The sequence below is a fragment of the Streptomyces albireticuli genome (assembly GCF_021228125.1).
GTDB classification, from domain to species: domain Bacteria; phylum Actinomycetota; class Actinomycetes; order Streptomycetales; family Streptomycetaceae; genus Streptomyces; species Streptomyces albireticuli.
In genome coordinates, this window is record NZ_JAJQQS010000024.1 from 1 (window position 1) to 57,671 (window position 57,671).

Annotated in this window: 39 protein-coding genes and 1 pseudogene (1 of these 40 running past the window's edge); 21 read left to right on the forward strand and 19 right to left on the reverse strand. The window is 72.6% G+C overall.

Going from position 1 to position 57,671, the window contains the following annotated elements; translation table 11 throughout:
• Positions 1 to 371: 371 nt before the first annotated feature.
• The 4 genes from LUZ64_RS32355 to LUZ64_RS32370 all read right to left on the reverse strand — a co-directional run bounded on the left by LUZ64_RS32355 (position 372) and on the right by LUZ64_RS32370 (position 9,347).
• Positions 372 to 1,001, reverse strand: a complete 630-nt coding sequence (locus LUZ64_RS32355) for a hypothetical protein (protein WP_372478758.1) — start codon at positions 999 to 1,001, stop codon at positions 372 to 374.
• A 210-nt stretch (positions 1,002 to 1,211) separates the two neighbouring features.
• Positions 1,212 to 2,741, reverse strand: coding sequence for a cytochrome P450 (locus LUZ64_RS32360; protein ID WP_170116776.1), 1,530 nt, complete (start codon positions 2,739 to 2,741; stop codon positions 1,212 to 1,214).
• A 79-nt stretch (positions 2,742 to 2,820) separates the two neighbouring features.
• Positions 2,821 to 8,049 (reverse strand): beta-ketoacyl synthase N-terminal-like domain-containing protein, encoded by a 5,229-nt coding sequence (locus LUZ64_RS32365; protein WP_095581949.1) that lies wholly within the window; start codon positions 8,047 to 8,049, stop codon positions 2,821 to 2,823.
• Positions 8,046 to 9,347: an acyltransferase domain-containing protein gene (locus LUZ64_RS32370; RefSeq protein ID WP_232399001.1), complete on the reverse strand. Its 1,302-nt coding sequence runs from the start codon at positions 9,345 to 9,347 to the stop codon at positions 8,046 to 8,048. The genes LUZ64_RS32365 and LUZ64_RS32370 overlap by 4 nt, the downstream gene beginning before the upstream one ends.
• Positions 9,348 to 9,926: 579 nt before the next feature.
• On the opposite strand from LUZ64_RS32370, the pseudogene LUZ64_RS32375 reads away from it, so the two are divergent.
• The 5 genes and pseudogenes from LUZ64_RS32375 to LUZ64_RS32390 form a co-directional block, all read left to right on the forward strand.
• A pseudogene (locus LUZ64_RS32375) lies at positions 9,927 to 10,046 on the forward strand (GntR family transcriptional regulator); the annotation flags it as partial.
• Between the two features lie 23 nt (positions 10,047 to 10,069).
• On the forward strand, positions 10,070 to 11,368 hold the full coding sequence (locus LUZ64_RS32380) for an acyltransferase family protein (RefSeq protein ID WP_267897227.1): 1,299 nt from the start codon (positions 10,070 to 10,072) through the stop codon (positions 11,366 to 11,368).
• Positions 11,369 to 11,517: 149 nt separating this feature from the next.
• Positions 11,518 to 12,423, forward strand: a complete 906-nt coding sequence (locus tag LUZ64_RS32385; RefSeq protein ID WP_095584574.1) for an NADP-dependent oxidoreductase — start codon at positions 11,518 to 11,520, stop codon at positions 12,421 to 12,423.
• 353 nt (positions 12,424 to 12,776) lie between these two features.
• Positions 12,777 to 13,043 carry a helix-turn-helix domain-containing protein gene (locus LUZ64_RS37890; RefSeq protein WP_372478759.1) on the forward strand — a complete coding sequence of 89 codons (267 nt, stop codon included), beginning with the start codon at positions 12,777 to 12,779 and terminating at the stop codon, positions 13,041 to 13,043.
• Complete coding sequence (locus tag LUZ64_RS32390; RefSeq protein WP_504954162.1) at positions 12,958 to 13,857, forward strand: NsdA family TPR-like regulatory protein; 900 nt, start codon at positions 12,958 to 12,960, stop codon at positions 13,855 to 13,857. The genes LUZ64_RS37890 and LUZ64_RS32390 overlap by 86 nt, the downstream gene beginning before the upstream one ends.
• Before the next feature lie 225 nt (positions 13,858 to 14,082).
• Here the strand turns inward: LUZ64_RS32390 and LUZ64_RS32395 are convergent, their stop codons facing one another.
• Complete coding sequence (locus LUZ64_RS32395; protein ID WP_107426704.1) at positions 14,083 to 15,477, reverse strand: TolB family protein; 1,395 nt, start codon at positions 15,475 to 15,477, stop codon at positions 14,083 to 14,085.
• Positions 15,478 to 15,734: 257 nt separating this feature from the next.
• Here LUZ64_RS32395 and LUZ64_RS37345 point away from each other — a divergent pair, with 257 nt between their 5' ends.
• Entirely contained in the window at positions 15,735 to 15,863 is a 129-nt protein-coding gene (locus tag LUZ64_RS37345; RefSeq protein WP_267897226.1) for a hypothetical protein, read from the forward strand.
• Here the strand turns inward: LUZ64_RS37345 and LUZ64_RS38200 are convergent.
• Entirely contained in the window at positions 15,811 to 16,182 is a 372-nt protein-coding gene (locus LUZ64_RS38200; protein WP_504954142.1) for a DUF8825 domain-containing protein, read from the reverse strand. The genes LUZ64_RS37345 and LUZ64_RS38200 overlap by 53 nt on opposite strands.
• A 176-nt stretch (positions 16,183 to 16,358) precedes the next feature.
• Entirely contained in the window at positions 16,359 to 16,859 is a 501-nt protein-coding gene (locus LUZ64_RS32400; protein ID WP_095584578.1) for a DUF1203 domain-containing protein, read from the reverse strand.
• Between the two features lie 389 nt (positions 16,860 to 17,248).
• Here LUZ64_RS32400 and LUZ64_RS32405 point away from each other — a divergent pair, with 389 nt between their 5' ends.
• A complete protein-coding gene (locus LUZ64_RS32405; RefSeq protein ID WP_211305165.1) occupies positions 17,249 to 17,662 on the forward strand; it encodes a hypothetical protein in 414 nt (137 codons plus the stop codon).
• A 363-nt stretch (positions 17,663 to 18,025) separates the two neighbouring features.
• On the opposite strand, the gene LUZ64_RS32410 is transcribed toward LUZ64_RS32405, so the two are convergent.
• Genes LUZ64_RS32410 through LUZ64_RS32425 form a run of 4 tightly spaced genes read right to left on the reverse strand, consistent with a single transcriptional unit; the run spans position 18,026 to position 32,845 of the window.
• The gene (locus LUZ64_RS32410) at positions 18,026 to 19,312 is read right to left on the reverse strand and encodes an aminotransferase class V-fold PLP-dependent enzyme (RefSeq protein ID WP_095584579.1); all 1,287 of its coding nucleotides are present in this window, start codon (positions 19,310 to 19,312) and stop codon (positions 18,026 to 18,028) included.
• Between the two features lie 2 nt (positions 19,313 to 19,314).
• Positions 19,315 to 20,424 carry an alpha/beta fold hydrolase gene (locus LUZ64_RS32415; RefSeq protein ID WP_095584580.1) on the reverse strand — a complete coding sequence of 370 codons (1,110 nt, stop codon included), beginning with the start codon at positions 20,422 to 20,424 and terminating at the stop codon, positions 19,315 to 19,317.
• Positions 20,421 to 22,766, reverse strand: a complete 2,346-nt coding sequence (locus LUZ64_RS32420) for a thioester reductase domain-containing protein (RefSeq protein WP_232399005.1) — start codon at positions 22,764 to 22,766, stop codon at positions 20,421 to 20,423. Before LUZ64_RS32420 ends, LUZ64_RS32415 begins: the two co-directional genes overlap by 4 nt.
• The gene (locus LUZ64_RS32425; RefSeq protein ID WP_095584581.1) at positions 22,763 to 32,845 is read right to left on the reverse strand and encodes a type I polyketide synthase; all 10,083 of its coding nucleotides are present in this window, start codon (positions 32,843 to 32,845) and stop codon (positions 22,763 to 22,765) included. Before LUZ64_RS32425 ends, LUZ64_RS32420 begins: the two co-directional genes overlap by 4 nt.
• 751 nt (positions 32,846 to 33,596) lie before the next feature.
• On the opposite strand from LUZ64_RS32425, the gene LUZ64_RS32430 reads away from it, so the two are divergent.
• The 3 genes from LUZ64_RS32430 (at position 33,597) to LUZ64_RS32440 (ending at position 39,106) form a co-directional block, all read left to right on the forward strand.
• Positions 33,597 to 36,014 (forward strand): SpoIIE family protein phosphatase, encoded by a 2,418-nt coding sequence (locus LUZ64_RS32430; protein ID WP_232390517.1) that lies wholly within the window; start codon positions 33,597 to 33,599, stop codon positions 36,012 to 36,014.
• Between the two features lie 368 nt (positions 36,015 to 36,382).
• Entirely contained in the window at positions 36,383 to 38,800 is a 2,418-nt protein-coding gene (locus tag LUZ64_RS32435) for a sensor histidine kinase (RefSeq protein ID WP_232390516.1), read from the forward strand.
• A 90-nt stretch (positions 38,801 to 38,890) separates the two neighbouring features.
• Positions 38,891 to 39,106: a hypothetical protein gene (locus LUZ64_RS32440; protein WP_232390515.1), complete on the forward strand. Its 216-nt coding sequence runs from the start codon at positions 38,891 to 38,893 to the stop codon at positions 39,104 to 39,106.
• Between the two features lie 44 nt (positions 39,107 to 39,150).
• Here the strand turns inward: LUZ64_RS32440 and LUZ64_RS32445 are convergent, their stop codons facing one another.
• A complete protein-coding gene (locus tag LUZ64_RS32445) occupies positions 39,151 to 40,269 on the reverse strand; it encodes a DUF5937 family protein (protein WP_095582061.1) in 1,119 nt (372 codons plus the stop codon).
• 221 nt (positions 40,270 to 40,490) lie between these two features.
• Here LUZ64_RS32445 and LUZ64_RS32450 point away from each other — a divergent pair, with 221 nt between their 5' ends.
• The 3 genes from LUZ64_RS32450 (at position 40,491) to LUZ64_RS32460 (ending at position 42,331) form a co-directional block, all read left to right on the forward strand.
• Positions 40,491 to 40,796 (forward strand): hypothetical protein, encoded by a 306-nt coding sequence (locus LUZ64_RS32450; RefSeq protein ID WP_095582054.1) that lies wholly within the window; start codon positions 40,491 to 40,493, stop codon positions 40,794 to 40,796.
• Positions 40,793 to 41,116, forward strand: a complete 324-nt coding sequence (locus LUZ64_RS32455) for a hypothetical protein (RefSeq protein WP_095582055.1) — start codon at positions 40,793 to 40,795, stop codon at positions 41,114 to 41,116. The genes LUZ64_RS32450 and LUZ64_RS32455 overlap by 4 nt, the downstream gene beginning before the upstream one ends.
• Positions 41,117 to 41,539: 423 nt before the next feature.
• The gene (locus tag LUZ64_RS32460) at positions 41,540 to 42,331 is read left to right on the forward strand and encodes a hypothetical protein (RefSeq protein WP_143593217.1); all 792 of its coding nucleotides are present in this window, start codon (positions 41,540 to 41,542) and stop codon (positions 42,329 to 42,331) included.
• 554 nt (positions 42,332 to 42,885) lie between these two features.
• On the opposite strand, the gene LUZ64_RS32465 is transcribed toward LUZ64_RS32460, so the two are convergent.
• On the reverse strand, positions 42,886 to 43,521 hold the full coding sequence (locus LUZ64_RS32465) for a TetR/AcrR family transcriptional regulator (RefSeq protein WP_095582057.1): 636 nt from the start codon (positions 43,519 to 43,521) through the stop codon (positions 42,886 to 42,888).
• A gap of 197 nt (positions 43,522 to 43,718) precedes the next feature.
• Positions 43,719 to 44,033: a hypothetical protein gene (locus tag LUZ64_RS32470; RefSeq protein ID WP_095582058.1), complete on the reverse strand. Its 315-nt coding sequence runs from the start codon at positions 44,031 to 44,033 to the stop codon at positions 43,719 to 43,721.
• Between the two features lie 275 nt (positions 44,034 to 44,308).
• On the opposite strand from LUZ64_RS32470, the gene LUZ64_RS32475 reads away from it, so the two are divergent.
• Together LUZ64_RS32475 and LUZ64_RS32480 are read left to right on the forward strand one after the other, a co-directional pair.
• Positions 44,309 to 44,587, forward strand: coding sequence for a hypothetical protein (locus LUZ64_RS32475; RefSeq protein ID WP_095582059.1), 279 nt, complete (start codon positions 44,309 to 44,311; stop codon positions 44,585 to 44,587).
• A 1,309-nt stretch (positions 44,588 to 45,896) separates the two neighbouring features.
• Positions 45,897 to 47,270, forward strand: coding sequence for a cytochrome P450 (locus tag LUZ64_RS32480; protein ID WP_232390514.1), 1,374 nt, complete (start codon positions 45,897 to 45,899; stop codon positions 47,268 to 47,270).
• Between the two features lie 382 nt (positions 47,271 to 47,652).
• Here LUZ64_RS32480 and LUZ64_RS32485 read toward each other — a convergent pair whose 3' ends face one another.
• Positions 47,653 to 48,084: a nuclear transport factor 2 family protein gene (locus tag LUZ64_RS32485; RefSeq protein WP_095582880.1), complete on the reverse strand. Its 432-nt coding sequence runs from the start codon at positions 48,082 to 48,084 to the stop codon at positions 47,653 to 47,655.
• A gap of 557 nt (positions 48,085 to 48,641) precedes the next feature.
• On the opposite strand from LUZ64_RS32485, the gene LUZ64_RS32490 reads away from it, so the two are divergent.
• Positions 48,642 to 49,226 (forward strand): TerD family protein, encoded by a 585-nt coding sequence (locus LUZ64_RS32490; RefSeq protein ID WP_095582879.1) that lies wholly within the window; start codon positions 48,642 to 48,644, stop codon positions 49,224 to 49,226.
• 120 nt (positions 49,227 to 49,346) lie between these two features.
• Here the strand turns inward: LUZ64_RS32490 and secD are convergent, their stop codons facing one another.
• Together secD and LUZ64_RS32500 are read right to left on the reverse strand one after the other, a co-directional pair.
• Positions 49,347 to 51,713 carry a protein translocase subunit SecD gene (gene secD / locus LUZ64_RS32495; protein ID WP_232390513.1) on the reverse strand — a complete coding sequence of 789 codons (2,367 nt, stop codon included), beginning with the start codon at positions 51,711 to 51,713 and terminating at the stop codon, positions 49,347 to 49,349.
• Positions 51,714 to 51,840: 127 nt separating this feature from the next.
• On the reverse strand, positions 51,841 to 52,305 hold the full coding sequence (locus LUZ64_RS32500) for a hypothetical protein (protein ID WP_095582877.1): 465 nt from the start codon (positions 52,303 to 52,305) through the stop codon (positions 51,841 to 51,843).
• 573 nt (positions 52,306 to 52,878) lie between these two features.
• Between LUZ64_RS32500 and LUZ64_RS32505 the strand changes: the two genes are divergently transcribed.
• Entirely contained in the window at positions 52,879 to 53,124 is a 246-nt protein-coding gene (locus LUZ64_RS32505) for a hypothetical protein (protein WP_095582876.1), read from the forward strand.
• Positions 53,125 to 53,163: 39 nt separating this feature from the next.
• On the opposite strand, the gene LUZ64_RS32510 is transcribed toward LUZ64_RS32505, so the two are convergent.
• Complete coding sequence (locus LUZ64_RS32510) at positions 53,164 to 53,574, reverse strand: hypothetical protein (RefSeq protein WP_095582875.1); 411 nt, start codon at positions 53,572 to 53,574, stop codon at positions 53,164 to 53,166.
• Positions 53,575 to 53,704: 130 nt separating this feature from the next.
• On the opposite strand from LUZ64_RS32510, the gene LUZ64_RS32515 reads away from it, so the two are divergent.
• The 3 genes from LUZ64_RS32515 (at position 53,705) to LUZ64_RS32525 (ending at position 56,750) form a co-directional block, all read left to right on the forward strand.
• Positions 53,705 to 54,502, forward strand: a complete 798-nt coding sequence (locus LUZ64_RS32515) for a hypothetical protein (RefSeq protein ID WP_095582874.1) — start codon at positions 53,705 to 53,707, stop codon at positions 54,500 to 54,502.
• A gap of 1,113 nt (positions 54,503 to 55,615) precedes the next feature.
• Positions 55,616 to 55,873 (forward strand): hypothetical protein, encoded by a 258-nt coding sequence (locus tag LUZ64_RS32520; protein WP_095582894.1) that lies wholly within the window; start codon positions 55,616 to 55,618, stop codon positions 55,871 to 55,873.
• 13 nt (positions 55,874 to 55,886) lie between these two features.
• Complete coding sequence (locus LUZ64_RS32525; protein ID WP_095582895.1) at positions 55,887 to 56,750, forward strand: helix-turn-helix domain-containing protein; 864 nt, start codon at positions 55,887 to 55,889, stop codon at positions 56,748 to 56,750.
• A gap of 142 nt (positions 56,751 to 56,892) precedes the next feature.
• Here the strand turns inward: LUZ64_RS32525 and LUZ64_RS32530 are convergent, their stop codons facing one another.
• A complete protein-coding gene (locus LUZ64_RS32530) occupies positions 56,893 to 57,234 on the reverse strand; it encodes a hypothetical protein (protein ID WP_095582896.1) in 342 nt (113 codons plus the stop codon).
• Positions 57,235 to 57,624: 390 nt separating this feature from the next.
• Between LUZ64_RS32530 and LUZ64_RS32535 the strand changes: the two genes are divergently transcribed.
• A protein-coding gene (locus LUZ64_RS32535) for a hypothetical protein (protein WP_095582897.1) crosses the window boundary here: on the forward strand, positions 57,625 to 57,671 show its 5' end (the start). Its footprint extends 361 nt past the window's final position; 47 of the gene's 408 nt are visible here — the first part of the coding sequence; its start codon is at positions 57,625 to 57,627; its stop codon lies off the right edge, out of view.

Sequence of the window (57,671 nt, forward strand, 5' to 3'; positions counted from 1 at the left end):
CATCGCCGCGTCCTGCAACTACGCGGCCGACAAGTACGGCTCGATGGACAACGTCAACTCGGCCTACTGAACCGGCCCAGCCCAACCCGCTCCTGCTGTACGAAAGGGGGCGGCGGCACCCCGCACAAGGGGTGCCGCCGCCCCCTTTCCCTATGCCCGACCGGGCGAACCAGAACTCCTGGCTGATGACCACCGCGAGCACCAGGCGCCCTTCGGCGGCCTGCGGCATGGGCAGGCCTGCCAGCACCTGCCCCAGCTGCGGTACATCTGACCAGACGAAGGCCTCCTCAACGTCCGGCAAATGCCTGGAAAAGTGGCCTAGTCCGCGGCGTATTGCGATGACGAGGTTCGCCAGGGGATAAGGTACGAGCTCAGGTGTAGTAGGTCTCGAAAGATCCGATCCACCAGGCTGCCAGCGGCAGGACGCTCACCTGTATGCCGGCCGTGATCCAGCACCGGCATAGGACAGCGATCCCGAAAGTCCACCATGCCGTCGTACGCAGCACGCTCACCACTGCGGCCTGATATCCCTGCCCGGTGGGATCCGTCATGCCGGGGTATCCCATCCAGTCCTCGGTGAAAATGCCGTCCGCCCCGAACACGATCGCCCCCGACACGAGCCACAGGTCGACCAGGACGGCCAGCACGGCGAGTGCCACGTCGAAGCGCAGGTACGCGGGCGTCGGCACCAGCAGCCGTACGGCCGCGTGCCCGTGCTGGCGCAGCCAATCCTGCGGCCAGATACGCACCAGCACAGCGACGGCGTACCCCAGTGCACCGGCGGCTACTGCCCACCCGCCCATGAGGAACAGCCCGAAGAACAGCATCCAGAAACTCACACCAGGCCAGATGCCGCTCCATTCGGAAAGGTTCCCTCCGGCGGTGGTCCGCCTCGCCGTGGCCGCCTCGGCGCCGGTGCCCAGGAGCGCGGGCTCGATGCGGTCGGCGTCCGGGTGTCGGCCTTCCCCGAACAGCAGCTCCGTCTGCCGTTCCGTCACCACCGCGCTCGCGGTGAGCTCGAGCGCGGGCAGGCCTCGCCCCCGTCCACACACCCGGCGGAAGCCCGGCCCGCAGCGGCAACACCCTGCCCGCCCGGCGGGCTCCCCTGGGGAAGCTGGACCCACGGGTTCGCCACCTGGGAGTACGGACCCGCGCGGACCGAGCTGCCGGCGCGCGGCCGGGCCCGGACGGGCAGCCCTGATCTCGACCAGTCACCCAGTCGGCCGGCCGGCGACGGCCTCGCCTCGCACCGGCCGGTACCACGGCACGCCGTCGGCAGGCACACGCGCCCGCACGATCACTGGTGTCCTCTCAGCGGGCCGGTTGAGCATCGCGAACGACATCGCCGTCGTGCCGACCTGCGGCAGTACCGGCTCCATTTCGAGCCGCCCGAACACGCGGTGCAGCACCAGCCGGGACTCCGTGTCGTAGAACGCCGTTCCCGGACAACGGTGCCTGCCCGCGCCGAACGTGATGAACCCGTACGGGGCGTCCGGCTCCACGTCGAGAAACCGCTCCGGCTTGAACCGATACGGATCCTCGTACACTGCCGGGTCGCAGTTGACGGCCGAGGCGGCGACAAACACCACCGACCCCTTGCGGATCCGGTAGCCGCCGAGCTCGAAATCGTGGTCCGCGACGGGGACGAGCCCCCATACCGGCGGCCGTAACCTGAGCGCTTCCAGATTCACCGCTCGCATGTAGCGGTCCGACACCCCTTGCCGGGCCTCGGTCACCAGCAGCTCACGGGCGCGGGCGTCGTGCAGCAGGTAGTCCGTCGCCCAGGAGTACGCGTTGACACTCGTGTCATGGCCGGCCATCAGCAGGGAGCTGAGCGTGTCCCGGATGCGGCGGTCCGTCCATGCCGGGGACTGTGTCTCCGCGAACGCGATGATGCGCGAGGCCATCGAGTCGTTCGGCTTCGCACGAAGTTCGCGGATCCTGCGGTACAGCAGCCGGTCCGCGTGCCTCTTCATCCACCACGCGCGCGGCGATACCGCTCGGAGGGCGGTATCGGTGCGATCTCCCAGCGCCTTCCCGGACAGCGCCGTCATGGTGAACGCCGCCGATGCCATGTAGCCGGGCAGTCGCTTCACGCTTGGCGTGATGTGAGACCCGACCGCGTACAGCAGCTTCTTGAACTCTTCCAGTTCAGCCCCGTCGTCCAGGCCCAGCACGACCCTCAGGATGATCTCCTGCGTCACCCGCGAGTAGAAGTCGTGCATCAGCACCTCCTCGCCCAACGGCAGGGCGTCGATCATCCGGTCGACCACCGCTACGCTCGTCTTCCGGTACCGCTCCACTGCCTGCGGTGTCAGGTCCGATGCCATCGCCCTGCGCACTTGTGCGTGCTCCGGCCCCCTCAGCAGGAAGGGCGACTGCGCCCCCAGTACGAATGACAGGCTTTTCTTGCCGTCCTCCTGGTCCAGTGCCGCGAGGCGGCGCGTGTACAGCTCCCGGGCCAGCCGCGCGGAGTTCACCGAAACCGCCTCGGCGGTCCAGCCGTCCGCGTATGCGTGAACGGCGATGCTCAGCGGCCACGGCACACGGGGGAAAGGAAACCGGAACACCTCACCTTTCTCGATCCACCGGTCACTGATGTCCCCGGCCCTCTGGAGGACGATCTGGAAGAACTCCGTGCCGGCCTTGATGTTCATCGGGGCCGTCGGAAGGTCTTTCACTCGCGCCCCGCCACCGGTTCCGGTGGCGGCGGTCACGGGACATACACCGTTCTCGTCCATGTCCGTCCTCCTGTCCGGCCGGTCACAACGACCGGCCCGTCTTCGACACCACCGCCCCGCGGGGCGACGGCGGGACCGTTCACGGTTCGTCTGCGATTCCGTCCCGGGGGCGCAGCGCACGGCTGGTGTCCGCGCCCATCGCGGCGATGCGCTCCAGCACCTCCGGCCGCCACGGCGCGGGGTGTGTGATGGCCGGGTCGGCGGCATCAGGCAGTGTGGACGCCAGGATCTGCTCACCTCGGGCGACGAGTTGTTCGGTCTCTCCGGGGTTGGCGCGGAAGACGGAGAACCGGCTGGTCATGAACGTCATGTCGGCGCGTACCGTCGTCATCCGCACCAAGGCCCGGTCGTTGACCCGCAGCTCACCCAGGTACTCGCACGACGCCTCCGCGGTGCGCATGAGCTCGGCACCGGCCTGGCAGGCGGCCATGTACTCGGGGAACGCCTCGAAGGCGAACCGTTCGCGGCACTCGCCCATCCACTCGATGTACTTCGCGAAGTACACGATCCCGGAGGAGGAGATCTCGCCGAAGGTGACGACGTGTTCCATCTCGTAGTACGCCAGGCCGCCTGTGGCGGGGATGCCCGGCCGGACCACCGGGTTTGCGGCGTGTTCGCCGTGCGGCAGGGGCGGGGCGTCCGTCCGCGCCGACGCTCCGGCCCGAGGGTGCATCGTGACGCGTACCTGTTCCATGTCGTGGGGGATCACGCCGCTGACGCGGGCCAGCACGGTCCCGTCCGGTGCGACGGCTATGTTCTCGTCCGGTCGGCCAGGGGCGAAGCAGCGGCGCAGTTCCACACCTGTCGGCCAAGCGGCGGCGATCCGGGCGTCGGACAGGGGAGTGAACCAGTTGATCTCGGCGACGCCGAGCGGAACCTTCAGCGTCACCAGACCGGGGGCGTCCATGGGAAACACCGACAGACGTCCCAGGGCGTCCAGCAGGAGCACCGGAACGCGGGCCCGCGCCATCGTGCCGCCGGCGGGGGCGATCTGCCGCCACACGCCGTGCGCGTCAGCCGGGCCGCTGTACAGCCGGTCGATGTTGCGGAACACCCCCGTCAAGTGCACGGAGGCGCCCGGGACCGTGTAGGGGTCGTCGTGTGCCACCACCGGCCCGGATACCGGCTGCGGCACCGGGGCGGGCGGCGTCCGGGCCGCGATGTCCATCACGGCGTGGAGACGGTCCTTTCGGACCAGGACCCCCTTGCGGGTGACCACATCGGACAGGACACGGACCCGAACCGTTCGGCCGGGCCGTGTCACGTGAGCCTCGACGCGGTACGGGCGTTCCTGACCGTTCCCCACGGTCACCGGCTCTTCGAATCGCACATCGCGGGCGGTGCCGATCTCGACGCCGGGAAGCAGGAACGATCCGGCTTCCACGCCGAGCGCGACCAGCAGCATTCCCGGGACCACCGGTCGCCCGCCGACCAGGTGCTCTTCGGCGGCTGCCACGACCTGTGCGGAGGGAAGCCACGACCATTCCGCCGATGTCGCGTCAGCGGCGACCGGATCGCCGAGCAGTCCCACCGGGCCGTCGGCCCCCGTGTCCTGCCCGACGGCGCCGAGTTCGCTGCCGGTCGCGTACACGGGGGCCGCCTCCGCCGAGCAGGCAGCGGCGATCTCCGCCCACAACGCCTCGCAGCCCTCGCGGTCGCTCATCCCGCGCACGATCCCGAAATCCGCCAGCCGCTCCCGGTGCTTCGGCGCGGACACCTTCCCGCTGTCCTCCCACAGCCCCCAGCCGACCGTCACCATCCGCCGCCCGTACACGCGCTGCTCCATGCGCGCCTCGGCGGCGAGATAGTCGTTCGCGGCACAGTAGTCCGTCTCCCCGGGGAATCCGACCGCGCCGAGCGCGGATCCGAAGTTCACCCACCGGCGGGGCACGGCGCCGGCGAAGGCGGCCCGCAGGTTTCGGTAGCCGTCCACCTTCGCCCGGATGCCGGCACGGAAAGCCGTGAGGGGCTTGTCGACCACCTTGGCCGCCTGCTGGTGGCACGCCGCGTGGAGCAGCAGGTCCGGCGTTCCCGACTCGGTGATCACACGGCGCGCCGCCCGGGCCACGGCTGCCGGGTCGCCCACGTCGCAGCGCACGTACGTGACCCGGTCGTCACCGAGTATCGCCCGCAGGCCGGCGAGCGTGGCGCGGCACTCACGGGCGTTCCACGCGCGCTCGAACTCCCTCAGCGCCTCGCCCGCTCCCACCCCCGGTGTGTTCCTGACCCGGTCGGTGATGAAGGCGCCGCGGAGCCGGTCCTCGTCCTCCTCCCGCGCTCCGTGGATCGCTGCGGGGATCTCGTCGGGATCGCTGCGGCCCATGATCCACAAGCGGGGGCGGCAGCGGGAAGCGAGATCTTTCAGGACGGCCGCCGTGATGCCGCGGGTGCCGCCGACCGCGACGACCAGCGGCTCATCGCCGAGGACCCACGGCATCCGTCCGGCCGGGGGAAGCGGGGCGGGGCAGAACACCTCCACGTGACGCAGGCCGCCGCGCCGGTACGAGACCGGCTGCTCGCGTGGATGCGCGTACTCGTCCAGGAGGAACGCGAGACCGGCATCCGCATCGCTGTCGGTGACCACTAGGCGCACCTGCCCGTCGGGCAGTTCCTTCGCCAAGGCCCGGCCGAAGCCGGTGAACAGCCCCGTCTCCGCTGTCTTCGCCATGTCGACCAGATCGTCGAAGACCAGCAGTGACACGTACGACGCCCCGCTGCCGTCGCTGTCCAGCTCCTGCACGGTCGCTACGGCGGCTTCCAGTAGCTCGTCCACCCCTTGCCGGCAGCGTGTGTCGGCGGCGATCAGGAGGTGCGCGCCCCCGGTACGGCCGGGCAACGCCCCGACCGGCTTCCCGCCGGCGGCCTCGGGGCCGGTGCACATCACCGCCGCGGCCCGCAGCAGCGTGCTGAACCGCGATTCCAAGGCAGTCGTGTTGGTCAGTACCACGTCCGGCACAGGAGGCCGTGCTCCGGCAGTGCCGTGAAGATCGGCGCGGCGCAGCAGCGTCGCCCACCGGCGCGGTACGCCGGGCTCCCGGCCGGTCGTCGTAGTGGGTTCGACTGTCACTCTGACGTGCGGGTCGACCGCCGAGACCTCTCCACGCGTGCCTGTGTGAAGAGTCCGGATGATCTCCAGAGCGCCTTGCGCGCCGCCGTAGTCCCATCCGGTCCGTCCGGTCTCCGAGCCGCCTGTGTCGTCGCAGGACAGCGCGGCGATCACCGGCAGCCCGGCCTCCCGCGCCGCGTCCTCCCGGGCCAGGACCACGAGGAAGGCTCCTTCGCCGGGCTTCGGCGTCCCGGACATGACCTGGGCCTGGTCGCTGGACGCCTCGTTCAAGGCGACGACCACGGCTACGTCCAGGCACGCGGTGCTCAGATAGTCCACCGCCGTGCGGAGTGCCACCAGCGCCGAACTGCCACCGGTGTCGATGGTCATGGTGGGCCCGTGCAAGTCCCATCGGTTCGCTATACGGTTCGCCGCGATCGTCGTCTCACTCCCGGCGAAGCTGTCGTCGGTGACAGGCTGCCGCTCACGGACCTGCTGCAGGAAGGTACCGAGCCGCGCGGCGTCGTCCTCGTCGAGGGGGAGGCTTTCCAGTTCGCCGGCGACAGCCCGCAGGGTCATGTCCTGCCAGCCGCGTGTGACACCGGACTGGGCGCAGAAGACGCCTGTCGTCTCCCGGTGCCTCTCCCGCAGCCGGCCGTGCTCCGTCACGAAACGGTGCGCGACGTCGAGGGCGAGCAGATGGGTGCGGTCGATCACCGAGGTCGTGACCGGCGGGAGCCTGGTGACGTCGAACGCGGACGCCGGGTATGTGTGCCCGAAGTGCTGCCCCGGTTCGCCGCCGTCGCCGTCGAGCCACCTCCTCACCTCGTCGGCTGTCGCGAGGCCGGGAAGGTGCGCCGACCACCCGCACACCATCACCCGCTCCGCGGCGGGCCGCTGCCGAGTGGCCTCCGGCAGAGGGGCACGGTCCTGTACGACCAGGTGGGCGTTCACGCCGCCCAGCCCCATCCCGTTGATCCCGGCCCTGCGCACGCCGCTTTTGGATCCGGGCCACGCCACTTCGCCGGCCGGCACCCGTAGATCCGTTCCGGCCAGTGCCGGATGCGGACGGCTGAACTGCCTCTGTGCAGGTATCACTTCCTGGGCGAGGGCACCGCACGCCTGGATCAGCGATACGCCGCCCGCCGCCCAGCCGGTGTGGCCGATCAGTGACTTGTTCGACGTACACCACGTCGGCGATGTCGCCAGAGAGCCGAGCGTTTCCAATTCGGTGCTGTCACCGGCGAACGTGCCCGTGCCGTGCCCGATGATCCAGTCCGGATCCGCGCCGCTGATCCCGGCATCCCGCCATGCCCTCTCGACGGCACGGCGCAGTCCGGCCGGATTCGGTGCGGCGAAGGCCTTGCCCCGGCCGTCTCCGGCGATTCCCGACCCGGTGATCACAGCGAACACGGTGTCGCCGTCCCGTTCGGCGTCCTGAAGGCGTTTGAGTGCCACGACGGTCGCTCCTTCGGAGAACACCGTCCCGGACGCGTCCGCGTCGAACGCCCGAAGGTCCCGCCGCGCCGACACCCCGTCGAACTGCGCTTGGGCCAGCGCCACCGCCCGCACGATGCCGTTCAGCCCGCCGCACAGCGCCACGTCGCACGCTCCCGACGCAAGCCGGCGGATTCCCAGGTCGACCACGTACAGGCCGGAGGCGCACGCTGCCGACAAGGTCAGCCGGTCGGACCCCTCGGGAACGAGACCGTCCAGCGCGCGGCGCACCACCACATGTCCGCGTACCGACTCGGGGGCGTCGGTGGCCAGCGGATAGGTCTTGGCCAGGACGCGCCGGATCCGTTCGGCACGCTTCTCCCGCACCTCGTCCGGCAGGTGCCGGGTGAGCGCATCGGTCGTGCAGGAGACGATCAGCGTCTCCTCCAGCGCCAGCAACCCGGTGGGGAACAGCCCCACATACGTCCCCAGCCGCGCTGTCGACGCGACGGCCGTCGTGTCAAGGGCTTGGTAGAGGCAATGACGCAGCCACACCGTCTCGGTGTCCGCGGCCGACCACCGTCCGGATGCGAGCTCCACGCCGAGTTTCGGGTGCGGTTGGAAGGAGTGGATGTAGCCGCCCCTGCGGTGACGGTCGGGGTCGGCCAGCCCGGGGTCACCGGCGTAGACCGTTTCGAGGTCGAAGCGGGCCGGGCTGCTGAACTGCGGGCGGTCTTCGGCGAGGATCTGCCACAGTTGCTGGGGACCGGACGCGCCGGGTACGACCGCGCCCATGCCGACCACCGCGACCGGGCAGGCCGTCACCGGCTGTCCACCGGGAGTGAGGTGAGGAAGTCCGCGATCTGCGCGACTGTGCGCGCGGAGCCGATCGGCAACTGGGAGGACGGCGTGGCGAGCCCGTAGTGATCGAGGAGCGCCACCACGGCCTTCGTCTTTTTCACCGACGACACCCCGAGCTCGGCTTCGAGCTCTGTGTCGTCCTCGATGATCTCGATCGGGTAGCCGAGCATGTCGGCGAACCGGCGTCGCACCACCTCCCGGACCTCGCCCGTACCTCGTGCTTCCTGGTTCTTCTGCGGCGCGGCCACGAGGGGGGCTTCGGACGGCGGGCGTAACGACGGGGCGATCGGGGCCGGGGCGGTCTGCGGTACGGGGGCAGCCGGCTCCCGCAGTGGGGGCAGTGGGGGCAGTGGGGATCGCACCTGTGCGGATTCCTCCACCGGTCCGGCATCACCGTCCGGGATACCGCCGACCGCCAGTGCCTGGGCCAGTCGCGGGAACTGCCTCGCTTGCGCCTGACCCGGCAGCGTGGCCACCGTCCGAACCGAGGCGGGCAGGGTGCCGCGTACCGCCTCGCACATCAGCTGTTTCGCACCGACCTCCACGAACTCCTCGAATCCGTCGTCGTGCAGCACCCCGAGGGCGTCACGGAAGCCGACAGGCAGCGTCAGCATCCCGTGGATCAGCCCCCACACGTCATCGACGGTGCGGATGTAGCGGCCCAGCTGCGGCGAGTACCCCCGCACCCTCGGCGCACGCACCTCGATGTCCGCAACCGCCCGCGACAAGGCTTTGTTCGCGGGCCCCAGACGCGGATGGTGGTACGAATGCGGGGGCCACAGGCGGCTCGTCCTGATCCCGAGCGCGAGCGCCGCCGCCTCGAACCGCTTCACCGGGCCCTCTTCATTGGAGACCACCGTCCGGCGCGGCCCGTTGTCGACCGCCACACTCAGCGTGACCCGGTCGACCACCTCGCACAACGCGCGAGCGCGCCACGCGGGGACATCGACCACCGTCATCGCGCCGGCTGTCAGCGCCGCCGCCTCCACCGCAGCCGTGCGCTCCGCCAGAACCCGCGCCCCGTCCTCCACCGACAGGCACCCGGCCGTGACCAGCGCGGTGATCTCACCGCCACTGTGGCCGACCACCGCGCCGCACCGCGCGCCGGCCTCCTGGAGCTGCTCCGCGACTACTAAGGATGTCGCGAAGAACCCCAGCCACTGATGCCCGTCGTGTACCTGCCCCTGTGGCTCTTCACCGAGAAGAAGGGGCGACACTGCCCCCCACCCGTGGGAAGCGGCGACACTGTCGACGGTCTTCAACGTCACCAGCCTCGCCGGGTGAACGGCCACCCATCCCAAGGTTCCCGCCGTGTGAGCACCGGGTCCGGGGAACATCCACACACTCTTCGTCGACGGTCGGCCCTTCCGGAGGCGCCCCCCCCAGCCAGGGGCGAGAAATGGCAGAGGGAATCGGTCTATGCGGTGGCCTTCGTGCCGGCAGCGGAGCAGGCCCCTGGCGGGGCAGTAGTGCACCGAGTGACTATCGACGCCATCACAGCATGCGACGGCACGGAGTGGCAGACGAAAAAGAGACGCGCCGGTGACGCTACCGACCCGCGCCGCTGCCGGGGGCCGTCGCCGTCGCGGGCCAGGACGCGGCCACCCTCTCAGCCTTACGAAGGAGAGCGGGAGCCGGCGGTAGAGCCGTACAGCCCGATCGTCTTCGGCGATACCCCATCAAGATCATCGCGCTCCCGCCGGTTGCCTGGCGACGCCCTCGTTTGACAGTGGAGGTCCTTCACTTCCATGCTTTCACTATTCACATAGTGGAAGCATGGAAGTGTGGAAGTGTGCAAGTGTCGAATCGATCAAGGAAGTGGCGTAGCGCCCTACGCGCAGATGGTGCTGCAGACCAAACAGGCGCTGCGCTTGGGCCCGCTGAAGGTCGGGGGCAAGATGCCGACGGCCAGGGCGGTTGTCGAGGCGATCGCCATCAACGCCGACACCGTGTTCAAGGCCGGGCCTCAGCCAGGGGCGGGCGCCTGGCCGCGGTCGACGGGCTGCGGCTGCTGGCAGCGGCAGCCGTGGCGGCCTACCACTACGTGGGCACCCCGACCCCCCGCTTCTGGGGCGAGGCCTACGACCTGCCGCAAGCAGCACCGCTGCTCCACGCGATCAGCGGCTACGGCTGGCTCGGCGTCGAGGCGTTCTTCCTGATCAGTGGCTTCGCCATCTGCATGAGCTGCTGGGGCCGCACCCCGGCGCAGTTCGCGGTCTCCCGCATCGCCCGGCTCTTCCCGCTCTACTGGGCCGTCGTCCTGATCATCGTCGCCGCCGGCACCGTCACCGTGCTCGCCGGACAGCGGTCAGGGGCACCCACAGACCTGCGCACCACGCTCGGCAACCTGACGATGATCCCCGGCCCGCTCGGCCTGGACCTCACCGCGGGCGTCGCCTGGACGCTATGGGTGGAAGCGCGCTTCTACCTGCTCATGGGCGTGCTGCTGCTGATCGGCTTGACCTACCGGCGCGTCATAGCCTTCGGCTTCCTCTGGCTCACCCTGGCAGCCATAGGCCGCGAACTCGACTCCGCCGTCCTGGACGAGTTCCTGCTCAGCCGGTACGCCGGGCTCTTCGTGGCCGGTATCGCGCTCTACCTGATGTACCGCTTCGGCCCCAACCTGCTCCTGTGGCTCCTGACCGGCTTCGCCTGGTGCTACACCCTGACCGTTCTGCAGGACCGGATCGCCTCACACGCCATCCCCGCCGCCCGAGGACCCAGTCCCAGCTGGGCGGTCAGCGCGGCCGTCCTCACCGGCTTCCTCGTACTGCTCGCTCTGGCCGGCCCCGGCCCGCTGCGCCACCTCAGGTGGCGGTCCCTGGTCTACGCGGGCGCTCTGACCTACCCCTTCTACCTGCTCCACCAGAGCCTGGGCATACCCGTCGCCCGCGGCGTCCTCAAGATCGCCCCCGGCCTCGGCCTGCTCCCGTCCATCGCCCTCGGACTCCTCTTCTCACTGCTGCTGGCCGCCGCACTGGACCGCCTGGTCGACCGCAGACTCGGCCCCCTGCTGCGCCACCACCTCACCGTCGCCCTCAACCCCACCCACACCGAGCCGGACCGGCGTGCACCCTCTACTGCCGATGGCCCCCCTCCCGTCGCCCTCTCCGAAGCCCCGCAACGAGCCCCGGTCTCCAGGCCCGGCATGGCTTCCCCTCCCGTCGGAGCCACAACGAATCCGGCCCCGAGTGTCTGGCCCAGGTCGTGGCGTTTTCCCTCACGTGATGCACCCACATCCGGTGGGCGTACTCGCGCAGTGCCGGGGTCTCCTCCACCGTAAGGGCACTTGAGGCCTCGCTCGGTTGCCGTGGACAACAACGAAGGTAGCCGGTCAACCAGCCGGCGTGCGGGCCTGAGCCGCATCGGGAATTCCTTGATCATCACTGGTGTTGAGCCCCGCTGTCAGACCAATCATGTGAAGGGCTTTTCGTGCGCGCCATACAGATCGATCGCTTCGGTACCTCTGACATCCTTGGCATCATCGATGTTCCCGAGCCCGAGCCCGGTCCGGGAGAGGTGCTGATCCGGACCGTTGCGACCAGCATCAATCCCGTCGACGACAAGACACGGGAGGGAGCCATCGGTGAAGGAACACCGCCACTGCCGATGACGCTCGGCTGGGACCTGGCCGGCATCGTCGTCGACGGCGGCGGCACCGGGCTGCGCGCCGGTGAACGCGTCATTGCCATGTCGCACCAACTCACCGCCGGCCGAGGAACCTGGGCCGACTTGGTCGTTCTTCCCGCACAGGCAGTCGCCGCCGCTCCGCGGTCCGTCAGCCTGGCCGAGGCCGCGACGTTGCCGCTCCCCGGGCTGACGGCCTTGCAGACGCTGGACTGGCTGGCGGTCAAGGCCGGCGAGCGGCTGCTGATCACTGGTGCCGCGGGGGCCGTCGGCGGGTTGGCGCTGCAGATCGCCCGCGCCCGCGGCGCCAAGGTCGATGCGCTGGTCTCCCGGGATGCGCAGGTCGCCTTCGCCCACGACCACGGCGCCGACCTCGTCACCACCGACCGTAACGCTCTGCAAGACCGTCACTATGACGCGGTCTTCGACACCTTCGGGGCGTTCGTGACCGAGGCGGTGGCCGATGGCGGCCGGTACGCGTCGATCGCCACCCAAGCCGGCCCGGTCCCCGACCTGTCCTCCCGCGGTGTCCGTACCACCGTCAACCAGGTACGCGAGGACGGCGCGGGGCTGGACGAGCTGACCAAGCTCGTCGACGACGGCTCCCTGCGGCTGCGCGTGCACTCCACCTTCGGTCTCCAAGAGATCCACGCCGCACATGCCCGCTTCCTCCAAGGCGGCCTGGAAGGAAAGATCGCTGTGATCTTCTGACGCAGGCTCCCGATCCCCGGCACACGCGCTGGGCCCGTGGTCACCGATACGTCGGCGGCGCCGCCCAGCTGATGCCGCCGCTCGGCGTCGGCACCGACCTCGCCCTTCTCGACGGCACCGAACTCGCCCTGGCCCTCGTTGCCCACCCGGAGACCGACGCCGCGGTACGGGTCTACGAGAAGGCCGTGCTGCCGCGCGCGACGGACCTGGCCGCCCGCACCGCGCCAGGACCTGGGCCACTTGCTGCCGCGGAAGGGGGAGACCGAACCCGTTCCGGGGACACGGCGTCCCGAGTAGGCTCCGGCGGCGGCATGCGGACAGCCGGGTGGGCGGCTCAGCGCGAGGTGGCGGGTATGACTTCTTTCGGACGGACGTTGCGGCTTCTGCTCCGGCGCGCGGGCATGTCCCAGCCGGATCTGGCGGCGAAGGTGTTCGTGTCCCAGCCGACCATCAGTCGCTTCGAGTCGGGTGACCGGATGCCCGATCCGGCGCTGGCCGGGCTGCTCGACGAGGCCCTCGCGGCCGGGGGGCGCGCTGGCCTCCCTCGTTCCGGCCGACCCGGACCGCGCCGCATTCCAGGCCCGCAGGCCGGGCCTGGTGGACAAGGCGACGATCCTTGAGGTGGAGTCAGGGCTCGTCCGATTGCGCAAGCTGGAGGACGTGTCCTCTTCGGCGGACGTCACGCCGATGGTGGCCGCGCGGACCGAGATGGCCGTCCAGACGGCCAAGGACGCGCCTTACGCCCTGCGGGCCCCGGCGATCGGGGCGGCCGCCATGGGCGCCGCGTACCTGGGCTGGTGCCACTTTCTGGCCGGGCGGTACGGGGCGGCGGAGCAGGCGCTGGACAGCGCGGTGGCCTACGCCTACGAGTCACGAGCACCTGACCGCATCGAGCGCACGATGAGCTATCGGGGTGTGCTGGAGCTGGTATGGGGCAGTCCTGCCGCCGCGGCGTCCATGTTCGACGCCGCCCGTCGTGACAGCCGTGCCCACCCGGCGCTGAGGGCCTACGACAGCGGACAGCAGGCGCGGGCGCTCGCGCACGCGGGGGAGGCCCGTGAGGCCGACCGCCTGCTGCTGGAAGCCGATCGGCTGGCCGGAACGGTCGATTTCTCGGACTTACCGGTCGGTGCCTACTGGTACACACCGGGATGGCTGGTCCTACGCCGAGGTGTGGCGATGCTCGCGCTGGGTCGTACCGCCGCGGCCCAGCGCGAGATCGGGCAAGGCTATGCCGCCATGCCCGCGGAGCATCGGCAAGCCCACTGGGCGCGGCAGTGGATCGACGTGATACACGCCGATCGTGACCCCTCCGATCTGGTCCTTCCGCCGCGGCAACGCGGCAAACACCGCGCGCTGCCGTCCCGGCAGGTGCGTTCGCGCCGAACGTCACCGCGAACGGCGAAGGAGACGGATCATGGGGGCGCCGAGTAGTAGGGAAGGGTATGCGAACAGCGAAAGCCCCTTGGCACCAGTGTCGAATGAGGTCGAAACTCTGATACCAAGAGGCTCTGCTGTCACCAACCTCCACACCACGCAGGCTATTTCACCCGTGAGCGCCGCCGGACAGCAGAAGTATCTGGATGTCTTTCCCCGCCTTAGCGCGGCGGCCAGGGGACTCCCTCCGGGCGGGCGTGCGGCATGGGTGCGAGAGCGTGTCTATCCAAGTCGTCCGGCGAACACGTCACTTGACGCGTTGGTGTCACCCGCGACCAGGTCCGCACTGTCGCTGGTGAAACCCACCGTGCGGTTCCAGCCGATGACCGGGGTGTACGACGCCTCGGTGAGCTGACCGCCGTCGGGGCGCACACTGATCCGCCGGGTGCTTCCGGTGCGGAGGTCGTGCGCGAAGACGTCGCTCTGTCCGTTGGTGTCGCCCGGCACCAGGTTGGACGCCTTGGAGCTGAAGACGACCGTGCGGTTGTCCCCGCTGATGCGGGGGTGGACCGAGTCGGAGTTCGCGGTCGCGGTGCCGTCGACGGGTGTGGTGATCAGCCGGACGGTGTTCGTCTTGAGGTCACGGACGTAGATGTCTGTCTTGTAGCGCTTGAAAAGCGTACAGGAGGCTCGCGATGCTTCGGGCGGTGAGGTGGGGATCAGTCCGGCGGCCGCGTAAACGGCGTAGCGGCCGTCGGGGGAGAACGCGTAGTCGTCGTAGAGGACGACGGCCATGGTGCCGTCGGGTGTGTATCCGGCCTGTGCGAGCTTGCCGGTGCGCATGTTGAAGTACGCGAACATGTGCGACCGATAGGTGGTCGGGCCGGCTGACTCCGGCTCAGGATCGGGTCGGTCGGATACGTTGCGGGCGCCTGTGCGGAATCCGATCAGGTTGCCGTCTGCGCTCATGGTCGGGCCTGACGAGGCGTCGACGGACTGGCTGCCGTCCTGGCGGCCGCTCACCTTCTTGATGGTGTGGGCCCACCGGTCCTGCACGAAGACGTCGACCCGGCCGTTGGTGTCGCCGGGTACCAGGTCTTCGCGGGAGGACTGGAAGGCGACGTAGCGTCCGTCGGCGCTGATGGCGGCGTGCCCACTGTTTCCGGAGGCTCCGGCAGCGGCGGGAGGAGGTGTCAGGAGCGAGGTGCGGCCCGTGACGCGGTCATGGACGAAGACGTCCTCGTCGGAGTTGGCGTCCCGGGGGTCCAGATTCGAGCTCGCGCTGTCGAAGACGACATAGCGCCCGTCGCCGCTGACGGCGGGGTTCTGGGAAGGGGCGTCGCCCGGAGCGCCGTCGGAGGACTGACTGACCCGCTCGGGTTTCCCGGACCGTAGCGGCCTGGCGTAGGCCTGGCTCACGCCGTCCCCGGCCGCGCTGGAGACGAGGTCTGCCGCGTCGGAGGTGAACACGGCCGTTCTTCCGTCCCCGCTCAGCACCAGGTCCTTCGAGCTCCCGTTGGCCTGTGCACCGTCAGCCGTCAGACTCACCCGCCGGAACTGCGGAGGTGGCGGGTCGGACGACGCTCCCACGGGGGCAGCGATGGCGGTGACAGGCAGGAGGAGACTGGTGATCCCCGCGAGAGCGGAGAGCGAGAAGGTGATGCGGCGTAATCGCATGATGATGCTCCCGAAGGTGAGTGACCGATCGCACTGACGATGCGATACCGGGTGCTTCGCTTGTGCAAGGGCGGCGCTGGTCGAAGTTCCAGCACCTCTGTGTGAGGGAGGTCAGAGCAGGTTGATCACAGCGGCGTACCCGTCGTGGTCGCCGGTAGTGACGGTGTCCGTGTTTTCGGCGCTATCCATGAACAGGGCTTCATGCATACCTCTGCCTTCGCGTCCAGGACGTACGTGCCGAGCTGACAGCCTGGCTTGTGCGCCATGCCCCCGCCCGGCTCCGGGCCCATGACACCCCTGAGGAGCTCCTCGACCGCGTACGGCTCCTCGGCCTCACCGGCGTCGACCGCTGGGAGGATCCGCACTGGCCCGGACACCCCTACTGAGCCCCTGAACCGCACGCCGTCGCTGGTCCGTATCGGCGACACCCGTACGCCGAAACCGGCGCCTGTTCGTGGCGCCGGAAACAGCCACGCCACCCATACCTGCTCGTTCGCGCGCACCTGTCGGCGCAGCTCCACCCGGGCCCGCCGAAGCCCCTCCCCGCCCGCTGGACCAGAACGGGTGCCACCAGATCCGGGCAGACACCCGCAACAGCCGACGGCGCAGCGCGGTGGCCCTGTCCGGGTGGGGTGCGGCAAGCGCTTGGTGGATGGACTTCCCGTTGCGCTGAGCCTGCACCAGGTCGTGGGGGATAAACCGCATTGGGGCACATGCTCGAATCCTGGGCCCTCTTCGCCCCCCCCAACAGACCGGTGGCCGGTCCCACTGGGGTTCGGGCCCCCTGCCCCTCTCACCGGAGCTTGATCACCGCTAACGACGAGGTCGGCAGTACGCCTGGGGCTGGCCGTCCCGCGCCGTCTTCCGGCCCCCCGCCTCACCTACCGGCGGCGGACCTCGACCATGAAACAGCCGAATTCCACGGCCCGGACATGTACCAGTGTCACTGCCGGATCAGCAAAAACATCGCGCAGCGCGTCGTTCACCTCGCCGGCCTCCTCCTTGGGGATCTCGATCAGTCTCCCGCCAAAGATGTGTCCCTGGGCGCTGTAGGCGCGTAGCACCCGGCGCGCACCGTGGAGTTCGGCCGGATAGCCGAGGCCGGAGGTCGGCCCGCCGCACTCCTCGGCGTGGACGAATACCGGACCGCACTCGTCGTACGGGCCAGGCTCAGCACCGGTCTCCACCGCCCAGCGACGCAACGGCGCGTACGAGACGAGGACAATCTGCTCACCTGCCCCGCTGTGCCGCAGACAGCAACGCAGCGGGGCGCCGCCCTGCGGATCGGTGACGGGTACCCGGGTGAAACCGGCGTCGTCCTGTTCTCTCAGCTGCTTCAGCACGGCCGGATCGATGGCCCGCACCTCATAAGTCGTGGTCATGGCTCCAGCATCCGCACATACTCGTCCCCGTGCTGGCGGCAATCAGACATCGGCCTGGAGCCGCTCCGAAACCTGATGAGTGCTGCACGGGTTTGGTCGACTGCGAGATCAGCCTGGGCCCGTGCGGCCGCGTCCCATCCTGCCTTCACCGGCGTCTCTCGCGCGCATCTCGGAGGCTTGATCGAGGAGCTGGCCGCCCCGTGGCAGGCCTGCCGGGAGTCCGCCCTGCACGAGCGGCGGGGTGAGTAGGCGCCGCCGTGCTGCCGGGGCCGGGCACAAGTACGAATTGGTTTTCACCGACCGTTGACCCTCAGGCCGGCCGCCCTAGCATCAATAGCCGACAACGCCCGCAAGGTGCCTGGTAGGTCAGACCGCGTACCCTCGGCTGCGTGCCTCGCCATTCGAAGAAGCCCCGCCGGCTGGTCGCCGACGGGCGCGTGTACATGTGGACAATGCGCCACAGCCACCGAAAGGACCACGATGGCCGGTCCGTGGACTGCCGCCAGATCCTCACCCTCTCCCCGCAGCCGGCCGGTACCGGAGGCCCGCTGCGTATTGTCTTTGGCGACGGGCCCGGCCGGTACGTCCCGGGCGGGGCACCCTTCGGCTCCGGGGACGTGGGCTTCACCCAGGGAGCGGACCTGAACCTCCACGAGCCGGGCGCCGTGCGAGCCCTGCTCGACGTGGCGCTGGACAGCGGGTGGCAACCAGCGGAGCGGCGACTGGTGGAGATCGACGGCTGGACCCTGCTGGAGGCGGCAGTCGCCGCGCGCGCCGGGGACACCGGCCCCGAGAGCCTGTGAGCGTGGCTCCTCCGCGCCCGACTTCACTGATCCCCGGACCAGCCCACCGCGCGGCGGTCAGACCACGGTGAGACTTGTCAAACTTCGTGCAGACGGGGAGTCCCTGCGGCCAGGGGCCCGGGGGTCGCCCGGCGGCCCCCGGGGCCCGGCACTTGAGGGTCCAGGCGCCGCTGCGCGCCGGGACCGCAGTGGCCCCCACCCACCCGTCCATGCGCTCCGCCTTGACGGCACGCGCACAGGGAGGCGGGCAGGGCGGGCGTAGCGGCCACCGCCTCGTACGCCTGCCCTCCCGGCACACCGTCCGCCCCCTTCCTGGTTCCACAGCCCCGTGGCTCAGGCCCTCGACGCGCGCCTGCGGGCGGCTCACGGATGGCGGGACGCCGTACTCCGCTGCGCCGGGGACCGAACGCCGCGGGCCGCGGGTCGTCGGCCGCGCCGTGCCTGTGGCGCGCCGCTCACCGTCGCCAGCAGGCGGTCCACGTCCGCAGGCGAGTTGAACCAGTGGCAGGAGACCCGGATGCCGCCCATGCCGCCCGAGTAGCGCACGCTCACGGCGACGCCCGATGCCGACAAACGCTCGGCGAGGGCGATGTCGGAAGCGTTATGTCCCGTGGTGAAGGTGACGATGCCTGACCGGTGCTCGACCGCCCGCGGGGTGACGATGTGGACGCCCGTCCGTAGGAGCCCCTCCAGGAGGTGCTCGGTCAGGGAGAACACGCGCGCCCAGACCTCGTCGATGCCGTGGGCGAGAATGAGGTCCACCGCTGCGGAGAGCCCGATGCCGCCGGGGTAGTTCGCCGTTCCTCCGGTTTCCCAAGCCCGTGCGTCGTCGGTGTAGGTGAACTCCTGGAAGGGGTCGGTATCGGGCCGCAGGAAAGCCTCACCCCAGGTGGCAGCCGGTGGGTCCGCCGCGAAGAATCCGTGCAGAGGGCGGTTCAGACGGGGGCGGATGCCGGGGGACAGGTAGAGGAAGCCCGTTCCGAAGGGTGAGTTGAGCCACTTGTGGCCGCTGCTCACGAGGACGTCCACGGGAGTGCGCGACACGTCGAACGGAACCGCTCCGATGTGCTGGGCGCCGTCCACGAGGAGCATGATGCCGCGCTCGCGGCACAGCTCGGAGATCGACGCGATATCGGCGCGGAAGCCCGTGGTCCACTGGACGGAGCTCAGCGCCAGAGCCGACACGTGGAAATCGAGGTACCGGTCGATCGTGTCGACGGTGATACTGCCGTCCTCATGAGGGATCCTGCATATCTTCACACCTCTGCTTTCCAGCTGTGACCAGGTGACACCCATCTGGATGTACTCGGTCTCCGGTACGGCGACCACGTCTCCCGAGGCGAGCGGAAGCGCGAGCGCCGCGGTGTTCAGCGCATGGGTCGCGCTCTCCATGAGGGCGATGTCCCGCGCCTGCGCGCCGATGAGCTCGGCCACCCGGGGGCGCGCCGCGTCCCGCGCCCGGTTGAGGCGGCCGTGGTGGGCCGTGCCCGAATCGGGCGGGACCTGGTGCACCTGGTCGACGAAGTCGCGCACGGCCCGCACGGCGGTCCGGGGAGCGATGCCGATGCATGCCGTGTCGAGATACGCGGCCTGCCCGACGGACGGGAACTCGGCTCGTACGGCCCGCTGAAGGGCCTGGTGGAGGGCCATGGTCAGCTCCCGACCACCGCGCCGGACCGGCGGTGCTCGTCGAGGAACCGGACCACGGGGCCGAACACGTCCAGGGCGGCACCACGGCCGATGATCGGGTCCATGTGGCCGTACCCGGGGACTTCGACATAGCGGACGTCGAGCTGCGGGAACCGCCGCGTCAGGACGTCGTAACACAGCTCGTTGGAGTCGAGCCAGATCTTGTTGTCGCTGCCGGAGACCAGCATGACGGGGCAGTCGATGCGGTCGGCGTGGTCGAGGGCGTTCTCCGGCAGACGGCCGTAGCGGTGGCCACCAGGGTTCCAGCGCACCACGGAGTGGGCGAGCTCCATGCGCCGCAGGTGCGGCAGCACCCACGTCGGCAGCGTCCCGAACAGCTCGGCCAGCCGATCGTGGGTGATCTTGTCGAGGTTCTCGTGCGCGAAGAGCGACGCGCCCGTGCCCCAGGCCGAGTTCTGGAGAATCTGGCAGGTGGGGTCGTCGCAGTCGGCGGACAGGGAGGCGAGCGCGAACACCGGGGTGTACCGCGACCGCAGCCCGACCTTCTTGAAGTCGACCGGGAGATGGGCCCAGCGGGTCCGCAGCAGCTCGCCGCCCAGGTGCAGGCGCAGCCGGGTCCTGCCGCTGACCTTCGGCGTCATGAACACGCCTTGTGCGACCACGCCGGCCAGCCCGGGCACCAACCCGGCGGTCATGCTCATCGACAGCGATATCGCGCCGAGGCAGTGGGCGACCACGAAGAGCCGGCGCTCGCCGATCCGTCCGCGGATGTACGCGACCGCCTCGGGGATGTCGAAGAGCGCGACGTCGTCGAAGGAGTAGCGTTCCCGGCGCTCGTTGTGCGGCAGCCGGCAGCTGCCCCGCCAGTCCAGCAGCCAGGGTTCGTAGCCGGCGTCGAGGAGCACGTCCACGAGGTTGCGGGTCTCCGGGAGGGTGAAGATGTCCGAGGACGCCGTGAGGCCGTGGAGCAGCAGGACCGCGGGCCGGTCGGTGCCGGCGGCGCCGTCGGCGGCGATCCGGCACAGACCGAGCTCGGCGCCGTCGGACGCCTCGAACGGGATCTGCTCGAGCGTGGCGCCGTCGAGCTGAATGTGGAGCGGCCGTAGCGTCATGTGAGTCGTTCCCTGTCCTTGTCCAGTTTCTTGAGTTTCGCCTGGAACCGGTCCTTGTCCCGGTCGATGGCGTCCCGGCGCAGATCCAGCAGATCGGCTCCGGCCCGCAGCGTGGGCTCCGCCAGCCCCTGGACCATCTGCTGGGTGAACCACAGGAGCCAGGTGAGCTTCGCGGTCCGCTGCTCCTGCAGCGACAGGGCGGGATTCACCCGGATGCCGTCGATCTGCTCGCGCCGGTAGCTCTTGCCGGGCACCTTCATCACGCCGGACAGACTGGCCGGTTCGCCCTCCCGGCCGGCCTCGACCGTGAGGGTCCGGGCCTGCTTCCAGTAGTCGGTCCGTGCCCGGGCCGTCTTCCAGCCCTCCAGCCACCACGCCTGGCCGTCGCTGTCGCGCAGGGCGAGCCGGTAGCGCAGCAGGGGGTGGTCCGTGCCGTGCCTGAGCGGGATCCCCTCGTCCGGGCGGACCCAGATCTCGCCGTCCTCGACCGTGAGCGGATCCTTGTGCAGCCTCGGGCAGGTCACCGTGCCGCTCACGTGGATGGTCCGGTGCTCCGTGAGCTGGTACATGCTCGCGATGGACAGCGTCAGCGCGAAGGCGCAGCGGGTGTCGGGCGAGCCGTCGACGGGGCCCAGCTTTCCCCGCATCGTCTCCGGGAACCACAGATGGGGCGGGTCCTCGCGGCGGGGCAGGACGACCAGGCCGTCGCGGGCCATCCGCTCGTAGTTCTTCAGTTGGGCCTTGGCGTCGTAGCGGGTGGCCGGGGGCAGCTTGTGCCGGGCGATGAAGGCGTCGGTGCGCTCGCTCGTCGCCGCCGGGCCCAGCAACGTCGCCTCGCACAGCTTCTGCGCGGCGGGGTTGCGCAGGACGCGGGCGAGGAACTCCAGCTCGGGAACCGGGTCGCGTTCCATGCGGGACAGGAAGTCGGCCAGCCAGTCGTCCCACCCCAGCACCTGGACGTTCATACCGCCCAGCGCCATGTCGCGGACCAGTTCGGGCAGAGTGTTGGCCCGGCCGGTCAGGTGGTAGTTCTGGCCCCAGGCGCTCGGCTCGCACACCACGGCGGTCGCGATCCGGCTCACCCAGTCGACGGGCGCCACGTTGAGGTAGCGCATCGCCGGGGCGGTCCGGTAGCGGGAGATCACCGACATGTAGCCGGAGCTGATGTCATGCCCGTTGTACGCGCCGGTACGGGTGTGCCCGACGATGCCGCCCGGGCGCAGGAACGTCACCGTCAGACCGCGCTCGCGGGCGCGCCGGAGCGCCGCCTCCGCGGCCCATTTCGCCTTGTCGTATCCGGCGGCCAGCCGGTCGACGTGGGCGACCGGGTCGTCCTCGCCCATGGAGGTGACGCCCAGTTCGTTGAACACGGCGACCGACGAGATGTGGTGGAGCGGCTTGGCCGGGCCGGTCATCGCGAGTTCCGCCAGCGTCAGCGCGCCCAGGACGTTGGTCCGGCGCAGCGAGTGGTAGCCCCGGAGGAAGTCGACCGCCGCCGCCACGTTGACGATGGAGTCGAGCTCCTGCGCCAGCGCCGCCCACCGGTCGTCCGACAGCCCCAGCCGCGGCTGCCGGATGTCGCCGACCAGCACGGTGATCCGGCGCTTGACCTCGGCGGACCAGGGCAGCGCGAAGCTGGTCAGCGCCTCGGCCAAGCGCTGTTCCGCGGCCTGGGCGCTGTCCGCTCGCACCAGGCACACGAGGTGCGCGCGGCTGTGCCGCAGCAGGTCGAAGAGCATGTGGCTGCCGAGGAAGCCTGTCGCACCGGTCAGCAGGATCCGGCGGGGCGGGGCCGGGTCGGGGTCGCCGCACCACGGGAGCCGGTCGGCGCGCGCCAGGTCGGCGGTGATCAGCGCGAGGTCGTCGTTGTCGTCGCTCTGCGGAGGCTCCTCATCCACCGGCGCGGCCGTGGGAGCGGTGGCGAGGGCGGGCTGCCCGGTCGTGCGCAGCCAGCGCTGCGCGAGGCGGCGGGGCCGGGCGTCCGCGAAGACGTCGTCCAGGCTGAGCCGGACGTCCAATTCACGGTCGAGCGCCGCCACGAGCTCCACCGCGTCCACCGAGGTCGCCCCCGCCTCGAACAGGTCGGTCTCGGCATCGACCGGCGCCCCGTGCAGGAACCGGGCCGCCTTCGAGGCGATGGCCGAGGCCAGCCCGTCCAGGCTCCACGCCCCGCCGGCGCCGCCTGTCGCCGCGGGCGGCGTCGCGGGGCCCGGCTTGTCGAAGCGGGCCAGCAGGGCCGCCACCGCGGCCGCGCCGCGACCGCCGCTTTCGACCAGCTCTTCTTCGTGCCGGCGGCCGGAGCTCCCCGGCCCGTCCGGTCCCTTCACGTCCGGTTCCCTCACTTGGTCTCCTCCCCTGTTTGTGTCGTTGCGGCGTTCCACGAGCGGAACTCCCTCAGCCGCGCCGGCGTGACCACCGCTCGGAGCTGTGGCGCGTCGGCGTCCTCGCCCCCCAGGGCGGCGACCAGCCGCCGTGCCGGGACGTTGCGGTCCGTGTGTTCGGCGGTCAGCCGGACCGACCGGCAGCCCAGGGCCTCGGCCCGGTCGGCGAGCCACCGCAGCAGCCGCTCTTCGGCGCCGCGGCCCAGCACCCGGCAGCTGAGCATCCACGCCAAGACGTCGAGCGTGTCGCCGTCGGGACGGATCGCCACCACGCCGATCTGCCCGTACGCGCCGAACCGGTCGCGCGCCGACGCCGTCCACACCTCGCCCTCCCGCTGCCACCGCGGCAGCGCTTGCGCGTCCAGCAGGGAGGGGCGCAGGTTGAACTGGTTCGTACGCCGACCCAGCTGGACCGAGCGCTCCACCGTGGCGGCGGACAGCGGCTGGATGTCGAGCTCCAGTTGCAGCCGCTCGAGGAACTCCGTGAAACTCGTCTGCGCGCGTGCCGCGCCGCGTACCTTCTCCTGGCGGTAGAACTCGGCCCGGGCGGCGTCCTCACGCGTCGCCGCTCGTGGTGCGACCGGCCACAGCCGCGTCAGGAAGTCCGCCAGCTCGTCCGCGGGCGGGCACGTCACGCACAGGACTTCGGGCAGCGTGGCCCGCACCGCGGCGATTTCCACGGGGTTGTCGTCGAGGAACAGGAAGGTGTCGAGACCGAGCCCCAGCTCGTCGGCGACCCCCCTGATCCGCGTGGACTTGGGGTCCCACCCCGCGGCGATCACGGTGAAGTCGTCGGGACCGAGCACACTGTCGGGCCGCTCCAGCACGGCGCGCACGGTGGCCTCGTCGTTGTTGGACACCAGCACCAGCAGTACGCCCGCGGCGCGCCATTCCAGCAGACGGCGGGCCAGCCGCGCGCGGTCCCCGCCGACATCGACCCGGTCCGGTCCGATCTCGCCCGCGACGCCGCTCCACAGGGTCTCGTCCCCGTCCACGGCTATCACCTTGGGTGCCGTGCGCCGGACCGCTCGTACCAGCTCGGCGACGGTCAGCGCCACGGCCGCCTGGAACTCCATCCGGAAGGGCAGGTGGGCGAGGGTATCGGTCTGCTCGTCGAAGACGTTGTCGACGCCCGTGCCGCGGCTCCAGCTGTCGGCGTCCAACAGCGCGATGCCGGGGTGGCCGTGCAGACCTGCCGCCACCGACTGCTCCCAGCCGCGCAGCCGCCGGTCCTCGGAGCGGGCCGGGAGGAAGCCGACGACCAGCGGCTTTCCCGTCCGTTCGGCCAGGGCGCGGAGCGCGGCACGGTACTCCTCGGCGAGATCGGCCAGCACGTCGTCGGTGAGCGAGCCGAAACGGCCCAGGTCCGCGGCGCGCAGCAGCACGACGCCGACCGCGGTCGAGGGCGCGCTCAGCACACCCGCCGGATCGTGCAGGCTTGCCAGTACCTGGTGGTACGGGGCCTCGACGGTGGTAAGTCCGGCGCCCTCCAGGGCGGTGTCCACCAGTGCGGGCAGATTGCCGAGGGCGAAGGTGGCCGCGATCGCGATGCCTGCGGGCTCCGCTTCCCCGGCCTGGGGCGCGCCGGCCCGCGTCTCCACGGCCGCACGGTCCACCGCGTCCACTGCGTCGACCGCGTCCGCCGTGCCCGCGGCCACCTCGGCGACCAGGGCGAGGAAGGCGCGCCCGAACCGGGCGCAGCTCGGCCCGTCGAGGATGTCGAGGCTGTAGTCCAGGCGCAGATGGCCCAGGTCGGGCACCACCGTGATCATCAGATCGAGGTCCGAGTAGCCGGTGCCCGCGGGCAGCACCTCCAGCCCGTGCAGCGTCAGCGCCTGCGGCGGGATGTAGTTGAAATACACCTCGATCAGCGGCGCGTTGTCGCGGTGCAGGCCCGCCGCGACGAGGGCGGGCATCGCGTCGAAGAGCGTGACTCCCCGCTCCAGCACCGCGCTCAGGCGGCTGTCGGTCCGGCGGAGCACGTCGGCGACCGGTTCGCCCGACGCCGCCTCAGCCGCGAACGGGATCGGGATGCCGAAGAACCCGAGCGCGTCGAGCGCCCCGGCGTGCATCCGGGTGTCCACCGGAACCGCCAGCACGAACCGCTCCCGCTCGCGCAGGCGGGCGAGGAAGACGGTCAGCGTGCCCAGCCACAGCGCGGCGGGGGTGATGCCGAGCCGCCGCGCCCGCGCCGTGACCCGCTCGAGTAGTTCCTCGGGCAGCTCGACGAACTCGGTGGCCGCGCGGTAGCTGCGCGCTGCCGGCCGGGGCCTGGCCAAGGTCAGCTCCAGCCTGCCGCACCCGGCGTAGCGCTCCAGCCCCTGCGGAGTCGCCGCGTCGCGACCAGCCGCCCGCTGCGCCCCCAGCAGGAGATCGATGTCCTGAAGGGACGGACCCGGGGGCAGCTGCGCACCGGACAGCCCCATACCGATCTCGGCCGCCGCCAGGACGAGCGAGGGGAAGTCGGACACAGCGTGATGCGCACCGTAGATCAGCACCTGCTCGCCGGAGGGATACTCCAGCAGCTCGAATCGCCACAGCGGGGACACGGCGAGATCGAACGGCGGCTCCATCAGCTCCCGGAGCCGCTGATCGACGTCGACGCCGTCGCCGACGGGAGACCAGCGCGGCAGCACGCCCGAACCCTGCGGCCGGATCTCGAGCCGCTGACCGTGCTCGGCGTCCGGGACGATCGCCGTCCGCAGCGCCGCGTGCCGATCGGCGAGCCCGGCCAGCACCCCGCTCAGCCGCTCGCGTGTCGTCGGCGCGGCGAGCCGCACGGCGAAACCGATGTGGTGCGTGACACCCGGCGTGCCCTGCTGCTCCGCGCGCACCAGCCGCATCACGTCCCGGGTCGCCGGCCGGAACACGATCTCGCCGACCGCCGCGGCGGCGACGGGCGCCGCGTCGCGCTCCCGGTGCGTGACGTCGGCGGTCTCGGCCACCAAGTGGTCGGCGATGTCGGTAACGCCGGCGCCGTTGAGCAGCAGCGCGATCGGCACCGTACGGCCGAAGTCCTGCTCCACGACGCCGCGAGCCCGCATGGCCAGCACCGAATCCATACCCAGCGAGGTGAGCGACGCCGCGACGTCGAACCGGTCGGCGTCGAAGCCCAGCAGGCCGGATATCTGGTGCCGGAGCCGGTCGACCGCCTGCTCCCGGGAGAGCGGGCCGGTGCGGCGGCCTGCGGGCGGCAGCTCGCGCCGGGAGGCGGCCGAGGCCGCCGCGGTGGCGCGCCGCTGGGTGAGCAGCCCGGCGAACAGCGGTGGGAGCAGGTGCGGTTCGGTGGCCCGCAGGGTGGGCGGGTCCAGGGCCAGGGCGACCAGCGCCGCATCCGTGCCGGGCCCGGCCGTGGCCAGGGCGGTGTCGAACAGCGCCATTCCCTGCTCGGCGGTGAGCGGGCTCATCCCGCCATGGCCCAGACGCTGGAGGTCGAAGCGGTCCAGGTGCCCGGTCATCCCCGTGCGCTGGTCCCACAGCCCCCAGGCCAGGGAGAGCCCTGGCAGGCCCGCGTCGCGGCGGTGCTGTGCGAGCGCGTCGAGGAAGGCGTTGGCGGCGGCGTAGTTGCCCTGCCCCGGCACGCCGATGACCGCGGAGACGGAGGAGAACGTCACGAAGGCGGACAGGTCCAGACCGGCCGTGAGGTCGTGCAGATGCCAGGCCCCGTCGACTTTGGGCCGCAGAACGGTGTCGACGCGCTCAGGGGAGAGCGATCCGATCACCGCGTCGTCGAGGACACCGGCCGCGTGCACCACGGCGGTCAGCGGATGCGCGGCGTCGATCGCGCTCAGCGCCTCACTGAGCTGTGCCCGGTCGGCGACGTCGCACGCGCGGACGGTGACGCGCGCTCCGGCGGCGGTGAGCTCCTCCCGCAGGGCTTCGGCCCCCGGGGCCCGCTCGCCCTGGCGGGAGAGCAGCAGCAGGTGCGCCACGCCCAGCGTCACCAGATGGCGGGCCAGCCGAGCGCCCAGACCACCGGTGCCGCCGGTGATCAGGACGGTTCCCGCACCGAGTCCAGGGGCCGTGGACGCGGCGGCGGCCCGTTGGCGGCTGAGCTGAGGGGCGTGGATCTTCCCGTCGCGGATCGCGAGTTGCGGCAGGTCCGACGCCACGGCCTCCCGCAGCGACGTCCAGGAGCCGTGCGGCGCACCGTCGAGATCGACGAGGCCGATGCGGCCGGGGTTCTCGCTCTGGGCGGCGCGTACGAGCCCCCATACCGGGGCCTGGACCAGGTCCACCTCGCCGGCGCCGGCGCGCACGGCGCCGCGGGTCAGGACGACCAGACGCGACGCGGTGAGCACGTCCTCGGCCAGCCACTGCTGCAGCGCCCGCAGTGTCCGGCACGCGACCCTCCGCACGCCGGACAGCAGATCGCCCGCACCCGCGCCGGTCACGGGCAGCAGAACGACCTCCGGCACGGCCGCACCGGCCCGGACGGCGCTGACCAGTGCGCCGACCGACGCGTAGACCGGCACCCCCACAGGCGCGCCCGGCGCTTCGTCGGCGGTGATGAGGGCCCACGAGGCGGGTCCGGGGAGGGCCGCGGGGGAGGGGGAGCGAACAGCCCAGTCCAGTCGGAGCAGGGCCGCACGCTCGTCGCCCGCGCTCCGGGCGGCCGCGAGCTGCCCGGGAGCGATCGGGCGCAGCAGGAGGGAATCGACCTGGACGACCGGAGCACCGGTCCGGTCGGCCGCCCGCACGGTGATCGCCCCATGGCCCACGGGCGCGATCCGCACCCGCAGGGCGCTCGCGCCGCGCGCATGCACGGTGACACCGCTCCACGAGAACGGCAGCCGCGTGTACCCCGTGTCGTCGGCGCCGAAGTCCCCGCCCAGGGCGGCGGGGTGCAGCGCCGCGTCGAGCAGTGCGGGGTGGATGCCGAACCGCCGCGCGTCCTCCCACAGCAACCCGGGCAGGGCGATCTCGGCGAAGACCTCATCACCACGCCGCCACGCCGCCGATACGCCCCGGAAGGCGGTCCCGTACGTCAACCCCAGGCCCGCCAGCGTGCTGTAGAGGTCGTCCACCGGGACAGCCGTGGCGCCCAGGGGCGGCCACACCGCGCCCACACCGTCCTCGGCGGGCGGATCCGCCGTAGCACCGGCGAGGACGCCGGTGGCGTGCCGCGTCCACACGGGCGCGTCGTCGGGATGCTCGGGGCTGGAGTGGACGCTGATTGGGCGGGACCCGTCCGGGGCCTCAGCGCCGACAGCCACCTGCACGCGCACCGCGCCGTGTTCGGGCAGGACGAGGGGCGCCTCCAGCATCAGCTCCCGCAGGTGCGGGCAGCCCACCCCGTCCCCGGCGCGCAGCGCCATCTCCACGAACGCGGTGCCGGGCAGCAGGACCACGCCTCGTACGGCGTGCTCGCCCAGCCAGGGGTGCGACGCCGTCGAGAGGCGCCCGGTCAGCACCGCGCCGCGCTCCTCGGCGAGCAGCACCGCCGCACCGAGCAGCGGATGGTCCGCCGAGGCGAGACCCAGAGCGGCCACAGGGGCGGCGGCGCTCCGGGCGGGCAGCCAGAACCGCTCCCGTTCGAAGGCGTACGTCGGCAGCTCGACCCGCCTGCCACCGGTCAGCAGCGCCTCCCACGCCACCGGCACACCGGCGGCGAACACGTCGGCCGCCGCGGCGGCGACCTGGGCCAGGCCGCCCTCGTCACGGCGCAGTGTCGCCACCACCGTGGCGCGGGCGTCCGCCGCGTCGACGCTCTCCTGCACCCCGACGGCGAGTACCGGATGCGCACTGACCTCGACGAACACCGTGATGCCGCGCTTGAGCAAGGCGGTGGTGGCCTGCTCGAACTCCACCGTCTGCCGCAGATTGCGGTACCAGTACCCCGCGTCGAGCACGGCGGTGTCCAGCAGCCCGCCGGTCACCGACGAGTAGAACGGCACGGCGGCGGAGCGGGGCCGCACACCTCCCAGCGCCTCGGCGAGCTCCGCTTCGAGCCGCTCGACCTGAGCGGAGTGCGAGGCGTAGTCCACACTGATCCGACGCGCCCGTACGCCCTCCGCCTCGCACGCCGCCAGCAGTCCGTCCAACGCGCCGGGGTCGCCCGACACCACAGTGGAGGAAGGCCCGTTGACCGCGGCCAGCGACAGGCGTCCGCCGAAGCCGCGGATGCGCGTCCGCACCTCGTCCGCGGACAGGGACAGCGACACCATGCCGCCCTGTCCGGACAGCGCCGCGATCGCCGCGCTGCGCAGCGCCACCACACGGGCCGCGTCGTCCAGCGTCAGCGCGCCCGCGACGCAGGCGGCGGCGATCTCCCCCTGGCTGTGCCCCACCACTGCGGCGGGTTCGACCCCCAGGGAGCGCCACAGCGCGGCCAGCGACACCATCACCGCGAACGACACCGGCTGCACCACGTCCACGCGGTCCAAGCCGGGCGCGCCCGCCGCGCCCCGCACCACATCGCTCAGCGACCAGTCGACGTAGCCGCTCAGCGCCTCCTCGCACTCCGCCATCCGGGCGGCGAACACCGGGGAGGACTCCAGCAGGTCCCGGCCCATGCCCACCCACTGCGCGCCCTGCCCGGGGAACACGAACGCCACGGGCGAACGGCCCCGGGCCGCGCCGGTCACCACGGCGCTCGCGCCGGCCTCCCCCTCGGCGAGGGCCGTCAGGGCGGCGACCAGCGCGTCGCGGTCACCGCCGAGCAGCACGGCGCGGTGCTCCAGCGCCGCCCGGCCGACGGCCAGGGTGAACCCCACGTCCACCGGGTCCAGGCCGGTGTCCTCGGTGACCCGCTTCAGCAGCCGCGCCGCCTGGCTTCGCACGGCCGAGCGCGTCCTGCCCGACAGCACCCACGGCGTCACCGACCCTGTGGCGCGCACGCCGTCGTGGCCCGCTCGCAGTCCTTGTGCTTCCGGTGCCTCTTCGAGGATGACGTGCGCGTTGGTGCCGCTGATACCGAACGAGGACACCGCCGCCCGGCGGGGGCGGCTCGTCCGCGGCCAGGGCACGGCCTCCGTCAGCAGCGACACCGCACCCTGGGCCCAGTCCACGTGCGGGGACGGCTCGTCCACGTGCAGTGTCCGCGGCAGCACGCCGTGCCGCATCGCCATGACCATCTTGATGATTCCCGCCACACCGGCGGCGGCCTGTGTGTGACCGATGTTGGACTTCAACGACCCCAGCCACAGCGGCTGTCCTTCCGGGCGGCCCTGCCCGTACGTCGCCAGCAGGGCCTGGGCCTCGATCGGGTCGCCGAGCGTGGTGCCGGTGCCGTGCGCCTCCACCACGTCCACCTCCGAGGCCGACAGCCGCGCACCGGCCAGCGCCTCCCGGATCACCCGCTGTTGCGCCAGGCCGTTCGGGGCGGTCAGGCCGTTGGACGTCCCGTCCTGGTTGACCGCGCCGCCCTTGACCACCGCCAGGACCCGGTGCCCGAGGCGCCGCGCGTCGGACAACCGCTCCAGGACGAGGACCCCGACCCCCTCGCCCCAGGCCGTGCCGTCCGCGGCGGCGGCGAACGGCTTGCACCGGCCGTCGCCGGACAGCGCGCCCTGGCGGGAGAACTCCACGAACGAGCCCGGCGTGGCCATCACCGCCACGCCGCCCGCCAGCGCGAGCGAGCACTCGCCCGACCGCAGCGACCGCGCCGCGAGACGCACGGCCACCAGCGAGGACGAACAGGCCGTGTCCACCGAGATCGCCGGACCTTCCAGGCCCAGCGTGTACGCCACTCGCCCCGAGACCAGGCTGCCCGCGTTCTCACCGGGCCCGTAGTCGTGGTACATGACTCCGGCGAAGACCCCGGTGCGGGAGCCCTTCAGGGTCCGCGGACCGATTCCCGCGTGTTCGAGGGCCTCCCACGAGGTCTCCAGCAGCAGTCGCTGTTGCGGGTCCATCGTCAGCGCCTCCCGGGGCGGGATCCCGAAGAACTCCGCGTCGAAGTCCGCCGCGCCGTGCAGGAACCCGCCCCGCCGGGTGTACGTGGCACCCGGGCGCATGCCCTCCGGGTCGTACAGCGCCTCGACGTCCCAGCCGCGGTCGGCCGGGAAGTCCGACGTCGCGTCCTCTCCCTCCCTCACCAGCCGCCACAGGTCGTCCGGGGTGGCGATCCCACCCGGATAGCGGCAGGCCATGCCGACGACGGCGATGGGATCGTCGTCCGCCGTCGCCTCGTCCGCCGTCGCCTCGTCCGCCGTCGCCTCGTACGGCAGCGCGACGGGGGTGCATGAGGCGGCCGGGCCCGTCAGCTCACGCAGGCGGCCGGCGACGGCACGCGGGGTCGGGTAGTCGTAGACGAGCGTCGTCGGCAGGGGGATGCCGGTGACCTCCGTGAGCCGGTTGCGCAGGTGGACCGCTCCGGCGGACGGCAGACCCAGCGCGATGAAGACGGAGTCCCCGCTGAGTTCCACCGGCCCCTGCCCCTCACGTTCGAGGAGGCTCCGGGTCTCGGCCAGGACAAGGTCGGTGAACAGCTCCTCCCGCCCGGACGGGTCGAGTTCGGCCGGCCGCCGGTGCGGCTCCGGATCCTGCGGCGCGGCAGCGGTCGCTTGCGCGGGCGCCAGCAGCCGGCTCGGACGCTCCCACAGCAGGCTCCGGAGGAGCTTGCCCGAGCCGTTGCGTGGCACGGCCTCCACCTGGCGGATCTCGGCGGGAACCTTGAAGGCGGCGAGCCGGCGGCGGCAGAGAGCGAGGAGTTCTTCGGCGTCGACACGGCCGGCCGCGGCGGCGACGAACGCCACCGGCACCTGCCCGAGCTCCTCGTGGTCCCTGGCCGCCACAGCGACGTCCGCCACACCGGGAGCGGACGCGATGACCTCCTCGACCTCCGTGGGCGAGATGTTCTCTCCGCCGCGGATGATGAGTTCCTTGATACGGCCGGTGAGAGCGAGGCGTCCCGAGCGGTCCGCACGGGCGAGGTCACCGGTGCGGTACCAACCGTCGACGAGCACGGCCGCGCTCGCCTCGGGCAGGTTGTGGTAGCCGGGCATGACACTGGGGCCGCTGATCCACATCTCGCCCTCGCCGCCCGGGGGGACGTCCGCTCCGGTGCCCGGATCCACCAGCCGGACGCCGAGCCCGCGCAGCGGCAGGCCGCACGACTCCTCCGCGCCCTTTTCCACAGGCCAGTTGAGCGTACCGACGCCGCAGATCTCCGTGGCTCCGTAGCCGTCCACAAGGGGCACGCCGAAGGTCTCCTGCCAGGAGCTCCGCAGCCGTGCGCTGCTCGGAGCGCCGGCCACGACGCACACACGCGGCCCCGCGGGGGCGGCGTCACGCCCCCGGGCGGCGGTCACGAGCTGGTGGAACATGGTGGGAACGCCGGTGAGGAAGGTGTACGCGTCCGTGTCCAGCAGGTCCGCCACCTCGTCCGCGTCGAACCCGGTCACGATGCGCGCGGTCGCTCCCGCCGTCAGCACTCCGACGCACAGGCTGTAAGCGAAGGCGTGGTGCAGCGGGATGGGAACCAGCATGTGGTCCGCTGCCGACAGGCCCAGGATGTCGAGGTAGGACGCGGACGCCGACCACAGATAGCCGCGCTGGGTGGCCCGCACGCCCTTGGGCCGGCCGGTGGTCCCCGAGCTGTAGAAGATCCATGCCACGTCGTCGAGCCCCAGGTCGTCCCGGGGCGCGGGCGCCGGCACCTGAGTGTCCGCCAGTGCCTCGAAGGAGAGGGACCCCTCCACCGCCGGGCCGTCTCCCGCGATCACGAGGGCGGGCGCCTGGCCGTCCGGTGCCGCCTGCCGCAGCAGAGCGGCGTGCGCGCGGTCGGTGATGACGACTCGGCATGCGCTGTCGCGCAGCACATGGGACAGCTCGTCTTCCGTCGCGGCGGGGTTGAGCGGGACCGCGATCGCGCCGGCCCGGGCGAGAGCGATATAACTCTCCATCGTCTCGATGCGATTGCCGAGCAGGATCGCCGCCCGGTCGCCCGGCCGCAGCCATTCCGCTCCCAGTCTCCCGGCGAGACCCCGGGTGCGCTTTTCCAGCTGCCGGTAGTCAACACTCCGGCAGTCGTCGTGAAAAGCGATTTTTTCGCCCCGAATTCTGGAGTGCGATAAAACCAGTTCGGAGATCGTCATGAGCGGATCGGATCGCACGGCGCATTACCTCTTTCACCCTTGTGATCCGGGAGGCTAGGCCAGAGTCCGTGATGGTTTCAATGGGCATACAACTTAGGAGACACACCGGTCGGCGTGCGGCCATGAGGTCGTCCAGCCTCCCGGACCCGGCGGCCCCGACGTCGCCGCCGGGACCGCCACGGTCGAGGCCGCCGCCCCTGCGCCGGGCGCGGGCCGAGCGCGTCAGCCTGCCTTGTTTCGCGGTGTGCCGGCCGATGGGCCGGTCGGCGTGAGTTCATCCGCACGGTCCGCGTGGAGTCCCGGCCCGGATCCTCGCCGGTACTCGCGCGGGGCAGGCCCGTCAAGATAGCGTGTGAGGAGAAAGCCGCATCGCGGGGTACCTGCGCAGGCCGCGGTGTGGAAGCTGGCGAAGGCCGGCCCGGAACCGGGCCTCGCCGGGATGCAGAAAAGAGGCCCCCGCCGTCGGCCGGAATCCGAGGGCGAGGGTCAACCGCAAGAGGACGGCCTTGGACCGTCAGCCCTCAGTATCTGTGCGGACTGGCGGTCACCGCCCGGTGGACCCCTCCACCCCCACCACACCCCTCGCCCCCACCGCCCCCTCATCCCCGCCGTGCCTCCGCGCCCCCTCGCCCCCTCCCCGCCTGCCGCGCCCTCTCCGCGCCCTCCGGGGTGTTCCCTGGATGGTGTAGAGGTCGGCAAGCGCTCGTGCTTCCTACCCATCACTGTGGAGGATGTGACGGACGATGAACCGATGACGCTCTTTCCTGAGAGCCCCGAGGACCCGTTCTCGGTCGCCGGTGCCGGCTCGGCTGTACTGGACTATCAGGGAAGGGTCGTGGGCTGGAGCCGGCGGGCCGAGATGCTGCTGGGGCACCGTGCCGCGGATGTGCTGGGCCGCTCCGCTCTGGAGACCCTTGTTCATCCTGGTGACCGTGGCCGGGCCGCCCGCGCTGCCGCGGTGTGTCTGCGTACCCCGGGCTGGTTCGGTCTCCTGCCCGTCCTGCACCGTGACGGTCACCGCATGCACCTGGGTCTGCGGGCCCGCCTGGTTACCCGTGCCGGGGCCGGCCCGGAATGGTTCCTGGTCGGCGCGCCCGCCCAGGACGTCATTCAGTGGGAGACCGACCGTTCCGTCCTGGATAACCTTTTCCGCCGTTCACCTGTCGGCCTCGCTGTCCATGCCCCCGATCTGCGTATCCTGCGCGTTAACCGGGCCCTGGCCCGCATCGGCGGCCTTACCCCCGATCAGGCGCGTGGTCACCGCATGGCTGATTTCCTGCTTCCCGAGGATGCCCGTACCGCGGAGGACCGCCTTCGCGAGGTCCTGGCCACCGGCCGCCCTACCATTTTCACCGAGCAGTCCTGCCGCTTGCGTATCGACCCCGCCCGGGCCCGTTTCGTGTCCGTGTCCGCTTTCCGTCTGGAGGACTCCACCGGACACATCCTCGGTGTCACCCAGCTGGTCGAAGACGTCACCGAACGCCACCGCGCCCGCCTGCGCCTGGACCTCCTCAGCGAGGCCGGCACCCGTATCGGCACCACCTTGGACGTGGCCACCACTGCCCGCGAACTCACCCATGTCCTGGTCCCCGACCTCGCCGACTGCGCCACTGTCGATCTTCTCGACCCTGTCAGCCGCGGCGAGGAACCCTCCCAGGACGGCTTCGGCCCCGTCCGCCGCACCGCCCTGGCCTGCGACGTCCCCCACGCCACCGACGCCCTCAATCCCCTGGGCGCCCTCATCCACTTCGCTCCCCACACCCCCCAGGGCCGCTGTCTCGCCGATCAGACCCCCTTCCTCGCCCCCCGCCTGCGCACCCCCGCCGACCTCACTACCGTCGCCCAGGACCGCGCTCCCCAGGCCGCCGCCCTGGGCGTCCATTCCGTCATGATGCTGCCCCTGGCCGCCCGCGGCCTCGTCCTGGGCCTGCTCACCCTCTGGCGCTCCCGCAGCCCCGAACCCTTCGAGGACGACGACCTCACCCTCGCCGGCGAATTCGCCGCCCGCGCCGCCGTCTCCCTCGACAACGCCCGCCGCTACACCCGCCAGCATCTGGCCGCCCTCACCCTCCAGCACCGCCTCCTGCCCGGTGACCTGCCCGACCTCCCCGCCGCCGACACCGCCCACTGCTACATCCCCGCCGGCGCCGTCGAAGGCGTCGGCGGCGACTGGTTCGACGTCATCCCCCTCTCCGGCGCCCGCGTCGCCCTCGTCGTCGGGGACGTCATCGGCCACGGCATCGACGCCGCCGCCACCATGGGCCGCCTGCGCACCGCCGTCCATACCCTGGCCGAACTCGACCTCGACCCCGAAGAAGTCCTCTCCCACCTCGATGACCTCGTCCACCGCCTCGCCGCCGAACAGGAGACCAACAGCCACGACTTCCCCCAGGACCAGGTCACCGGCGCCAGCTGCCTCTACGCCGTCTACGACCCCATCTCCCGCTCCTGCTCCCTGGCCCGCGCCGGTCACCCGCCCCCCGCCGTCATGACCCCCGACGGACACGTCACCTTCCCCGACCTCCCCACCGGGCCACCCCTGGGCCTGGGCGGCCTCCCCTTCGAAACCACCGAACTCCACCTCCCCGAAGGCACCCTCCTCGCCCTCTACACCAACGGCCTCATCCACACCCCCGACCACGACCTCGATACCATGCTCGGCCGCCTCGCCCACCAGCTCGCCGCCCCCGCCCCCACCCTGGCCGAAGCCGCCCACACCATCGTCAACGCCCTCCTGCCGCCCCACCCCACCGACGACGTCGCCCTCCTCCTCGCCCGCACCCGCGTCCTGCCTCCCGGCCACGTCGCCACCTGGACCCTGCCCGCCGACGCCCGCGCCGCTTCCCGCGCCCGCACCCTGATGAACCAGCAGCTGGCCACCTGGAACCTCGGCGAACTCGCCTTCACCACCGAACTCGTCGTCAGCGAACTGGTCACCAACGCCTACCGCTACGCCGCCGGCGGCCCCGTCACCGTCCGCCTGATCCTGGGCCCCCACCTCATCTGCGAAGTCTCCGACACCAGCAACACCGCCCCCCACCTGCGCCGCGCCCGTACCACCGACGAAGGCGGCCGCGGCCTGTTCCTCGTCGCCCAGCTCACCGAACGCTGGGGCACCCGCTACGGCCGCGAAGGAAAAACCGTCTGGACCGAACAGCGCCTGCCCTGAACCACCCGCCACCCCCCACGGGCGGGCACGGCGCCCCCCCCCGCGCCGGGAGCACGGCGAGGGCGAGGGCGAGGAGGACCGAGATGCCCCCACGGCCGAAGCACGGCGAGGAGGGCTGAGATGCCCACACCCCCCACACCCCCCACACCACCCCCGAACCTCCCACCCACACCGCCCCCGAACTCTCCGCCCACACCGCCCCCGAACTCTCCGCCCACACCGCCCCCGAACTCCCCGCCCACACCACCCTCGACCCCCCCCCGCCCCCGAACCCTCCGCTCGCACCCCCTGCCCTGCCCCCGAACCCCTCACCCCCGAACGCTCCGCCCCGCCCCCGCAGACCCTCCGGCACCCGGGCCGCCTACACGGTGGCCGTCACCACCACCGCCTCCGCCCTCCTGTGGGCCACCCTGGTCCTCACCCACCTCGACCACCCCACCTTCCAGAACATCCAGATCAGCTCCAGCCTGAGCCTGGTCCTCCTCGGCCTCGGTCTCGCCCTGCCCGGCACCGCCTTCGTCGCCCGCGGCTCCGGACGCCCCCTGGGCTGGCTCCTCCTGGGCTCCGGCTGCCTCCTCGTCCTCGACGAAACCCTGTGGGCCCTCATCTACAGCACCGGTACCGCCCCCGGCACACCCCCGCACGACGCCGCCAAAGTCTTCGGCGTCTTCTCCTTCAACACCTTCGGCATCGCCTTCCTGACCATCCCCATGTGGCTGCCTTACGGCCGCCTGCCCGGCCGCTGGGGCCAGGCCTACGTCCTCACCGTCGCCCTCTACACCATGGCCGAACCCGCCGCCGCCCTGCGCAACGCCCTGCGCCCCCATCCCGCCGTCACCCCCCACGACCACGACGGCTGGTCCCGCGTCGCCGACCTCGTCCCCACCTGGCTCCTGGACAGCGACCGCTGGGTCTCCCTGCTGTGCGTGACGGTCAGCCTGGCCGTCATGGCCGTGCGCTGGCTGCGCTCACCCGTCACCCAGCGCACCTACTGGGCACTGGCCGTCCCCTACCTGCCCTGGGCCATGGTCGTCTTCTTCGACTACTTCGCCGACTTCCGCGAAGAAGTCCACCTGGCCGTCAACTTCCTCGCCGCCCTCTTCTGGCCCCTGGCCTTGCGCCACGTCCACGTCCGCCACCACACCGGCGCCCTGACCCCCGCCCCCCGCCGTGTCCTGACCGCCCTCCTCCTCACCTACGTCACCACCGCCGTCTACGGCGCCTGCGGCATCCTCCTGTCCTACGCCGCCCCCACCTCCCTGACCCCCGCGGCCCAGCTCCTGGCCGCCCTCGCCGCCGCCACCGCCACCGTGCTGCGCCCCACCCGCCGCTGGGCCGCCCGCGTTGTCGATCACTACTACTACGGTGAACGGGCCCAGCCCTACCAGGCCGTCCGTGAACTCGCCGACCGCCTCGGCCGCGCTGTCGACCCCGCCGCCGCCCCCCGCCTGCTGTGCGACACGGTCGTGCACACCCTCCAGCTGCCCGCCGCGGCCCTCCTGGTCCACACCCGCAACGGCACCCGCGAACTCGCCCGCCTGGGCACCCCCGCCCCCACCCACCGCACCGGTGAAACCGGCGAAGCCTTCCCCCTGATCTACCAGGGAGAGGAGATCGGACGCCTGCTCGTCCCGCCCCGCCCGGGCACCCTCGCCCTCGACCAGCAGGACCGCGAAGCCGTCCGCGTCCTGGCCGACCACGGCGCCCCCGCCCTCGCCTCCCTGCGCCTGTACGAGGACCTCCAGGCCAGCCGCGAGGAGATCGTCCTGGCCCGCGAGGAGGAACGCCGCAGACTCCGCCACGACCTCCACGACGGCCTCGGCCCCACCCTGTCCGCACTGCGCCTGCAGGTCGACGCCGTCCGCTCCCGCCTCACCGGAAACACCGGCACAGGCTCCGACACCGGCACAGGCTCCGGCTCCGGCACAGGCTCCGGCACCGGCACCGGCTCCAGCACAGGCACAGGCACCGGCTCCAGCACCGGCACAGGCACCGGCTCCGGCTCCGGCACAGGCACCGGCTCCGGCTCCGGCTCCGGCACCGGCTCCAGCACAGGCACAGGCACCGGCACCGGCACCGGCACAGGCACCGGCTCCGGCTCCGGCTCCGGCTCCGGCACCGGCTCCGGCTCCGGCTCCGGCACCGGCACCGGCTCCGGCACCGGCACCGGCTCCGGCTCCGGCACAGGCTCCGGATCCGGCACTGGCTCCGGATCCGGCACTGGCTCCGGATCCGGCACTGGCACCGGTGCTGACGCCGGGGCCGGTTTGCCGCTGCGCGCCGTCTCCACCGGCATCGGCCAGGCCATCGAGGAACTGCGCCACATCACCGACGGGCTGGCCCCGGCCGCCCTGGACGGCGCCGACCTGCCGCGTGCCCTGCGTCAGCTGGCCGGGCAGCTGGCCGGGCGCACCCTGCGCATCACCGTCGCCCTGCACCCCGACCCGCTGCCGCGGCTGCCCGCGGCGGTGGAGGTCGCCGTCTACCGCATCGCGGCCGAAGCCCTCCACAACGCCGTGCGCCACTCCCGTGCCGGTCACGCCCGCCTGTCGGTCACCGCGGGGCAGGAGGCCGTCACCACCGAGGTCCGCGATGACGGGCAGGGCTTGCCCGCCCACCGCCGCGGCCGGGGGGTGGGCCTGCGGTCGATGGCCGAGCGCGCCGAGGAACTCGGCGGCCGCCTGACCCTGACCAGCACCGGCGAGGGCACCCTCGTACGGGCCGTCATCCCCCGCACCCCGACCGGGGTCCGCCGCCCGGACCTGCCGCCTCACAAGACCGGCTGAGCCCCGCCCCGCCACAAGGATCCCCAAGTCGTCCGCAAAGGGGCCGAGTTGAAGCGGGCGCGCCTCTTGCCGCCTGGCACAGTGGGCGCCATGAGCAACGGCGACATCATGGGCCCCGACGCCTACCGGTCCGGCGGGCGGCCGAATCCTCCCGTGCGCTGCGTCAAGTGCAAGGGCGTCACCGTCATCACCACGCACGCCAGGAACCCGCGGACCGGGAGCGGCGAGTGGCGGCTGACCTGCCTGGAATGCCGGGTCGCCTGGCCGATGGACCAGCACGGCGGCGAGCCCGACGAATACATCTGACCACCCCCCCCGGGGGGGGAGCTGGGGGGGGTGAGGAAGTGCTGTCAGCGCAGCACGCCCTCCAGGAAATCGCTGCTCAGCCGCGATACCGCTCTCACGTCCAGCTGATACAGCACATACCGGCCACGGCGCCGTGTGACGATCAGCCCCGCCTTCTTCAGCACCGACAGGTGCCGTGAGACCTCCGGTGCGCTCAGGCCGAGGATGTTCGCCAGTTCTCCCGTGGTGTGCGGGGAGCGGGCCGTGCTGCGGCACAGCTGCATCCGCACCGGGTGGGCCAGCGCCTCCAGGCGCAGCTTGAGGACCTCTACCGAGGCGGGTGCGGGCAGCTCCGGCGTGCCGAGGGGGTAGTGGACGACCGGGCGCCAGCCCGGCCGGTGCAGGATCATCAGGTGCGGCCAGGCGAAGTGCGAGGGGACGAATGTCAGCCCCGCTCCCACGGCCGTATCGACTGCCGTGGCCTGGCAGTCCGCCAGCTTGTCCGCCCGGATCCGCCGTCCGCCGGCGTCCTCTTCCAGCACCATCGCGGGCGAGACCGCTCTCAGTGCCTCGGCCAGCCCTTTACGGCGCAGCAGCTCCGTTTTGTGCCGGACGTCGGCGGCCAGTACCCCCCGCACCCGCTGCCAGACGTCCGCGAAGAACGCCTCGTCGCAGTCCTCGACCAGCCGCCGCACCCATGCCCGCACCGCGGTGGGGTCCTTCAGCAGCCGCCCGGTGAACTCCCACTGCTGCGGGCCGCGGGCCGCGGCCAGCTCCAGCGCCCGGGCCCGGGCCCCGGCGTCCGTCAGCGGGGACGGGCCGCCGGTGGCGTAGGTGGCCAGGGAGGCGAACTCCAGCGCCGCCGAGACGAACTGCTCGTCGTCCAGCCGGTCCAGCAGGTCCAGGTCCTGCGCGAGCGTCGCCCCGGCCCGCCCCTGGCCGCCGCGCACCCCCGCGAAGGGCATGAACAGGTCGGAGAAGGTGTTGCGCCACAGGAAATCGGCCTCGTGGAGCCGCCCCGCCAGATCCCGGCCGAGCGAGGCGGCCGTCGCCGAGGCCCAGCCGCGCAGCCCCGGGTGGTGCTCCGGCTCGGACAGGGCGTGCAGTGCCAGGTTCAGCTCGGCCAGCGGCGACGTCTCGAAGACGATGCGCTCCTGCGGCAGCCCCGCGATGTCGATGCTCACGCTCATCCCCCTATCGTGCCTGCCCACCACCCCCTGGCCCGCACCGATTGACGCCCCGCGCCAATCCACCCGGACGGCGAACCCGCAGATCAGACGGTTGTCCCAGACCAGGGAGTACCGCCGCCGGACCCCCGGCACCTGCGGCGCGCAGCCCCGCCGCGGGTCGACCGGAGAGGGCCGGAAGGGGCAGACTCGGGGCAGACGGAAAGGGGCACACACCGATGGGCGTACAACCCGTGCACTACGGCGCCGGCGGGAGCGGGGCGCCGTCGGTCCCACGCACCCAGAACGGGGTGGCGGAGGCGCTGCCGCCGGCGGACCGGATGGAGTTCTACCGGGAGATGGGGCAGGCCGACGAGCACGAACTGCTGGGCGTGCTGCGCCGGTGGTGGCTGCGGGCCACGATGTACGCCGACCCGCTGCCGGAGCCACTGCGTACCGCTGCCGAGAACGGGACGGCTCCTGGGCGTCCGGCGGCCGTGGTCCTGCGTGAGGCCCAGGCGGCGCGTGAGGCTGACAGCCGGTGAGCGACGAGCATGCCCAGTGGGAGGGAGACGGTGAGGAGGAGGACCGTATCCGGCTCGCCCCGGCCGTCTTCCCCCTGCTCGCCCCTGAAGTGTCGGCCTCGGTGTTCTCCGCGGTGATGAGCCTGATGGCCGAGCTGCGTGAGCATCCGGTTCCCCCGCTCGCGCATCCGGTTCCCGGGCGCCCGGGCTGGTTCTCGGTACCGCTGGCACGGGACATCGGCCTCGCCGAGTACCACGTGCGCAAGGGCGAGCCGGGCGACGACGGCCCGCGCGTCTACGTGGCACGGATCGTGATCTCGGACGACTGGCCCGACTTCTGATCCAGGGCGCGGTGGCCGGCTCCGGGAGGCGCCCGCAAGGCAGTACCACTCCCGGTACTCCGCCCACTGGAGCGCCGGCCCGGCTCCTGCCCGGCGGCATCGGGGCCGAAGGCGAACTCAGGGGTACGGAAGAACGCCGTACGACGGATCCCGGCCGGGGGCGGATCTCCCGGGCCCCGCACGCGTACACCCCGGCGCCCCTTAAGGAGTTCGGTGAACCGCACCGCGGCTACCGCCGCCTCACCGGGCAGCGCCTCCTCCTTACCGAAGGCGTGACCGGTGCGTGTCACCGTCTCGCACACCCCCTGCCGGGCATCCTTCCCGCCGCCCGCGCACGGGCGGCGACCAGGACCCCGGGTACGGGGCGGAGTACGGGGCGGGCCCGCCGCACCGCCGCGCGGGGGCGCGCACTAGCGTGAGGCCATGTCCCGACGACACTCCCGCCGAAGCGCGCGCGGGGCCCTGGCCGCGGTGGCGCTGCTGCTGACCGCCGGATGCGCGAGCGCCCCCGGTGCCCCGGCCTCCCCGGACGCGGCGGACCTCCGCAGGGAGGCGTCGGCGCCGGCCGCCGCGCAGGCCCGGGCGGCCGGCGCCGGGGAGACGGGGGCGGCGGCCGGGGCCTTCCGGCGGCGTGTCCCCGCGCTGGTCTTCCACCGGCAGGCGGAGCGGGATGTGTGCGAGGCGGGGGAGAAGGACACCTTCCAGCACGGCCGTGACACCTTCCGGTTCCGCTGCACCCGCATGCTCCTGCTGTACTTCGGGGCCACCGGCGCGGTCGAGGACCGGATCCGGGAGGCGGACGCGGCCGTCACCGCGCTCGTCCGCGAACGCACCGGCGACGCGCCGCGCACCGACCGGCCGACGCAGACGCCGGCCGCGGCCCTGCGTTTCTACACACCCGAAGGCAAGGGCGGTCCCGCGCCGTCGCTGGCCTACCGCTGGTCGGCCGGGGGCCGTGGCGCGCAGCACGCCGTCACCGCGCGGGTGGACTGGCAGGACCCGCTCCAGGACAAGGCCGGCTTCTTTCTGGACGCCCCGGGCGGCGCCGGCGGGTTCTGCGAGGAGAGTACGGGCGGGCCCGTACCGCCCCGGGTGATAGTGGGGGAGTGCCGGCCCGTCGACCAGAAGACCGAGACGGCCCGCGTCCGCGCCCGGCACCCCTACGCGTTCAGGCTGACCCTGGAGGACACCTACTACGAGCTCGGCTGGGACTGAAGGGCGGCCGCCGGGCGCGCGGGGTTCGCTCTCCGGCGTGCCCGGTCTTCCGGTTCCGTGTGCCGCCGTTACCGGATCCGGTACCGTGAGGGGCATGAACAGGCCCCCGCCCAGGGCCGGGAAACCATAGGCGGGAGCCTGCGGTCGAAACCGAGGGAATCGACCTGAGCCTCATGTACCGGGGCTCAGGTCAGCCCTTGAGCCACCTCCCCAGCTTCCACGCGGCGCGGACCAGAAGGTCCTCGCAACGCTGCCGGATCGACGGCTTCGGCTTCTTCCGACGCCCCATGGGCGCCTCCCCTCAGACCGGCCGCCGAGATCCCGGTCGACGGCCTTCCTCAGGGTCGGGCCGGGCCCGAGGGCCGGGGACCGGGGACGATCCATGAGGGGAGGCGCACCGCAGTGCGCCCCGCCACTCTACTGCGGCAACCCGCGTAAGGGATCAGTGTTTTGGGGACTTCCGGAGCGCCGGCCCGGGCAGAGGCGCCGGCCACCGGCCGCCGGTGCGCGGGAGATACGTGAGGCCCGGCCGCACCCCCGTTCCTCCCGGCGCCTCACGCGGGCGCGTAGTTTCCGAGGGAGGGCTGGAGCAGGCCGAAGACGCGGGTGGCGTCCTCGGTGACGAGCGCGGCGATCTCCTGCGGGGGCCGGCCGGCCAGGGTGAGTTCCTGGATGCGCCCGAACAGGACGCGGTGGGCCGCGCCGAGCTGTGCGGCGGCCGCGCGGGGCGTGATGTCGTCGCCGGCCGCGCCGGTGGTCTCGGCCAGGGCGCGGGCGAGGGACTCCTCGCGCAGGTCGTGCAGGTCGCGCAGGCGGGTGGTGAGGGTGGGGCTGTCGGCGATCATGCGGGTGAAGGCGGGGCCGGCGAACCCGGCGACGGGGTCCTGGCGCCCGGCGGCGTCGAGGAAGTCGCGGCGCAGGGCGGCGAGCGCCGTCTCCCCGGGGGCCCGGCCGGCCAGGGCGCGGGCGAGGCCGGCGGTGAACTCCTCGTGGTGGTCGAAGGCCAGGTCCTCCTTGCGCGGGAAGTAGTTGGTGACCGTCTTCTTGGCCACGCGGGCGGCGTCGGCGATGTCGCTGATCGTCGTCTGCTCGAAGCCCTGCCGCAGGAACAGGCGGGTCGCGTGGTCGGAGATCAGCTGCCGGGTCTCGCGCTTCTTGGACTCCCGGAGCCCTGTCGGTTCGGTGCTCATGAGGTAAATGTTACATCCGTGGCAACTTTGCGCTTGACGCACAACGCTTGCCCGGACCCGGACCGGACCCTGTCCGCCCCCGGCCCCTTCCTGCCCCGGCCCGTGTGTCACCGGCCCGTGCGTCACCCGCCGCCGCCCCGGGGCCTGCCCGCTCCCGGCACCCCTGCCGGGAGCGGGCAGACCCGGGGCGGCACCCCTCACCGGCCGAACTTCACACTCCCGAACGCGGAACCACGCGGAGCCTGCCCCCCGGGCACCAGGCGCAGCGCCGTGCCGTTGCACTTCTTCCCCTTGTAGACGGTCGCCGGCACCCCCGTCCCGTTGTGCGCGCCCCGGGCCTCCTGGCTCATCGTCAGGCACTTGCCGTCCGGCGGGTTGTCGACGAAGAAGGGCTTGCCCTTGGGGCCCACCCAGGAGAACGACCCCTTCGCGGCGACCGCCGTGCCCGTGGGCAGGGCCACGGCGAGGGCGAGGCCCGCGAGAGCGGCGATCACAGGACGGAAAAGACGCATCACTGATCCTTTATCTCGATATCACTCGATGGCGAAGGAATGAGGCGAAAGCCTCTTCACGGTCAACGACGCTCGGCCCGGCGCGACACGCGACACGCCCTACGCCATCCGCGTCACCGACAGGACCCCGGCAGGACCCCGCCAGGACCCCGATGGGGCCGCGCTCCCATGCGCCCGGGACACGGGCCCTCCTACGTTGGGAATCCGGCGCTCCACCACCAGCGCCCCGCACACCGGCGGGGCCGGGAGCCCGGCACAGGAGAGGAACACCCCTCATGAACACACGCACACTGCGGACCGCCCCGGCGATCGCCCTGGCCGCGGCAGGCCTCCTGCTGGGCGGCGCGGCGGGAGCGGCGGTCGCCGCCCCGCAGCAGGACACCGCGAGCGCGAGCGCCACGGCGCTCCAGGAGCGGCCGTCAGGCAAGTACGGCCCGTACTCCTCCTACAAGTCCTGCTACAAGGCGGGAGAACGCGGGAAGGACCACGGGCGCTGGCACCACTTCGTCTGCAAGAACGAACACCACAAGTGGTGGCTGTACACCTACCGCTGACAGCACGGGCAGGCACACCGGCCGGGCCCGGGACACCGCGACGCACCCCCGCGGGGGCGCACGGGACACCCCGGGCCCGGCCGCACACCACGCCCGCCGCGCCCGCCCGCACACCACGCCCGGCCGCACACCGCGCCCGCACACCGCGCCCGCACCCTTGGGTCCCCACCCGCCCCGGCCCCCGTATGCCCCTGAACGGACCACACCGCCCCCACGGCTCCCCGGTGTCCCCGCCCCAAGGCGCTACGCTCCCAAACGCGTGCACACGCACCGACCGTGAGGAGGCGTCATCAGCGAATACACCACCCCGTCACAGGCCGAGGGCGAACGCCTGCCGGAAGACGAGGACGAGTCCCAGGCCAGGGAACACCACCACCCCGACACCACCCGCACCACCCCCTCCCAGGCCGAAGGCGAACGCACCGCCAACGACGAACCCTGACCTCCCCCCGCCCGGTGACGCCGCCGCGAGACCGGCCCGCCCCGCACGGCAACGCCCGCTCCCGCGCCCCCGGCCCCCGCACGGCACCCGCGCGGGACGCGATCCGCCGGCCGCCCGAACCGTACGCCGGTCCTTACCGGCCGCGCGGCTGACGAACACGGCGGGCCAGGGGATGCGCCGGCAGCGGCGGTGTCCACCCCGCCGCCTGCCCGGACGGAGCGCGCAGGCCCGCTGCCCGCGCGGAGCGCGCCCTCTCGCGTACCGGTGGGGTTCCCGCAACCACGCGACACCGGCTGACCGTGCCCGGCGACCCGCGGCGGCCGCCGGGCACAGCGGCCGGGCCGCACCCTTCCCGCCGCGCGCGGGTCACCGCACGCCCCGCCGCGGCCCGGGCCCCGGCAGGAGCCGGACACCCCGCGGCCCGTCAACCCGCTCACCGCGCCGCCGCGCCGCGCCGCCACTGAACGAACCCCCACGGGAGCACCCCTCTTCTCCCGCCCTTGCCCCCGGCTTCCGTACGCAGCCCCCCGCGGCGCCCGGCCCAGGAAGCCCCCGGGTGGGACGCCCCCGGCACGGGCCCCGCCACCCCACCCGCCCCCGAGCCCCCCGGGCGCGAGGCACGCCCGGCGAGCGCCCGCGAAAAGCCCTCCGCAGCAGGGGAGTTGCCGCGAGTGAGAAGAGTGCACCTAGCGGCCCGCCGAAGGTAACGAGTGGGAGAAAACGGGAGAATCCCGAGTTTGGTCATCCGGAATGGCGGAAAACCTAGCGGCGCGATCCCTGCGCTCCCACCCGCTCCACACCACCCACACCACCCCGCGCACCCAACCGCCCCACCACCGGCAGACCACCCCGCCCGAGGGACCGCCCATGCCCGAAACGTACGCCGCCGCAAACGCCCCCGGAGCCCTCCCCCTCGTCGGCCACGCCTGGCCCCTCCTCCACCGCCCCATCCCCTTCCTCAGCTCCCTCCCGCAATACGGCGACCTCGTCGAGATCCGCCTCGGACGCGTCCGGGCCCACGTCCCCTGCCACCCCCAACTCCTGCGCCGCGTCCTGTCCGACGACCGCACCTACGACAAAGGCGGCCCCCTCTTCACCCGCCTGCGCGACCTCGTCGGCAACGGCCTGGGCAGCTGCCCCCACCGCGACCACCGCCGCCAGCGCCGCCTCCTCCAGCCCGCCTTCCACCGCACCCGCATCGAGACCTACACCCACGTCATGACCGACGAGGCCCTGCGCCTGAGCACCACCTGGCAGCCCGGCCAGATCATCGACGCCTTCCCCGCCATGTTCGGACTCGCCCTGCGCACCGTCACCCGCACCCTGTTCTCCTCCCGCGTCGGCGAGGACGACGTGGCACACCTCCAGCGCTCCTTCGAGACCGCACTCGCCGGCCTCTTCCGCCGCATCTTCGTCCCCGCCCCCCTCCAGCGCCTCCCCCTCCCCGCCAACCGCCGCTACGCCCGCGCCCTGACCGACCTCCACGGCTCCGTCGACCACCTCATCGCCGACTACCTCAGCACCGGCGAGAACGCCGCGGCCGGCCACCACCACCAGGACCGGCAGGACCTCCTGTCGACCCTCATCGCCGCCCGCGACGACGACACCGCCCTCAGCGACGGCGAACTCCACGACCAGGTCCTCACCATGCTCCTCGGCGGCGCCGAAACCGTCGCCGCCGCCCTGACCTGGGCCCTGTACGCCCTGACCCGCAACCCCCGCGTGGCACACGACCTCCACGACGAGGTCGACACCGTCCTGGCCGGCCGCCCGCCCACCCACCGCGATCTGCCCCACCTGCCCCGCACCCACCGGATGATCAGCGAGACCCTGCGCCTGTACCCGCCCGCCTGGCTCTTCACCCGCATCACCACCCGCCCCCTCAACCTCGCCGGCCGCTACCTGCCCTCCGGTACCACGCTCGTCATCAGCCCGCCCGCCCTCCACCACAACCCCGCCCTCTACCCCCGCGCCACCGACTTCTGCCCCGACCGCTGGGCCGACGGGGAGCGCCCCGGCCTGCCGCCCAGAGGCGAGTTCACCGGCTTCGGCGCCGGAGCCCGCCGCTGCCTGGGCGACACCTACGCGCTCGCCGAGGCCGCCTTGACCCTCGCCACCCTCACCCAGCGCTGGCGGATGGAACACGCCCCCGGCACCGACATCCGCCCCGCCCCCCTCTCCGCCGTCCACCGCCCCCGCCGCCTCCTCCTCCACCTCACCCCCCGCACCCCGGCCCCCTGACCCCGCCCCGGGCCCCGCACCGGCAACCCGTGCGGGGGCGCGCCCTTGAGGGAGGCCCAGGACCGTACCCGGTGCGGTGCGCTGCGGTGGTGACCGAGACACCCCGGACACCGGGCCGGTACGGCCGGTGGACGGGAAACGCCCGCTGCGGGGCGGGACCCGCGACGGGCGAACCGAGAAGAAGCGGCCGTTCGGGGCCTGCTGGTTACAGGCCCCGCCGGTCACCCCCTGCCGGTCACGACCCGGATCAGCCCGGTGACGGTGACGGTGACGGTGAAGGTGAAGGGCAGCTCCGCCCAGGGGGCAGCTGCCCGTACCGCGGACTTCACCCGTTGGTCCCAACGGAGTTGACGCCCCGGGGGCGCTGCCCCTCCTCAGGCCCTCAGCTCACCAGCCCGGGCGCGAAGTAGTCACGCAGCCGGGCGATCCTCCCGTCGCGGACGCGGAAGATCTGCACGAGCGAGACGACCCTGTCCTCTCCCGCGTTCCCGTTCTCGTCGCCGTCCCCGTCGAAGACCGTGTCGATCTCGGCGATGAACACGTCGGGGCTGGAGGTGGTGTGCAGGACGTACCCGGACTTCGCCAGGTTCGGCGGGCGGGTGTCGGCCTTCGCCTGCCGCTCGTAGTACGCCGCCATCGCGCCGCGGATCGCCTCCCGGCCCACCAGCCGGTGGGGGAAGGCGGCGCCGGCCGGCAGGAGGGGCGCCTCGAAGACGCCGTCCTCGGTGAAGCACTCGGCGAGGGCATCGGCGTTTTGTGTCAGGGAACCGGCGTAGACGTAGCTCTCGAAGATCTCCTGCGGCGTTCGGGACACGACGGCCTCCCTGGAAACGGACACGGACACGGACGCGGCGGACACGGAAACGGACGCGGCGGACACGGACGCGGACACGGATGCGGATGCGGGCATGGCGCGGGCGCGGATGCGGAGGACCACATCATCACAGTGCCCTCACGGAGGGCGCGCGGTTTCGCGCTTTCCGCCGCACCGGAACACCTCCGGCACGCGTATCCCCTCGCTCCGGCGGGCAATGTGACTGCTCCCGGCGCCGGCCGGGAGCCCGCGGGGCCCGGACTGTGTGCGGGCCTCGAACCAACTGGTCACCGCCCGCTCCGGCCTGACGGCCCGGGACCGGCGGATGCGGGGGCCCGAACGCCGGGCGCCCCGCGGGACCGGGCAGCCCCACGGGCGTGAGCCCGTCACCGGCCGGCTGGAGGAAACCACCACCCCCACCCCGCGGCCCGTCACCCGCACCACACCAAACAATGCGGGACGAAACGGAAATTAGCGGACCAGGTGTGTGGCCCGCCGAAGGCCCCAGGCACACTCTTTGTGTTGCAGTCTCGAACACCAAGAGGGATGTTCCACGCATGATTACGCTCAAGAAGGAAGACGGCCCGGCGGACCTGGACGGGGTGACCCACCTGTCCATCGGGGTGTCCTGGGACCCCACCGGCGGGAGCAGCGGCGGCGTGATGGGCATGCTCCGCCGCAAGACCGGCACCGACCTCGACCTGATAGCCATCGCCATGCAGGGCGCGGACCCCGTACGCCTCGCCGGCCTGGACTCCCTCGACCCGATGGGCAACGGCTCCGTCGTCCACACCGGGGACAACCAGACCGGCCGCGGCGACGGCGACGACGAAACGGTGACCGTCGAGTTCGCCCGCGTCCCCGAGAACATCACCTCCATCGTCTTCGTCGCCGCCGCCTACAAGAAGGGCAGCTCCTTCCAGAAGGCACGCAACATCAGCTTCAAGGTCTACGACGCGAGCGGCGGCAGCTCCCAGCAGGTCGCCGACATCTGGCCCAGCCTGCTCAGCAGCGACAACGGCTGCGCCGTCGCCAAGGCCGTCCGGGCCGGCGGCAGCTGGAAGCTCGAGGTCATCAACGTGACGGGGAAGATCAAGCAGGGCGACGAGCACGCCCTGATGCGCTTCGCCATCAGCAAGTAACACGGCAGCCGAACCCGCCCGGGCACCCACCAGGTGCCCGGGCCGCGGCCCACCACCGCCCACCACCGCCCCCCCCGGGACCACACCCCTCCGCACGCCCCGCCCGCCCCGCCCCCCGGCTCAGACCACCGCGCCCGACCCCCGCCGCGCCCCGCCACCCGTACGCCCGCGCACCGGTCCCGGGCCGGGCCGCAGCCCCTCCAGGGTCACGGCGGCCGGAGCGGCCGTCAGCACGGTCGAGGCCATGCCGAACAGGACGCCGCACAGCAGCGCCAGCGAGAAGTCGGCCAGGGAATCGCCACCGAGGGCCGTCAGCGCGGCGAGGACGAACAGCACGCCCATGCCCGTATTGACCGTGCGCGGCAGCGTCTGGACGATCGCCTCGTCGACGACGGACGCCAACGAGACACCCCCCGGCACACCCGGCACACCTGGCGCCCCCGGCATCCCGGGCCGCCCGCCACGGGCCCGCGCCCGCCGCTTCTCCCGGACCCGGTCGAAGACGACCACCGTGTCGTTGACGGAGTATCCGACGACGGTCAGCAGCGCCGCGAGGAAGACACTGTCGACCGGTTTGCCCAGCCACGCGAACAGCCCCGTGACCAGCAGCACGTCCTGCACCATCGCCCCGACCGCCGCCGCGGCGAACGTCCAGCGGAACCGGGCACTGAGATAGACCAGCTGGGCGGCGACCGCCACCCCCAGCGCGATCAGCGCCTTGCCGCGCAGCTCACCGCCCAGCGCGGGCCCGATCCGCTCGTCCCGCTCGACCGTGACCGCGCCCCCCTCCGCCTCCAGGGCGGCCCGCACGCGCCGCTGGTCCTCATCCGCCGCCTCGCCGGTGCGGACCACGATGTCCCCGTCACCGGCCTTCTGCACCACCGCGCGCGGGAACCCGGCCTCGCCGACCGCCGCACGCGCCTTGTCCACCTCCAGCGGACGGCTCGTGGCGTACTCGGTCAGCCGCCCGCCGGTGAACTCCACCCCCAGGTGCAGCCCGCGCACCCCGATGCCCGCCACCGCCAGCAACAGCAGCCCCGCACTGACGGCCAGCCAGGTACGCCGGCGCCGCATCGGACGCGGCGCCCACCGCGTAAGGACGGCACGTACGCGCCCGCCCGCGACCACACCCGCCAGCCCCGGCCGCCGCCGCACCCCCTCCCGCCGCAGCGCCCAGTCCGCGAGAACACGGGTGATGACCAGCGCGGACACCATGGACGCCGCGACACCCACCGACAAGGTGACACCGAAGCCCTTCACCGGGCCCGTCGCGAAGAAGAACAGCAGCCCGGCGGCGAGAAGCGTGGTGACGTTGGAGTCGAGGACCGCGCTCCACGCCTTGCCGAACCCCCTGTGCAACGGCCCGCGCAGATCCGCCGGCCCCCGCCGGCCGCCCGCGGCCAACCGCGCGTACTCCTCCCGGGTCCGTTCGAAGACCAGGACATTGGCGTCGACGGCCATGCCGACGGCCAGCACGAAACCGGCCAGCCCCGGCAGGGTCACCGTGGCACCCAGCGCCACCAGCGCGGCGTACGAGATCAGCCCGTACAGCGCCAGCGCGACCGTGGCCAGCACACCGAGCAGCCGGTAGACGGCGATGACGAACAACGCCGTACAGGCGAGACCGATGACGGCCGCGCCGGCGCTGGCACGGATCGCCTCGGCCCCCAGCGTCGCCCCCACCGTGCGCTGCTCGACTACCTCGACCGGCACCGGCAGCGCACCACCCTTGACCAGGGCGGCCAGCTCACGGGCCTCGCCGGCCCCGAAGCCGCCGCTGATCTGCGCGCTGCCGCCGGTGATCCCGGTACGGCACGGCACGCTCGAGCGCATCGCCGGGGCCGAGACGACACGGTCGTCGAGGACGATGGCCACCCGCCGCGAGGCCTCGCCCGGCGCCGCGCAGGCGGCGGCACCGGTCACCTGTGCCCAGGCCTTCTCGCCGCCGCCCCGGAAGGACAGCGCGACCGTCCAGCCGCCGCCCGACGAGGTGTCCAGCACGGCCTCGGCGTCCTTCACCTCACGCCCGGTCAGCGCGGGGGAGCCCAGGCGCAAGGCGCGTCCCGGGGCGTCGGGAGCGGGCAGCACCCGGGCACCGCCGGAAGCCCCCTCCGCGGGGCCGGCCCCTTCGGCGGAGCCGAGAACCGGGTGGAAGGAGAGCTGGGCGGTCCGCCCGATGACCTCGACCGCCTCCCGGGGGTCGTGGACACCGGGCAGCTCGACGATGACGCGCCGCTCCCCGGAGCGGGTGAGCGAGGGCTCCGCCACCCCCAGCGCGTCGACCCGCTGGCGCAGCACCTCCAGGACCCGGTCGGTGGCGGCGGCGTCCGCGCGGGCACCGGGCGAGTCCCGTGTCTCCAGCACGATATGGGTGCCGCCCCGCAGATCGAGACCGAGGCGGGCGGGGGTGGTCAGGGCGAAGTACAACGACGCGGCGACGACGGCGAGCGCGAACAGCGCACGCCACAACCGGGCGCGGGATGACATGGTTTCTCCACTTCACGGCATACGCGGGACGGGCACCGGCGCCACGCACCGCTCCGGCCGGCCCCCGTACGCCACGAGGGTGTACGGGCATGCCGGGGGAGCGGGGCGGCCGGACGCCCGAGGGGTGTCAGCTGCTCCGTGTGAAGGGAGGACCGCGTGTGCGGCGTGAAGTGAGGACCGCCGGGGGCGGGGCGCGCTCTTGCCGCGGCCCGGCGATCTCACCGGGCCGGAGCGGCAGTTCCAGGGGCCCGGTGACCGGACCCCGCGTCACGGCCGGCAGGCCGTGCGGCCGCTGGAGGTGGACGACCGCGTGCGCCTCCGGCGCCGGGACCCGGTACTCCTCGCCCGCCCCCGGGCCGGCGGCCGCGGCCGGCTCCATCCAGGCCCGAAGGTGCCCGCCCGGCCCGGTCACCGGGTCGGCGGGCGGGGCCGCGGGCGGGGACGGTGCCGAGGTGACGACCGGTACGGCGGCGCCTGACGGCGAGGCCGCGGCGGCCACCGGTCCGGCCATGAGGACGAGCAGCAGGGCCCACAGCCCGGCCAGCGCCGCGGCGGCAGCGGCCGGCGACCACCGGCGCACGCGCACGTTCACCCGGCCTCCCGTCCCCTCGCCCCCGGTGCGCACCCGCACCCGGCCCGGCCGGCCCCTGACGGCAAGCCCTGGTTCACCCTAACCCCCGTGGCCGCCGGGGCTCCCGGTATCGAAGGCGTTGCCGCAGGCCGGCGTCTTCGTTATGAAGGAAAGAAAGTGATCTTGCCTTCGATGTTCGTAGTGTTCGATGTTCGTGGTGACGGGGTGGTGAACGCGGAGGACAGGGCCCGCGACGCCCCCACCACAGGACGAACCACCCCCGGCCCGCACCCGCACCCGCACCCGCATCCGTACCGGCTCCGAGGCCCTGCCCGTACGCCCTGCCCGTATGCCTGGCCGGATCCGCCCGGCCTTTCCCGCCGCGCGTCACCCGGGGCCGGTGCCTAGGCTGGCCTGGCGGGAGCGGACGGCGGCCCGGGAGCCCGGCACGTTCCTCCGGAGCCGGGCCGCGGAGGCGCGCGACCGAGAGACCGCTTCCCCTTTGGAGGACGTGATGACCGAAGTTCCCGAGCGGAACGCCCGGCGCCGCGAGGCGCGGCCGCGTGTCGAGGGACCCGGTGAGGGGGCCCGGCCATGACCGGCCGGCGCGGCGAGGATCCCCCGGGCCGGGGCAAGGCCGTCCCCCGGGACATGCAGGACCAGCAGGCGGGCACCCTACCGGAGCCCGGCCCGACGGGCCCGGGAACTCCCCGGCTCCCGGAGGACACCGAGACCGCGGAGATCCCCGAGATCCCCGAGATCCCCGAGGACGCCGAGGACGTCGGCGGGACGGCCGGCACAGGGGAGCCGCGCGGCGACCAGGACGAGCCCCCGGACTGAAACCCGGGTCCGTCCCGGGTCCGTCCCGGGCCCGCGGCGCTACCCCGCGTCCTCCACCCGCAGCCGCACCTGCTCCTCCAGCCGCTCCAGACTCCGCTCCAGCGCGGTGAGCACCACCTCCTCGCCGGGGTCGTGGCGCTCGTCGGCGAAGGACAGATGCACCGTCACCTCGCTGGCACCGGCGCCGGTCCCGGCCACCTGCAGCCATCCCGTGTAGGCGCCGCCCTCCCGCGTCCCCCACTCCAGCCGCATCTCATCGGCCCGGGTGCGGAAGAGCGCGGGCTCGTCCTGGCCGGTGCGGTCCTCGTGCACGGTCACGGCCGGCAGCCGCTCCGCCCGTACGTGCAACTCCTGCGGCAGCCAGCTGCCGAGCCAGTTCACGTCACCGGCCTGGTCGAAGACGTGCTCCGACAGCGCGGGCATCGTCCGGGAACGCTCGTATTCGCTCATGCCACCGGCCTGCCCCGCGATGGCGCCCCGCGGCGCGCAACCACCCGTTCGCCCCGCACACCCTCCGCCCTTCGGCCCCGGCGGCGTCCGGCCGGTCCTCCCGCGGTGAGCCGCATGAGAAAATACGGGAATGCCCGAGATATCCGCACTGTGGTCGCCCGCGCCCGCAGACGCCACCGCATGGCTGGCACATCTGTCCGGCGACGACGGCCTCACCGGCTACCTCGTGCCGGGCCTGCCCGACGCGGCCTGGGTGCTCAACGCGATGTACGAGCGCGAGGAAGGCCCCGGCACCGTGTCGCACCACGCGGCGCGCCGGGCGGCGCTGGCGGACGGCAGCGCCGAACCCCTGGTCGCCGGGGGCCTCGACCTCGACGGCGAGGGCCTGCTCACCACCGGCGGCGGCCTGGGATGGGCGCGGCACCCCGGGCCCGGCTGGCGGCGCCTGCGCTGGGCCGAGCTCGCCCGGCGAGGCGGTGAACCGGTCGTACGCGAAGGGATGCTGCCCTCCTACCGCAGCGCCCCGGACGCGACGGCGGAGGACGGCAGCTGGCTCGTGGGCGTCGAGCCGCCGACGGAGGGCAGCCTGGACCGTGAGTCCTGGGACCGCCTGACCGCCCTCCTCGCCGAGCACAGCCCGGCCGGCCCCGACACCCCGTGCCTGGCCTACTACAACCCGATGGTGATGCGTGCCGTCGAGTACGACTCCCGCCACGTCCTGGCGGGCCGGCTCGGGGACGCGCGGGCCCTCGCCGGCCTCGACGACCCGGACTTCAGCCCGTCCAACCTCTGGGCCGCGGACGGTTCCTGGGTCGTCTGCACCGACTACGACCTGTGGGCCACCAAGGTCGCCGGCCCCACGTCCCTGGTCGGTGCGGTGCTCGCCGACACGGAGCTCGAAGCCGTCCGCCTGCCCTGGGCGGGCTGACCCCCGGCCCCGGCGGCCCGCGCGCGAGAGGCCCTCACGCGGGTCCTCGCGCGTGTCCTCAGGCGTGGCTCTCCGGCCACCCGGCGCCCTGGCCGTCGCTCCGGCCTTCTGCTCCGCTGCCGTCCCGGCCGGACGGCCCGTGCGCGACGGGAGGGGGCGTGGTCCGGATGGAGCAGGCGGCGGGCCCGCGGGCGGCGGGTGTGCCAGCTTGGCGGGGGTGAACCGCGGCCGCGGGCTCGTACGGACCAGAGGGGCGCTGAACGCCATGCACGAAGCGCGGAAGGCGCACGAAGCGCACGAGGCGCACGAGGCGCACAAGATGCACGAGGTGCACGAGGCGTTCGGGCGACGGACCCCGCCCGTCCCGGTGCCGCCCGAACCCACCCCGTCACCCGGCCCCCGCCCGGGCCCCGCACCGGCCCCGCGCCCGGGCCCCGGCCACCCGGATCCCGTCACGCCGCGACCGCCGCGGCCCGAACCCGGACAGCCACCGCCCCCGCCCCCGCCGGGCCCCGACCCCTGGCCCGAACCCACCCCGGTACCCGGCCCCGTCCCTCGCCCCGAACCCGCCACCCGTCACCCGCTCCGGGGCACGGGAAAGGGCCGCTCCCGCACAAGCCGGGGGCGGCCCTTCGCGTGGGTCACGAGCCAACGTGAGGTCCACGAAGTCCCTGTTCAGCTGTGGTTGGAGCCAGGAGCGGCGCAGGCGACGTCCAGATCGTGGCAGCAAACCCGGGTGCCGACAAGTGAAAGTGGGCCACAAATGGATGAATATGCGGGCCGCACCCTCCAGGTCGGCAAAAACCATCGCGGCACGATCACAGCGGAAAGAGTCGGGTCCACCGTGGCGGAGTTCATGTCGAAAGTCGGCAAGCCCATGGGCGGGTATCACTGAAAGTGATCAGATATGCCATGACTCCCGGGGGCCTCCGAGTGGGACGTGCATGAATAAACGCGCCGGATACGGCGGTGCGGCCGTGCGCACAGTGGCACGATTCTGAGCGTCGCGGCGTGGCGGAGCCAAACGCCCCCGCGCGCAGCCCGGTTGGAGCCAGTCCCACGGGCGCGGGCCGCCTCGCCGGCCCGCGCAGCAGAGCAGAAAGGCGTCACCTCATGCCCGCCCTCACCGCCGCACGCCCCGGCCCGCCCCGCCGCCTGGGCGTCCCGGAGGCAGTCGTCCTCATCGTCGTCATCGTCCTGGCCGCGCTCCTCGCCGCCCACGGCGGCACCGTGACCCGCGCCCCCGCCATCCTCGGCCTCCTGTGCGGCGCGGGCCTGGCCGGGGCGCTCGTCCTGCGCTGCTCGACCGGTACGGCGCCCGGGCGCCTCCTGCGGTCCGCGGGCGTGCTCGCCGGCGCCGCGCAGGGCTGAAGGGGGGACAGCGATGCAGCAGCCCCGGGGCAGGCCGATGAGGGACATCTCGGCACCCCAGTGCGTCGTAGGCGAGCTGGCCGGCCTCTTGCGCGACAGCCGCAGGAGAACCGGCCTCTCACGAGCGGACCTCGCGCAGAAGATCGGCCGCTCCCTGTCGACCATCCAGCGCGCCGAGGCCGGGGAAACCCCGCCCGGCCTCGCCGTCATCCAGGGATACACCCGCATCTGCGGACTCGACTCCGCCGAGGTCGACAAACAGTGGAGAGCGGCCCGCCGGAGCCTGCAGGGCTACGCGCGCCGCACCCTCACCCAGGCACCACGCCTGAACCTGATACGCAACGACCACGAACTCGGCGCCGCGCTGGTGAGGGTATGGGAGGAGAACGACGAACCCTCGGCGCGGGCCATGGCGCGCCGCGCCGAACAGCGCTACCTCTCCACCAGGGAATTCGCCCTGCTGTCGAAGAACACCGCCTGGCGCATCACCAAACGCAGGACGCTGCCCAGCTCGGAGGCGACCTTGAAGGCGTACCTCTTCGCGTGCGACGTCCCCGAGCGGTATTTCGACGAATGGGTCCACTCCTGGCGCCGGGTCCGTGAGCGCAGGAAACAGGAAGCGGCGCAGCGGGAAGTGGCCGCCGTCGCCGAGGAGCGCGAAAGGAACAGGTACACCGGCAGTGAAGCCAGGGCGTACATGAGAGCGGTCGGTCTCCTCCCCACGGAGAGGTACCCCGGAGCGACCGCCCCCTGGGCCGCGCGGTGCGTGCGCTGCGAAGAGCTCAGCCGCCACCGGCTCGCCAGCGTCGTCGCCGGCCAGGGCTGCCGCGTGTGCTCCCAGTACGAGCACGAGGGCGCGGCGGACCAGCCGCTGTGACGAGGCGGGAACCGCTGGCCGGGCCTCCTCCGCCGGCCGGGCCTCCTCCGCCGGCCGGGCTTCCTCCGCCGGCCGGGCTTCCTCCGCCGGCCGGGCTTCCTCCGCCGGCCGGGCGGCCCGGCCCGGCCCACCCCAGGGGAGGTCAGTCCGCCTGGCAGACGGCGTAGACCGTGAGGTTGATGGTGTACGGGCCCGCGGCGACGGCGGTCCAGCCTCTGCCGTCGGGGGCGGGATAGCTGTCCTTCCCGTCCCCGTTGCTCTGCCAGCCGCCGCCGGTGGCGTGCTTGCCCGGCGGGCAGACGGCCGTGGCCTGGGCGGTGTTGTGCTTGCTGGCGGTGGCGGTGACGATGTCCGGCTTGAGCTCCGCCCGGGCGGAGGCGGACGACGCGGCGAACCACACCCCGCCGGAAGCGGCCAGCGCGGCCGCACCGGCGGTGAGCGCCAGATGCCGGCGGGTGAAGCGGAAGCGGGTGGCTGACGTCATGGCCGTGTTCCCTCCGTGGCGGGGTGCGAGGCGGGGGTGCGTGCGCTCCCCGCCGGACCACTGTGCTCGACGGGCCGCGGCCATCAACGCGCCGGCGGACAACCAGGCTGATGCTTTGTCAGCTCGGCGGCCGAACGGACAACGGCCGAACCGGGAGAGACCTCGGCCGCGCCGGCCGAGGAGAGGGCGTACGGCCCCGGCGGGTCCCGCCAGGGGGCTGCCCGCCGGGCTGCGGCAGTGGGCCGAACGGCGCACCGGGGGAGTGGGAAGGCGGGCACCCGGGTACCGGTTCCGCACTGATCGGCAGGCCGGCCGGGGCGTAAAGGACAGGGCGTACGGCCAAGGAGTACGGCCAGGGTGTACGGCCCGGACGGGTGAGCGAGGTGGTCGGTGACCGGCCGGTGGATCGGCGTGGTGCTCGCGGCGGCCGCCGTCTG

Bases quoted from the DNA above. Each gene is read 5' to 3' on its own strand.
- LUZ64_RS32360 (WP_170116776.1), bottom strand. From the start codon at position 2,741: ATGGACGAGAACGGTGTATGTCCCGTGACCGCCGCCACCGGAACCGGT.
- LUZ64_RS37890 (WP_372478759.1), top strand. From the start codon at position 12,777: ATGACTTCTTTCGGACGGACGTTGCGGCTTCTGCTCCGGCGCGCGGGC.
- LUZ64_RS32395 (WP_107426704.1), bottom strand. From the start codon at position 15,477: ATGCGATTACGCCGCATCACCTTCTCGCTCTCCGCTCTCGCGGGGATC.
- LUZ64_RS38200 (WP_504954142.1), bottom strand. From the start codon at position 16,182: ATGCGGTTTATCCCCCACGACCTGGTGCAGGCTCAGCGCAACGGGAAG.
- LUZ64_RS32400 (WP_095584578.1), bottom strand. From the start codon at position 16,859: ATGACCACGACTTATGAGGTGCGGGCCATCGATCCGGCCGTGCTGAAG.
- LUZ64_RS32410 (WP_095584579.1), bottom strand. From the start codon at position 19,312: ATGGCCCTCCACCAGGCCCTTCAGCGGGCCGTACGAGCCGAGTTCCCG.
- LUZ64_RS32415 (WP_095584580.1), bottom strand. From the start codon at position 20,424: ATGACGCTACGGCCGCTCCACATTCAGCTCGACGGCGCCACGCTCGAG.
- LUZ64_RS32425 (WP_095584581.1), bottom strand. From the start codon at position 32,845: ATGACGATCTCCGAACTGGTTTTATCGCACTCCAGAATTCGGGGCGAA.
- LUZ64_RS32430 (WP_232390517.1), top strand. From the start codon at position 33,597: ATGACGCTCTTTCCTGAGAGCCCCGAGGACCCGTTCTCGGTCGCCGGT.
- LUZ64_RS32440 (WP_232390515.1), top strand. From the start codon at position 38,891: ATGAGCAACGGCGACATCATGGGCCCCGACGCCTACCGGTCCGGCGGG.
- LUZ64_RS32450 (WP_095582054.1), top strand. From the start codon at position 40,491: ATGGGCGTACAACCCGTGCACTACGGCGCCGGCGGGAGCGGGGCGCCG.
- LUZ64_RS32460 (WP_143593217.1), top strand. From the start codon at position 41,540: ATGTCCCGACGACACTCCCGCCGAAGCGCGCGCGGGGCCCTGGCCGCG.
- LUZ64_RS32465 (WP_095582057.1), bottom strand. From the start codon at position 43,521: ATGAGCACCGAACCGACAGGGCTCCGGGAGTCCAAGAAGCGCGAGACC.
- LUZ64_RS32470 (WP_095582058.1), bottom strand. From the start codon at position 44,033: ATGCGTCTTTTCCGTCCTGTGATCGCCGCTCTCGCGGGCCTCGCCCTC.
- LUZ64_RS32475 (WP_095582059.1), top strand. From the start codon at position 44,309: ATGAACACACGCACACTGCGGACCGCCCCGGCGATCGCCCTGGCCGCG.
- LUZ64_RS32480 (WP_232390514.1), top strand. From the start codon at position 45,897: ATGCCCGAAACGTACGCCGCCGCAAACGCCCCCGGAGCCCTCCCCCTC.
- LUZ64_RS32490 (WP_095582879.1), top strand. From the start codon at position 48,642: ATGATTACGCTCAAGAAGGAAGACGGCCCGGCGGACCTGGACGGGGTG.
- secD (WP_232390513.1), bottom strand. From the start codon at position 51,713: ATGTCATCCCGCGCCCGGTTGTGGCGTGCGCTGTTCGCGCTCGCCGTC.
- LUZ64_RS32505 (WP_095582876.1), top strand. From the start codon at position 52,879: ATGACCGGCCGGCGCGGCGAGGATCCCCCGGGCCGGGGCAAGGCCGTC.
- LUZ64_RS32510 (WP_095582875.1), bottom strand. From the start codon at position 53,574: ATGAGCGAATACGAGCGTTCCCGGACGATGCCCGCGCTGTCGGAGCAC.
- LUZ64_RS32515 (WP_095582874.1), top strand. From the start codon at position 53,705: ATGCCCGAGATATCCGCACTGTGGTCGCCCGCGCCCGCAGACGCCACC.
- LUZ64_RS32520 (WP_095582894.1), top strand. From the start codon at position 55,616: ATGCCCGCCCTCACCGCCGCACGCCCCGGCCCGCCCCGCCGCCTGGGC.
- LUZ64_RS32525 (WP_095582895.1), top strand. From the start codon at position 55,887: ATGCAGCAGCCCCGGGGCAGGCCGATGAGGGACATCTCGGCACCCCAG.
- LUZ64_RS32530 (WP_095582896.1), bottom strand. From the start codon at position 57,234: ATGACGTCAGCCACCCGCTTCCGCTTCACCCGCCGGCATCTGGCGCTC.